Source organism: Flavobacterium granuli, from assembly GCF_900129705.1.
Lineage (GTDB): Bacteria > Bacteroidota > Bacteroidia > Flavobacteriales > Flavobacteriaceae > Flavobacterium > Flavobacterium granuli.
Genome location: NZ_FQWO01000009.1, coordinates 1 through 57671, shown reverse-complemented (window position 1 = coordinate 57671; position 57671 = coordinate 1). Strand labels below are relative to the sequence as shown.

Sequence of the window (57671 nt, the reverse complement as noted above, 5' to 3'; positions counted from 1 at the left end):
CGGCTTCTTCTAAGGTATTCGAAATGGGTTTTTCAATAAAAACGTGTTTCCCTGATTTGATAGCAACTTTGGCACATTTATAATGGGAAAGTGTTGGGGTAACGATATCTATGACATCTACAGCATGGATTAGAGTCGCTATTGTACTAAAATGTTTGTAACCAAATTCTTTAGAAACCTTCTCAGCATTTTCTTGATTAGGGTCGTAAAAACCAACTAATTCATATTTTTCAGATTGTTGTAATAAACGCAAATGTATTTTTCCTAGGTGACCGGCACCTAATACTCCAATTTTTAGCATAATGATGTAATTTCTACAAAAATAACAATAAATACCAAATACCAATTAAAATTAATGACTTTTGAAGTTGAATTTTGCATTTGGAAAATGATGTTTTAACCTCTATTTTTACCAAAATTAAATAAACAAATTTTGAAAGATACAGCCAAACATCAAGGACTTCGGAATCAATTAGTAAACGTTTTACAGCAAAAAGGGATTACCGATATAAATGTTTTGGAAGCGATCAAAAAAATCCCCAGACACCTTTTTTTGAACTCCAGTTTTGAAGATTATGCCTATCAGGACAAGGCATTTCCTATAGGTGCTGGTCAAACTATTTCGCAGCCTTATACCGTTGCTTTTCAATCGCAATTATTGGAAGTAAAGAAAGAACATAAAGTTTTGGAAATAGGAACGGGTTCGGGTTATCAAACTGCAGTTTTGTGCTTGATGGGGGCCAAAGTGTATAGTGTGGAGCGTCAAAATGAGCTTTTTAAACAAACATCTACTTTGTTGCCTAAGTTGGGAATTCGTCCCAAACATCTTTCTTTTGGTGACGGTTATAAAGGATTACCGGGTTATGCGCCTTTTGACAGTATTATTGTAACTGCTGGTGCACCATTTATACCTAAGCCTTTAATGGCACAGTTAAAAATAGGAGGGAGACTTGTAATTCCTCTTGGGGAAGATGTGCAGGAAATGACATTGCTGATTCGTAAGAATGAAACCCAATTTGAAAAACATGAACTCGGGGAATTCCGATTTGTGCCTTTATTAGAGGATAAAAATTAAACAAAACCATTCACGACAGAATGGTTTTTTATTGACTGCTACTTTCAAGACACTTTTCTAGGTTTGCTTTTTCATTTTGGGCAACAAATACTATAAAATTTTCTTTGTTTTCTCTTGTCAAAGAAGCTTTTAAGGTTTGGTAATAAAGCATTCGTTCGTTTTCGTTCGCTTTTATATTGGCTATTTGGTAGCCATGCTGTAAAAGAATCAAATTCATAATTAACCTCGATACTTTTCCATTTCCATTTATAAAAGGATGTATGGTCATGAGTCGTTCTTTTACTGTGGCTGCCAAAATAATCGGATGTATGCTATTCTTATTGGATTCATACCAATTAAAAAGAGCATCTATTTCTTTTGAAATAGTTGGGGGTTCAGCAGGAATAAAGCTATTGTCTTTTATCGAAATGGAAATATTACGATAGTGTCCCGCTTCTTTTGGTACTATTCCTCTTAGGATAATACTGTGAAGAGAGAGGAGTTCTTTTTCACCAAAAGGAGTGTTTTTCTGAATCACACTTTTGATAAAAGCGAGGGCTTCCTGATGATTTATGGCCTCCAAGTGCTCCCGCATGCTTTTGCCTTCAATTGTTTGTCCTTCATTTACTACCAAGTCGGTTTCGGTCAAAGTAAGTGTGTTTCCTTCAATCCAATTGCTGCTATGGGTGAATTCTAACTCAATAATTTGCTGGAGTGTGCTGTTTTCCAATGGTCGAAAAGGATGCAGTTTTGCCTTTAAAAGGTCGATTTCATCCAAAAGTTTTTGAAGTAAAGCAGAAACTTTTTTAACCGAAGATTCTCGGTTCGATTTAATTTCTTCCTTGGCAGCTTTTAGGGCTTGTAAGGCAAATTCCTCATGGCCTATTTCTTGAATGATTTTTTCTTTCAACCAAATAATCATAAGAGGTTCAAGATCAATTTCTAGTAAAGCGGCAAGTTTGATGAGTTGTTCTCTGGTAGGTTTTCTGGTGCCGGTCTCAAATTTACTGATTAAAGCCTGATCGATACTTAAAATTTGAGCAACTTCTCTGGTTTTGAGTCCTTTTTGTTCTCTGGCAGTTTTGAGTAATGTTTTCATTTTTAAGACAGTTTTTTATTAGTCTTGACAAGAAAAGTCATCAACTTAAGCTATAAAAAAGGGTAATGAACTACCCTTTTTATTATTTGTATGCTTTTTTGATTCGGTCTAAATCGCGTTTGGTGTCTTGTTCTTTTAGTGATTCGCGTTTGTCATAAGTTTTTTTACCTCGACAAAGTCCTATTTCTAGCTTAGCCATTCCTTTTTCGTTTGTGAACAGTTTTAAAGGAACTATGGTTAAACCCTTGGATTGTACACTTCGGGCCAAACTTTTCAGTTCGCGTTTATTGAGTAAAAGTTTTCTTTCACTTCGGGCTTTATGGTTGAATTGATTCCCAAAAGCATATTCTTCGATATAGGTATTGATTGCAAAAAGTTCAGTGCCGCTAAACTCGCAGAAACTCTCGGTAATATTAGCTTTTCCTAAACGGATGGATTTTATTTCAGTTCCGGCCAAAACGATTCCTGCGGTGAACTTTTCGATTATTTCGTAATCAAATCGGGCTCTTTTATTAAGTATGTTGACTGTTTTTAGCATAGGTTTACAAATGTAGGAACAAATCAATGAAACGGCAATTTTTTTTATAAAATTGGCATAAATTTGCAATATGGAAAACTTGAAATCAAAAGACCCTCTTCACGGGATTACATTAAAAACCATTTTGGAAAAACTGGTGGAGTACTACGGATTTGACACTTTAGGGGAACTAATTAAAATTAAATGTTTTAATGATAATCCAAGTATTAAATCGAGTCTCACCTTTTTAAGAAAAACAGATTGGGCTAGAAAACAAGTCGAAGAGTTGTATGTTAAAACCGTTAATAAATTAGCTAAATAAAATTAGTTCAATTTATACGAAACCATAACGCCTCCTCGGTAAGGAAACCATTCTCCGCTTTTGTTATAATGTTGAGCTGATTCATAACGTTCTCCTGTACTTATAAGGTAGCCCTTGTAGAAACCTTGATGCCAGCCACCACCTAGAAAGCAATCTAGCATGAACTTCTCATTTAATTTTACTTGATATCCTATTGTGGCCCCCATAAAGTAACCGAATCCTTTTTCATACATGTCCGTATTCAAATAATTCCATTTTTGAAAATTAAATCTACTGGCACCAACATTTGCACCAATATAAAAACCATTGTAATTTTCATTAAAATGATAACGATATTCAGATGTGAAGGTGTAAAACTGACGCGGTTTACCATTAACTGATTTCCAAGGTGAAGCCAAAACATCAAATTGTAAAGTTGAATTTTTCCCTATGCTCGTTTCAAGCCCTAAATTAGGAATAGTCAATAAAGTAGTAAAAGCATTTGCTTTGATGTAGGTTTGACTCTGAGTCTGAATTGAAACTAAAAGGACAATAAATAAAAGTTTTTTCATAATAAAATGGGGCAATATTATAGTTTATTGTCCGTTTTGGGTACAAATATAAGTTCTGACTGTTGTAATTGCAATATATTTATTACAATTAATTGAAGTCGAGGATTATTGTTGTTTGTTTAATTTGGAGTAAATAACACTGTCCCAAAAACGGCCCTCAAAGAATTCATTTTCTTTTAAATGGGCTTCTTTTACGAACTGTAATTTCTCCAAAACTCGAGCTGAACCATCATTTTCAGGATCAATAACAGCTTCAATAGAATGGAGTTGCATTATTTCAAAGCCATATTTGACAGCCTCCTCAACTGCTTCAGTAATAATACCTTTACCGCTGTATTCTGGTAACAACATGTACCCAATTTCTGCGCGATAATGCTCAGGTTTGATTCGATAATGTCCAATTATTCCAATCAATTTAGAATTACCTTTTAATGTAATTGCCCAATTGATTCCTTCGTTACTGTCTATCCTGGCATCAATCGTTGCTATGTGTTCCAATGCTTCTTCAATAGTTGTGAGTAAAGGTCTTGGGATGTATTTCATCGTTTCAGGATTAGATCGCAATTCGAAAATTTCGTTCACATCAGTATTGTCAACACGTCTTAATAATAAACGTTCGGTTTCTAAATTTGGAAAAGGAGTGAAATTGATGCTTAGCATAATCAGATGGTTTTTATAAAATTTCAATACTGAATTTTGGTTGAAAGTTTTCATTGGGGTTCAAAACTTGGATCCCTTCTTTTGCAAAAAGATCACCGCTACTATTTGTTGTGTCCGAGTAGCCACACCAAGGTTCTATGCAAATAAAAGGGGCATTTGCTACAGTCCAGATTCCTAAATTAGGAAAATCTTCGAATCGGACTCTTAGTATTGGATTTTGATTTTCTAAGATAGTTAGTGCTTTAGATTCTGTTTTTTTGAAAACCAAGGCGTCATTTTCAAACAATTGGTACGTCAAAGGAATACTCTTGTTTTGAAGCCTGTGTTTTATTGTTTTATCAGAAATTAATCCGTCTTCCAAAAGATGATATTCTAAAATCTCCTCTTTTTCAAATTCAAGGGAGTAGTCCTCAAAGTTAGCAGTCAAAGCAAAGGCGGGATGCGCTCCAATAGAAAACGGCATCTTGGACTTGCCTCTATTAATGACATTGTATTGTATATCAATGCCATTATCCTGTAGTGAATAAGTGATATGTAGTTCAAAATCAAAAGGATAAGTCTTTAGGGTCTCAGTTGATGATGTAACTGAAAAAGTAGCGCTATTTTCTTTTTGTTCAATTAAATCGAATTGCATTTCTCGAGCAAAACCGTGTCTGGATAGGGAATACGCTGTATTGTTAAATTGATAGCTATTGTTTTTAAGAGTTCCCACAATTGGGAATAAAACAGGGGAGTGCTTACCCCAAAACTCGGGATTACCTTCCCAAATATATTCGGTTGTGTTTTTTTTTAAAGAAATTAATTCGGCCCCTTTGTGGTTTATTGTAGCAGATAAATCGGCTAGTTTAATTGTTGTTTGCACTATAAATATAAGTTTGTGTTTTTTTTTTGGTTTGTAAATATATTTCATTAAATTCACTAAGGCAAATGCTGGTCGTAAACTGTAAAAATAAATAGTTATGATGACAAATTTTCAACTGATAGAAAAAGAGGATGTTCATGTTTTAAAATTTCCTCCAGAAGAGATTCTCGAAGATTCAGATGCTATTATACAAAGGCGTATTGATTTAGAGCGTGCGCAATCTTTAGGAAATTTAGAGCATACAAAAATTAAAATTTTCTTTGAGGATGAACAATCCAAAAAAGTTGTCGAAACTACGGTTTGGGCAGTAACTGATTATAGTGTTGTCCTTAAAAAAGGAGTGGGGATTCCCATAAACAGAATTATTAAAATAATATAGGTTTATTTAAAAATCAACGCTCTAGTTGATTTTTTTTTATCTTAATTTTTTAATAAAAAGTCTCCTTCAATTATGATATTCTTAAAATTTGGCTAAATTCGTTGTTTAAATTTAAAGAAAGATATTTAGATTGGGTACTTACAAGTACAGGTCTAAAATTTTACTTATCAAAAAACACATCTTTATGAAAATCAATTGTTTTAAAAGCCTGTTTCAGTTGGCTTTGTTATTGGCAATTTCTTCCCTATGGGCACAGCAAGCTCCTGCTGTTTCAGGGAATGGCCCAGTGTCAAATTATAATTATCACGACGCCTTTGCTCCGTTTTTTTATTCGAAAAATGGTACAACTACGCGTTCAGCGAGTGGACAGCCGGGTGCTGAATATTGGCAGAATAGAGCTGATTATCAATTGACAGCAAGTTTAAATGAAGAAAAGAACGAAATTAGTGGAAACGCAATAATAAGCTACACTAATAATAGTCCTGATAAAATGTCTTTTTTGTGGATGCATTTGGATCAAAATTTATTCAAAGCCGATTCACGCGGTAATGCTGTTGTGCCTTTGACAGGAAGTCGCAACGGTGCTCAAGGACAAGTATTTGACGGAGGACATAAAATAAAATCGGTAAAAGTTGTCACTACTGTTAAAGGTAAAAGCAGTGAAACAGACGTTAAATATTTAATTACCGATACCAGAATGCAAGTTTTTCTTCCGCAGGAATTGAAAGCCAAAGGAGGAAATGTAAAAATTAAGATTGACTTTTCTTATATTTCACCAGAAGAAGGTTCAGACCGAACAGGTGTTCTTGAAACTAAAAATGGTAAAATTTTCACCATTGCGCAATGGTACCCGCGTATGTGTGTATACGATGACGTAAGAGGTTGGAATACGCATCCGTATTTGGGAGCTTCTGAGTTTTATTTAGAATATGGAGACTTTGATGTGAAAATTACTGCACCTTCAAATCATATTGTGGTTTGTTCCGGAGAATTAGTGAATCCAACATCTGTATATTCTACATTAGAGCAAAACAGATTGGCGCAAGCAAAGAAAAGCGATAAAACAGTTTTTATACGTACTGCCGATGAAGTGGATGCTTTGGTTAAAAAAGATCGAACTACGGCTACAAAAACCTGGCATTATAAAATGAAGAATTCTCGTGACGTTTCTTGGGCTTCTTCTGCAGCATTTATTTTAGATGGTGCCAAAATTAATTTACCAAGTGGCAAAAAATCACTGGCTCTTTCTGTTTATCCTGTAGAAAGTGCAGGCAATGATGCTTGGGGACGTTCTACAGAATATACGAAAGCATCAATTGAAAACTATTCTAAAAGATGGTTGGAATATCCTTATCCGGAGGCTGTAAACGTAGCAGGAAATGAAGGTGGAATGGAATATCCTGGAATTGTTTTTTGCAGTTGGGAATCAAAAGGAGAGGATTTATGGGGAGTAACGGATCATGAATTTGGTCATATTTGGTTTCCTATGATTGTGGGATCGAATGAGCGTTTATTTGGATGGATGGACGAAGGATTCAATACTTTTATCAATTCATTGAGTACAGCTGAATTCAATAACGGGGAGTATAAAGCACCGCCAACTGATTTGCATAAAATGGCAGAAACATTTACGAGCCCTAGTTTAGAAACCATCATGAGTTCTCCTGATAACATGAAGGAAGCAAATATTGGCATGCTGTGTTATTTTAAACCAAGTTCTGGTTTGATTATTTTACGTGAACAAATTTTAGGTGAAGAGCGTTTCGACAAAGCTTTCCGAACGTATATGGATCGTTGGGCTTACAAACATCCTACTCCAGACGATTTTTTCAGAACGATGGAGAATGTAGCTGGGGAAGATTTAAGTTGGTTTTGGAGAGGTTGGTTCCAATACAACTGGCGTTTTGATCAAGGAATTAAGGCGATAAAATATGTAAAAAACGACCCAAAACAGGGAGTTGTGATTACCGTTGAAAATTTCGAAAAAATGCCAATGCCGGTGATTTTGGAATTGAAAACAAAAAGTGGAAAAGTTGAAAGAGTAAAATTGCCGGTTGAAGTTTGGCAAAGAAACAACGTTTGGTCGTTTAAACACAATTCTACCGAGGAAATAGAAAGCATTACTTTAGACCCGGATCACGTTTTTCCAGACAGTAATGAAGGGAATAATATTTGGACAGCTAATAAAGGTGTCCTTGAAAAAGATATAATTTTAGACGGTTATTTAGGAAGTTATTCCAATCCAAAAGCGCCTATGAAAATTGTTTTTACGGAAAAAAACAGCGTGCTTAATGTAGAAATAACCGACTATCCAAAATTTTCTGTTGAGCCAATAGCTAAAGACCTTTTTGAATCTAAAAGAGCGGGGCTTCAATTTCAATTTAATGAAAGCCAAACCGGATTTGACATGATCATTATCGATAATGGTCAAAAAATACCTTTTACAAAAAACAATTAGATCATTTATAGTTTAAACAAAAAACACCAGCAATTGCTGGTGTTTTTTTATACAAGAATATTTCGAATTGTTCTGTTAAGCAGGAATTTGCTGACTTAAGCAATGTAAGGTTCCAAATCCCCATATCAAATCAATGGCACTGATTCCGATAATTTCTCTATCTGGAAAACATTCAGCAAGAATGTTAAGGGCTTTGCGGTCATTTGGATCATTAAACGTAGGAACCAATACGCATTTGTTCAAAATCAAGAAATTGGCATAACTGGCCGGCAATCTCAAATCTTCAAAATCGATTCGCTTTGGCATTGGTAATACTACAATTTTTGGTGATTGGCCGTTTTCTAATTTGGCATTTTGCAAACGCTTTAAATTGTCTTGCAAAGGGGCATAGTTGCTGTCATTTGGATCCGTTTCTACAATGGTGACAATTGTATCTTCATTGACAAAACGACATAAATCGTCTATGTGACCGTGGGTATCATCCCCTTCAACACCGTCGCCTAACCAAATCACATTAGTAATTCCTAGGTATTCCTTGAAAACCGCTTCGTAATCCGCTTTGGTGAAATTTGGGTTTCTTACCTGAATATCGGGATGCATTAAGCATTCTTCCGAAGTCAATAAAGTTCCTTTTCCGTTTGAGTCGATAGCGCCACCTTCAACAATTACGGGTTTTCCTTTATACATGACCTGTGTAAGCGGAATATTTAAAACATCGGCTACTTTTGCAGGGACATGTTTGTCTAACTGGTAATTTTTATATTTGGCCCAGCCGTTAAAGTTGAAGTTCAATGCTTCTCTTTCGGATCCGTTTTCAACAATTATTGGTCCGGAATCACGCATCCAGCTTCTGTTGGTTTTTTGGATGATAAAAGAAATATTTTCAAGATTCACTCTTGCCATTTCCAGCATTTCGTTGACTTTCTCTTTTAATTTTTCATCGGCAACCATCAAAAAAACGGTCTCGTATGTGGCTACTTTTTTTATAAATTCGACAAAAGCCCATTGAATGGCTTCGTATTTTCCGGGCCAGTCTTTTCCGTTATGTGGAAAACAAAGTAAAATGCCTTGTTGATTTTCCCATTCTGCAGGAAATCTTCTGTTATTTTCAGTCATGATTAATTTCGATTATAAAGGACAAAGGTAAACATTAAGGAGCAATTTTTAAATTGTTTTTGAATGCTTCGAACCAAATAAACTGAGTCATTTTAAATTTTTTAAGCAGAGTAGTTTTGTTAATCATTCGATAATATTGTTTTAATCTAGCTTCGATGCGATCTCTTTATTTTTGGAAAAACTAAAAATAGAATTATGAAAAACTATGGATTAGCCTTATTTGTATCAATTTTTTTATTGACAGCTTGTGCAAATGAAAATACTAATGAGAATGAAATACCGGAAGGAACGATAAATGAAAATCCTTCTACTTTTAAAGAAATTGGTTCGATAACTATAGGAGGCGAAGGAGCTGCAGAAATAAGTGCATACGATGAAGTTTCTAAGAAACTTTTTACCGTAAATAATAGCGGTAATAATAAAATTGATGTGATTGATTTGACCGATCCAACCAATCCAAAACCTATTGCAAGCATTGATTTGTCAGTTTATAACGGAGCTTCAAACAGTGTGGCTACATACAATGGCAAGCTTGCTGTAGCTTTAGAATCGACTATTGATAAGCAAGCCAATGGCAAAGTAGTTGTTTTTAATACCACTGATTATAGTTTGATTAAAGAAATTGAGGTAGGCGCTTTGCCGGACATGGTTGTCTTTTCGCCTGACGGGAAATTTATTATGACAGCCAATGAAGGAGAACCGAATGCCGATTATTCGATTGATCCCGATGGTTCTGTTTCTATAATTGATGTTTCTAATAATTATGCGGTGACTACATTGAATTTTGCTGGTTTCGAAAGTCAATTGAGTGCCTTAAAATCAAAAGGATTCAGGTTTTCTAAAACCGCAAAAAGTTTTGCAGCCGATATTGAACCGGAATATATTACTATTTCAGCCGACTCGAAAACGGCTTGGGTTACTTTACAAGAAAATAATGGCGTTGCCAAAGTGGATTTGACAAACAAAAGCATTTCGTCCATTTTTGGCTTGGGGTATAAAGATTTCAATAATGCAGAAAACGGAATTGATATTAGCGATAAAGACGGAGCAGTTGTATTCAAACCTTGGAAAGTAAAAGGGATGTTTATGCCGGATGCGATTGCGAGTTATACTGTAAATGGAACACCTTATTTTATCACCGCCAATGAAGGAGATGCTAGAGAATACGGCAGTTATGCCGATGTAAAAAGATTGGCCAAAATGACTTTTGATGCGACAGTTTTTCCTGATGCAGCCACTTTTAAAGCGGATGCTGTAATGGGGCGTTTGAATTTAATTTCGACAGAAGGTGATACCGATAATGACGGTGATTCAGACGAATTGATAAGTTTTGGGGCCCGTTCATTTACTATTTGGAATGGAAATTCAGGAAGCTTGGTTTTTGACAGTAAGAATGACTTAGACAAGCGTTCGAATGATTTTGGAACTTATGATGACGGTCGAAGTGATGATAAAGGTTCGGAACCAGAATCAGTAGTAGTTGCCAAAATGGGAAATAAAAACATCCTATTTGTAGGATTAGAAAGAACCGATGCGGTTATGATTTATGATATTACAAATCCATCGGCTCCACAATACTTACAAAGTATCAAAACGGGTGATGCCCCAGAGGGATTGCTTTTTATCCCTGCTTCAAAAAGTCCAACGAAAAAAAGTTTGCTTGCAGTAAGCAGCGAAGGGGATGGAACTGTTAAGTTTTTTCAACCAGATTTGAATTAAGGATTCAATTTGTTTTTCTATAAAAAAAAGCTACCAAATTGGTAGCTTTTTTTTAGTATTTATATAAATTGAAATTAGTCGATCGCTCTTTTTGTAATATCACCAAAAGCATCAATTCGTCTGTCTCTAAAGAAAGGCCAGTTTTGACGTACATTTTCCTGTAAGTCTAAGTCTACTTCGGCAATCAGAATTTCTTCCTTGTCGTGTGAGGCTTGTGCCAAAATTTCACCTTGAGGTCCCGCAATAAAAGAAGCTCCCCAGAATTCAATTCCGGCTGTATCCGGCAAGTATTGTTCTAATCCGATTCTATTGGCGGCAGCCACATACACACCATTGGCTACGGCATGTCCTTTCATTACATTCATCCAGGCGCCATATTGGTTTGCACCGTATTCGTCTTTTTCTCCAGGATGCCAACCAATTGCTGTTGGGTAAAATAAAACTTCAGCACCTTGTAGAGCAGTCAATCGAGCTGCTTCAGGATACCATTGGTCCCAACAGATTAAAGTTCCGATTTTTCCTTTTTGAGTAGGAATCGTTTTGAAACCCAAATCTCCCGGCGTAAAATAGAATTTTTCATAGAAATGAGGATCATCCGGAATGTGCATTTTACGGTACAATCCCGCTTCTGATCCGTCTGTATCAATAATATAAGCACTATTGTGGTAAATTCCGGCCATTCTTTTTTCGAAGAAAGGAACAATAATAACCACACCTAATTCTTTTGCCAAAGCGCTAAAAGCAATAAATGAAGTGCTGTAAAGGGGTTCTGCCAAGGCAAAATTGTCTACATCTTCACTTTGACAAAAATAATGACTGCTGTATAATTCCGGTAACGAGATCACTTCGGCACCAAGCTTAGCTGCATCACGAACCCAGCTTAAACATTTTTTCAGATTGTTTTCGGCAACGTCATTTAGGTTCAATTGAATAACTGCTATTTTGTATTTCTTGTTTGGCATGACTAAAATTTTAGATTGCAAAAATAGGTAATTTTATAATGAGTAGAAAATGGGGGCTAGGGAAAAATTTTGTTCTTTTATATTGATGATTTTCGTATGCATCTTTTATTAAATCCATCGATTGGTTTTTAGTAAAAATCTATGTTATGTCCCTAAAAAAAAACACCAGCCTTTCGACTGGTGTTTTCTATCTAATGCTACTATTTATTTTGTTATTTCCGTCTGGTTTCTAAAGACCAATTCTCCATCAAAAGCATCTAACAGAATAATGCTATCTGTGGCGATATTACCTGCTAGAATTTCTTTAGACAATTTATTTAACACGTCTCTTTGTATCACTCTTTTTACTGGTCTGGCTCCAAATTGAGGATCAAATCCTTTTTCGGATAAGTATGCAATGGCTTCTGGAGTAGCATCCATGGTTATACCTTGCAAAGCCAACATTTTAGTGACGCTTTTCAATTGCAGACTCACAATTTTAGTAATATTTTCACTGCTTAAAGGTGTGAACATTACGATTTCATCGATACGATTGATGAATTCAGGACGCACCGTTTGTTTCAATAAGCTTAGGACTTCAACTTTCGCTGCTTCTGTAGCTGCTTCCATGCTTCCTTTTAGGTTCTCGAATTTATCCTGAATAATCTGGCTTCCCATATTAGAAGTCATGATGATAATCGTGTTTTTAAAGTCAGCCAAACGCCCTTTGTTATCGGTCAAACGTCCTTCATCCAAGACCTGTAAAAGGATATTAAAGGTGTCCGGATGCGCTTTTTCAATCTCATCCAATAAGATTACAGAATAGGGTTTTCTTCGAACGGCTTCGGTCAATTGCCCACCTTCATCATAACCTACATATCCCGGAGGTGCACCAACCAATCGGCTCACGCTGTGGCGTTCCTGATATTCACTCATATCGATACGGGTCATGGCATTTTCATCGTCAAATAAATATTCGGCGAGTGCTTTGGCCAATTCGGTTTTTCCTACTCCTGTTGTTCCAAGGAATAGAAAAGTTCCCACCGGTTTTTTCATATCCTGTAATCCCGCTCGGCTTCTGCGAACGGCATCACTTACCGCCTCGATGGCTTCTTCCTGACCTACAACACGGCGGTGCAGCTCTTCTTCCAGATGCAAGAGTTTTTCGCGTTCTCCCTGTAGCATTTTCATTACCGGTATTCCGGTCCATTTGGCTACCACTTCGGCAATGTCTTCGCGGGTTACTTCTTCTTTTATCAGAGAGGTTCCGGATTGGTTTTCCTGTAATTGCTTTGTTAAAGTATCCAAACGTTCTTGGGCTTCTTTGATTTTTCCGTAACGGATTTCGGCTACTTTTCCATAGTCTCCGTCACGCTCGGCGCGTTCTGCCTCGTATTTGAAATCCTCTATTTCCGTTTTTACCGCTTGAATATTATCGACTACGTCTTTCTCGGACTTCCATTTGGCGAATATTTTGTTTCGGTCTTCTTTCAGATTGGCCAAATCCATTCCCAAAATTTTTAGCTTACTTTCGTCTTTTTCTCTTTTGATGGCTTCGATTTCAATTTCCAGTTGCATCACTTTTCGATCCAAAACATCCAATTCTTCGGGTTTTGAATTGATTTCCATACGAATTTTAGAAGCGGCCTCATCCATTAAATCAATCGCTTTATCCGGTAAAAAACGGTTGCTTATATAGCGTTGGGAAAGTTCTACCGCAGCAATAATAGCTTCATCTTTTATTTGTACTTTATGGTGTGTTTCGTATTTTTCCTTAATACCACGCAGGATCGAAATGGCACTTTCAGTATCGGGTTCTTCGATCATTATTTTTTGGAAACGGCGTTCAAGTGCCTTGTCTTTTTCGAAATATTTTTGGTATTCGTCCAAGGTGGTTGCACCAATGGCTCTCAACTCTCCACGAGCCAGGGCCGGTTTCAAGATATTTGCCGCATCCATAGCGCCTTCGCCACCTCCAGCACCCACAAGGGTGTGAATTTCGTCAATAAACAGTACAATATCACCTTCGGCAGCAGTAACTTCTTTGACTACGGCTTTTAGTCTTTCCTCAAATTCCCCTTTGTATTTGGCACCAGCAATTAATGCGCCCATGTCTAGAGAGAAAACAATTTTATTTTTTAAGTTTTCAGGGACGTCTCCGTCTACGATTCGATGCGCCAAGCCTTCCGCAATGGCGGTTTTACCCACTCCGGGTTCTCCCACGAGCATCGGGTTGTTTTTTGTTCTTCGGGTCAGGATTTGTAACACCCTTCTAATTTCCTCATCACGGCCAATTACGGGATCGAGTTTTCCTGATTTGGCTAATTCATTGAGGTTTTTGGCATATTTGTTTAGTGAATTATAAGTTTCTTCTGCAGAGGCAGAGGTAACTCTTTCTCCTTTTCGCAATTCTTCAATAGCGGCTTTCAGGCCTTTTGATGTAACTCCTTGGTCTTTTAATATTTGGGCTACTTTACTTTTCGAATCAAAAATAGCCAATATTAAATGTTCGATAGAAACATACTCATCATTCATTTTTTTGGCAATAATTTCAGCCTCATTCAAAGCCGAATTTGCCGATCTTGACAACATAATTTCGCCTCCGGAAACTTTAGGAAAGCTTTGAATAGTGCTATCTAAAATCTGAAGGAATAAAGGCACATTTACGTTGAGTTTTTTCAAAATAAAAGGCGCTACATTTTCATCGACTTCAAATATCGATTTGAAAACGTGTTCATTCTCTATTTGCTGTTGTCCTAGACTTTGAGCCAGTTGTTGGGATGCCTGGATTGCCTCTTGTGACTTAATGGTAAATTTATTTATATTCATGATTTTATATTGTTTGTGTTATTTAGCTAACTTTGCGAATCAATATTCAATATATATTCCATATCAAAATTACGGACAAAATGTCTTCTTTTATATGATTTTTATCATTAAATCAAGACAAAATGACTTAAATCAAGACAATTATGAGTTTTTTTAAAAATATTTTCAGCGGATCAGAAAACCAAAATGAGGCTACATCAAATATCAATTGGAATAATCTGACTGATTTGGGACAGCTAAACGAAATTATAACTTTATCAAATGAGAAACCAGTTGCTATTTTCAAACACAGTACTCGTTGCAGCGTGAGTAGAATGGCTTTGAGACAATTTGAAAATGAGTTTGATTTATCAGATAAAGTTACTGCTTATTTTTTAGATTTAATAGCGTATCGAGATGTTTCTAATGAAATTGCTCATCGTTTTGGAGTGCAGCATCAATCGCCTCAATTGATTTTAATTAAGAACGGAATAGCAGTTTATAATGCTTCTCATAGCGATATTGATGCTGAGGAATTGAGAACAAGAATCTAGATGTAACAAAAAAATATATTGGTCAATCCTGATAGTATCTAGGATTTTTTAGGAAAGAATTATTGATAAAAAATGACAAAAGCTGAAATTGACAACTATTCTTCTATTTTGTTGCTCATCAGTACGGAACGATGTTCCGTTTGCGTAGCATTAGACCAGCGTCTGAAACCTTGGATTCAGGAAAAGTTTCCCAATTTGGAGTATCGAAAAATAAAATTAGAAGATTTTCCAATTCTTAGAGGAGATCTGATGGTTTTTTCTGCTCCCGTAATTTTACTTTTTCAAAACGGAAGAGAGGTTTTCAGGAAAGCAGGTGTTTTTTCGCTAGAACAAACTTTTGAAGAAATAAATCGTTCAATGATGGGCTGAAATGGTTTCCATGAAGTATAATGAAAAAGTCATAAAACTAAAACAAATCGTAGAAAATGGGGTGTTTGAGACCGAAAAGAGCGCTATGAACCGAATAAAAGCAGAAAAAGCCACTAATTTATGAATTAGCGGCTTTTTTATTTGAAGAGAATTCGCTTAAAAAGCTTGATTCATCTTTTCTTTAATTTCAGCTAAACAAAGGTTGTTAATACTTCCTTCATGGGTGTGTTTGGTCTCTTTTGGAGATTTATAAGTACCGTTTTCTAATTGTTCGGCTACCGCTTTATATGCATCTCTAAAAGGCATTCCTGCCGCCACCATTTCATTCAGGGTATCTACCGTAAACAGATAGTTGTATTTTTTATCTGCCAGAATGTTATCCTTTACGTTGATGTCTTTGATCGAAAAAATAGCGATATCCAGACAGGCTTTTAAGTTTTGAATCGCTGGAAATAATCCTTCTTTCAATAATTGTAAATCTCTGTGGTAGCCACTTGGAAGATTGTTGGTAATTAAGGTGATTTCGTAAGGTAAGGCTTGAATCTTATTGCATTTTCCACGAATTAACTCAAAAACATCTGGGTTTTTCTTGTGTGGCATGATACTCGAGCCGGTCGTAAGATGTGCAGGTAAACTGATGAAGTCAAAATTTTGACTCATGTACAAACACACATCCATAGAAAACTTAGCCAAGGTAGCTGCCACGCTACTCATCGCAAAAGCAACTGTTTTTTCTGATTTTCCACGGCTCATTTGCGCTGCCACAGCATTGTATTTTAAGGTTTCGAAGCCCAACTCTTTTGTGGTGAAAGTCCTATTGATAGGGAACGAACTTCCGTAACCCGCAGCAGAACCTAAAGGGTTTTGGTCTACAATTTTCAAAGCGGCATTCAGCATCGTGATATCGTCAATTAAGGTTTCAGCATAAGCAGAGAACCACATGCCGAAAGAAGATGGCATCGCAATTTGTAAATGCGTATAGCCCGGTAATAGTACGTTTTGGTGTTTCTCTGCCGATTCCATCATTAGGTCGAAAAGGATTTTGACCTGTGCTTTAAAGTCTTTTACAACGTCTTTGAGGTATAAATTGACATCGACTAATACTTGGTCATTGCGAGAACGTGCAGTATGGATTTTTTTGCCGGCATCACCTAGTTTTGCCGTCAGTAAATATTCAATTTTAGAATGAACGTCTTCAAAGCTGTCTTCAATCTCAAATTTACCTTTCTCGATATCAGAAATAATGTCTTCCAAGGCCAAAACCAATGAAATGGTTTCCGAATCGGTTAGAAGGCCGATTTGTCCCAGCATTTTGGCGTGAGCAATGGAACCCAGTGCATCGTATTTTGCCAATACCAAATCTAATTCTCTGTCATTTCCTACGGTGAATTGCTCAATTTGCTTATCGGTAGGTATTCCTTTTTCCCAAAGTTTCATATCTTGATGTTTTGTGAAATGTTTCCATTTCTATTTTTAGCCCCGATAGCAGCGGCATCCTCTTGTGGCGGAGTTCGCCACAAGAGATATAGCGGATAGCGGGATTAGCTCCTAATTATTTTATTGTTTGAAAAAATCAGTCAGTATTTTGATATACAATTGGATTCCTTCTTCGATTTCATTTAAAAATATAAATTCGTCAGCCGAGTGCGACCGCAGGGTTTCACCAGGTCCTAATTTTAAGGATTGACAGCTCAAAACCGATTGGTCTGAAAGGGTAGGTGAGCCATAGGTTGTTCTTCCCAAGGCAATTCCGGCTTGAACCAAACCATGTGTTGCAGGAATGGAAGAGGCGTTTAAGTGCATGGAACGTGGTGTTATCTCGGCTGCTACATGTTTTTTGACTATGGCTAAAATTTCCGGATTTGAATAACAATCATTCACTCGAATGTCAATTACCAAATCACATTCTGATGGAACTACATTGTGTTGTTTTCCGGCATTGATCTGGGTTACAGTCATTTTTACGGGACCTAATTGCTCTGATATTTTATCAAATTCAAAGGTTTTGAACCATTGTATCACCGGGATGGTATTGTATATTGAGTTGTCATCGTTTTGATGTGCGGCGTGACTGGCGGTTCCTTTTACTTTTACGTCCAATACCAACAGCCCTTTTTCGGCTATGGCCAATTGCATCAAAGTGGGTTCGCCCACGATAGCACAATCTAAAACCGGTAAGTGTTTCAACACGCTGTTTAGCCCGTTTTTTCCACTGCTTTCTTCTTCGGCTGAAGCTACAATTACAATATTGTAAGGCAGGTTTTCATGAGCATAGAAATGAACAAAAGTAGCCAATAAGGAAACCAGACAACCTCCGGCATCATTGCTTCCGAGTCCGAATAATTTGCCGTCTCTTACAATCGCCTTAAAAGGATCATTGGTGTACGCTTGATTGGGTTTAACGGTATCGTGGTGAGAATTGAGTAAAAGTGTAGGTTTAGCCTTGTCGAAATGTTTATTGAAAGCCCAAACATTATTGTTTTCTCTGTGGAATGGAATTTCGTTTTGATGGAACCAATTTTCGATCAAAAGAGCCGTCTGGTCTTCTTCGCTTGAAAAGGAAGGGGTTTCAATCAGCGCTTTTAATAGCGAAATGGCTTCTTGGGTAAGGATTTCTATGTTTTTCATTTGCTCTACCATGAAGGTATAATTATTTGTCAGTGTCTTTATGAATAGTAAATGGTATCAAAATCAAAAATACTATTTTCTTTTTGAACCATTAAGAAATGAGGCTGAATCAACGTAATTTCTCAGAGCTCAAAATAAAGGAATAAATTCTAAACAGTTTCAATTTTTACAATTGAATTGTAGTACAAACAGAATTTGGGTTTTCTAACATCCGATGATGGCCTATTCGTATTTTTTGAACTCCTTGGGAAAGGCTGTTAAAACAGTTGTCCAGTTTTGGAATCATTCCGGAGTGAATGGCTTTCTCGGCTTTCAATTTTGAATACAAGACAGTGTCAATTGTTGCAATTACTGAAGAATCATCTTCTGAATCGAATAAAACTCCGGGTTTTTCGAAACAGTAGTTCAAAGTCACTTCAAAAACGGTCGATAGCGCTATTGCTAATTCACTGGCAATGGTGTCTGCATTGGTGTTTAATAACTGCCCTTGTTTGTCGTGCGTAATGGCGCAAAATACAGGGACAATTCCATTTGAGACTAATGTTTTCAGAAGGCTGGTATTTATTTTCTTTACATCGCCTACAAAGCCATAATCAATGCTGGGATGGTTTCTTTTGACTGATTGGATTAAATTCCCGTCTGCACCTGAAAATCCCATCGCATTCGTATCCTGAGCCTGTAATTGAGCAACAATATTTTTGTTGATTTGACCGGCATAAATCATCACCGCTACATCCAGCATGGCGGCATCGGTAATGCGGCGTCCATCAATCATTTGCGGAGTCAATCCAATACTTTGGGCCATTTTGGTCGCTGACTTTCCTCCGCCGTGAACCAATATTTTATGCCCTTCAATTTGTGAAAAATCACTTAAAAATTGTTTCAATTCGGCAGGATTGTCAATGATGTTTCCGCCAATTTTTATGATAGAGATGGCTTGTAGCTTTTGGCTTTTGGCTTCTGAATTCATTTATTTGTCTTTTTTAGCTTTCGACTTGCTCTTTTCTTTTGAGGCTGAACCGTTTTTTAATATTTTTTGCAATACCAATTGAGCGGCATAGGTTCTGTTGTTCGCTTGTTGAATGACGATCGAGTTTTCGCTGTCAATAACTTCGTCGGTAACAATTACATTACGTCTTACGGGCAAACAATGCATGAACTTGGCGTTATTGGTCAGCTTCATTTTATCGGCTGTGACCGTCCAATTGGAATCGGAATTAGTGACTTGGCCGTAATCAGTGTAGTTGCTCCAATTTTTGACATAAATAAAATCGGCATTTTCAAAGGCTTTGTCTTGGTCGTATTCTATTTTGGAATCTTTTGTAATTTCAGGATTGAGTTCGTAGCCTTTTGGATGCGTGATCACAAAGTCAGCATCTTGTAACTGCATCATTTCCACAAAGGAATTAGCCACTGCCTGCGGTAAAGCTTTAGGGTGTGGTGCCCAGGAAAGGACTACTTTTGGCTTGTGTTCTGTTTTGAATTCTTCCATGGTTATGGCGTCGGCAAGGGATTGTAACGGATGACCGGTAGCGCCTTCCATATTAACGATAGGCACGGTAGCGTGTTTTAGAAAACCAGCCAATACCGTTTCGGCATTGTCTTTTTCTTTGTCCACTAATCCGGCAAAAGCCCTGATAGCGATAATATCGCAGTATTGCGAAACGACTTCGGCAGCTTCTTTGATGTGCTCAGAAGCGCCTTGATTCATAATGGCTCCGTCTGCAAACTCAAGAGTCCATCCTTCGCTGGTAAAGTTCATTACCATAACGTTCATCCCTAAATTCAAAGCGGCCTTTTGCGTACTTAAACGGGTTCTTAAACTGGGGTTGAAAAACAACATTCCCAGCGTTTTGTTTTTTCCCAGTTTATGGTTTTTAAGCGGTTTGTTTTTGATTTTTAGCGCTTGTTTCACCCATTTCTGGAGTGAATCGATGTCTTTTATTGATGTGTAGTTCATTGTTTTGTTGTTTAATCGGTTATTTACTCCGTCAGTTAGCTTTGCTTGCGCATTGAATCGATTAACCGGATTAACGATTAACCGCATCAACATTTATACAATCTTTGTAAACGGAATTTCGTTTTTTAATGCTTTCAAAATAAACTTATCTTCTAATCCGTTGATAATCCAGGTTTCTATATTGGCTTCTTTCGCTATAGCCGAAGCTTCTATCTTAGATTGCATGCCGCCGGTTCCATGCGACGACTTAGAATCACTAATTTCTTTTTGTAAAGAGCTTAAATCATTTACCAGAGTGATTGTTTCAGGTGTTTTGTCGTTAATGGTCGATTTGGTGTAAATTCCATTGGTATTAGTCGCAATAATCAATAGGTCTACATTCAATAAAACAGCTGTTAAAGCGGCCAATTTGTCGTTGTCACCAAACTGGATTTCGTCCGTTGCCACCGTATCATTTTCATTAATAATTGGGATATAATTATTTTTGACCAATACATTAATCGTATTTACAATGTTGATTTTGGATTGTTCTTTTTCAAAATCAGAATAGGACAATAGGCATTGCGAAGTGAGTAAGCCCAAATCACTGAAATTCTCTTGATAAATCCGCATCAATTGGGGTTGGCCAATAGATGCCAGCGCTTGTTTAACAAAAACTTCCTTGTCCTGACTTTCCAGTTTTACAAATTGTTTTGCCGCTGCAATAGCGCCGGAGCTTACAATTATGAACTCATAGTCGTCTTTGAGCGCTGCTATTTGGATACCGATATCTTCGATTTTTCCTCTCGAAATAAAATTAGTTTCCTTGGTCAGCGTATTGCTTCCCAGCTTTAATAATATTCTTTTTTTACTCATTTTATGCTTTCTTTTTAACCGCAAAGGGCGCAAAGTTTTTTATAATAGAAACGTTTAAAAACGTAAATTTCGTAGAGCTTTGTCTTAATATTTAAATCTTTACTATTTATTTTCTTTAAATATGAAATCAAAAATCATTAATTTGTTCTCGACTGCAATCGAACTGACAACTGACAACTGAACACTGCCAATTGCTATCTAACCTGTCCATTTCCGTAAATATACCACTTATTTGTAACTAAATGTTGGAGTCCTATAGGTCCTCTTTGATGTAATTTGTCTGTGCTTATCGCTAATTCGCCGCCTAAACCAAATTGTCCGCCATCTGTAAAGCGGGTAGAGGCATTTTGATAAACGGCTGCCGTATCCACATTCTCCATGAATTCTTGTGCCACAGCATTGTTTTTTGTGATGATGGAAGCCGAATGTCCGCCACAATATTTATTTATTTTGTCAATGGCTTCTTGGTTAGAATTGACTGTTCCAATGACAATTTTATAATCTAAAAATTCTTCGTACCAAATTAAGTCCGACTCAATCTGCGGGACACTAGTTGCTTTTGAAATGCTTTCATCGCCTAAAACAGTGACCTTTTTTTGTTGTAATTCGCTCACAATTTTGCTGGCAAAAGCTTCCCAGTTAGGTAAATTAACATCAATTAAAACTTTATCCAAAGCATTGCAAACTGATATGTTTGAGGTTTTTCCGTTGATAATAACAGCAAGGGCTTGGTCTAAATCGGCTTCCGGATGTACGTACACAAAGTTGTTTCCTCGTCCGCTTACAATTACAGGACAGCTGGCGTGTTTTTTTACAAAAGCAATTAGATTTTCACCGCCACGAGGAACGATTAAATCTACTTTTTGTGTTGGTTTTTCCAAAAAAGCCTGCGTTTCAGCTCTGTCATAATTCAAGTATTCTACCCAGGAACTTGAAATTCCATTATCAGTCAAGGCTTGATGCCACAAACTCACAATTTTTAGATTCGAAAGCAATGATTCTTTACCGCCTTTCAAAAGGATCTTATTTCCTGATTTGAATGCAATTCCGCCTGCTTCTACAGTGACATCGGGTCTGGATTCATAAATGATCAAAACAGTGCCAAAAGCCGCCGTTTTATTGTGGATTTTCATTCCGTTTTCATGTGTAAAATCAAAACGCAGTTTCCCCACAGGATCTTCCTGACTGCTTAATTGCTGTAAGGAGAGTATCATCGCGTCAATCTTGGCGTCATCAACTAACAATCGTTTTTCCATAGCCAGATCATCACCTGAATAGTTGGAAAGGTCTTGCTGGTTGATAGCTTGAATGCTTTTTCTTTCTTGTTCCAAAAGAAAAGCCATTCGGTTCAGGACAGCGTTTCGTTTTTCTATTGGTAATAAGTGGTTCATTGCTTTTGTTTTACTATTATTAGAAAATAAATCTAAATATATAAGTCATGTAAGTTTTTGTTTAGGGTTGATTTTTAGCTATTAAAAATCAGCTTTGAAAAGGATATATAAGTTTTTAACTCATTTCTTCTTAAACTTAAATGACTTATATTTTTGAAAAAAATCATTTCAATTCCACTAAGCTTTCTTTTAAAGCAATGATAAAAGTATCAATACCTTCTTTATTGATAGTCAGTGGTGGAAGTATTCTTAATAGATTTTTGTTATTGGCACTTCCGGTAAAAATATGCTTCTCGATAATCATCTTTTTTCTAAGCGCGGCAACATCAAAATCAAATTCAACTCCCAGCATCAGCCCTTTTCCTTTTACCTTTCTGATTTCCGGAATTTGTTTGATGGCTTCAAAAAAGTAGGCCGAAACCGTATTTACATTGTCGATTAATTTTTGATTTTCGATCACATCCAAAACAGCAATTCCTGCTGCACAAGCTAAGTGGCTTCCGCCAAAAGTAGTTCCTAATAAGCCGTAGCTGGCTACAAATTTTGGAGAAATCAAAACCCCACCAATCGGGAAACCATTCCCCATACCTTTGGCAGTGGTAATGATATCAGGATTGATTCCATGATGTTGAAAAGCAAAGAATTTTCCGCTTCTACCGTATCCGGATTGAACTTCGTCCAAGATTAAAACAGCTTCATAAGTTTTACAAACTTTTTCTAAAGCCTGAAAGAATGCTGTTGTTCCTTCATCAAGTCCGCCAACACCTTGAATTCCTTCGATGATAACACAGCAAACATCTCCTTTTTCTAACTCGGCTTCTACCAATTCAATTTGGTTTAACGGCAAAAAAGTGACCGCTTGTTGGGCATTTAGTGGCGCAACGATTTTTTTATTATCTGTTGCTGCAACTGCTGCTGATGTTCTTCCGTGGAAAGAATTGTCAAAAGCAATAATTCTGGATTTATTGGTATGAAAAGATGCCAGTTTTAATGCATTTTCATTGGCTTCAGCTCCAGAACTGCATAGGAATAGGCTGTAATCTTCCAGACCGGAAAGTTTGCCTAGTTTTTGAGCTAATTCTACTTGTAGTGGATTCTGGATCGCATTCGAATAGAAACTCAATTGGTCTAATTGATTTTTAATTTTTGCCACATAATCCGGCTGTGTGTGTCCTATAGAAATTACCCCGTGTCCGGAATATAAGTCTAAATAGTCAATTCCTTTATCGTCTGTAATGGTGCAATCTACTGCTTTTACAGGCGTGATATTGTATAATGGGTAAACGTCAAATAAGTTCATTTTTCTTTATTATTTAAAGATTTAATAATTTAATAATTGAAAGATTTGCTTGTATTACGGAATTATTTTTAAACTTAAAGGATTTCATAATCTTTAAATTCTTCAATCTTTCAATCTTTCAATTTTTTTCTAAAATCCGCTTGGTTTTAAATGCAATCCTGTGGTTTCTTCGAGTCCAAACATCAAATTCATGTTTTGAACGGCTTGGCCCGAAGCACCTTTTACCAGATTGTCAATGATTGAAGTAATCAAAATCCGATTTCCTTTTTTCATTAAACTGATGATGCATTTATTAGTTTGTACTACCTGCTTCATATTGATATTGGTAGTGGTAACGGTTACAAATGGTTGATCTTTATAATAAGTCTCATATTTTGCAACAATATCTTCCAGACTTTCATCGCTGCTCGTGTATAAGGTAGCAAAAATTCCTCTGGCAAAATCGCCTCTATTGGGTACAAAAATCAATTCGTCTGTATAATTCGCCTGCAATTGATTGATGCTTTGATTGATTTCGCCCAAATGTTGGTGATCGAAAGCTTTGTAATGCGACATATTGTTAGATCTCCAACTGAAATGGGTCGTTTCTGAAGGAGAAACTCCGGCGCCGGTACTTCCTGTGGTCGCATTGATATGGACATCAGTATTCAAATTTCCATTTGCGGCAAGCGGTAACAAGGCCAATTGAATAGCTGTTGCAAAACAACCGGGATTGGCAATGTATTGGGCTTTTTTTATGCTGGATTTATTCAGTTCAGGCAAACCGTAAACAAATGATTTTCCGTTGAATTCTTTGTCTTTGATCAAACGGAAATCATTTCCTAAATCGATGATTTTTGTAGTGTCAGAAAAAGAATTGATTTCTAAAAACGAAATTGATTTTCCGTGTCCTAAACACAAGAAGACCACATCTACGTTAGGATTCACTGTATCGGTAAAATTCATCTCGATATCACCCATTAAATCATGGTGCGCTATTGAGAGTGGCTTTCCTGCGTTAGTTGTGCTGTACACAAAGTCTAATTTTGCATTAGGATGAAACATTAGAATCCTAATTAATTCTCCCGCAGTATATCCTGAACCTCCAATTATTCCTACTTTAATCATAGTTTTTTATTTTTAAGATTCTGTAAAAAATCTTCGTTTTTTATAAATCCGCAAGAACGAATTCAGCGGAAACAAATTTTATTGACTTTATAGTTCCTAATGTTGGATTAAGTGCTGATTCAACATCATAACTAGCGGTATAGTAGGAGTTTGCTCCAATTTTTTCATAAGGATCGTCGTTGGGTACTTTTCTGATAGGAGTTAAAATAAGTCCATCAGCGTCATATGTTATCTTATAATTTCCTTTTACGGCAACATTATTAGGATTAGTAAACTTTATCTCATAGCGTAACCTAGATGTGTTATTACCAGTATCAGGTGTATATTCAAATAGTAAGACTTCATAAGTAATACTTTTTAATGTTTCTTTTTCGGGTGTTATTCCATCGTTATCGTTAGAACATCCAAAAAGGAGTAGAAACAAGGGCAGTAATAGAGCAAATTTAACTTTCATAATAGCTATTAAAATTTCGGTTTCTTAATCAATAAAAGCTCAATTGTTTTAAATCTTGGCCTTCTATTACAAGTATTTATATTTTTATAAAAAATAAAGTTTATAATGCCAAGTATTTTCGACTTTCGACTTTTGACTGTTACTGTTTTACTCGTAAGTCTCCTTGTTTACAGATGAAAATATGTTTTGGGCATTACCCAGAATTTTGATAAATCCTTTGGCATCGTCAGATGTCCAAGCATTGTTCATCTCTCCATATTGACCAAAACCAGTATTCATTAAATCATTTTCAGATGTTATTCCGTCCAATGAAAAATGGTATGGTTTTAACGATACTGTTACGGTTCCGTTTACTGTTTTTTGAGTGTCTTCCAGGAAAGTCTCGATATTTCTCATCACCGGATCCAAGAACTGTCCTTCGTGGAATAACATTCCATACCAGTTTCCTAGTTGTTCCTTCCAGTATTGTTGCCATTTTCCAAGAGTGTGTTTCTCTAGTAAATGGTGCGCTTTGATGATGATAATGGGTGCTGCAGCTTCAAAACCAACTCTTCCTTTAATCCCGATAATCGTGTCACCCACGTGAATGTCTCTGCCAATAGCATAAGCACTGGCTAATTTTTCTAAAGCAACAATATTATTGGATGGTTTGTCCGTAACACCGTTTACGGCTACTAATTCTCCTTTTTTGAATTCCAAAGTCACTTTTTCTTCGCCTTCCTTTGTTAATTGTGAAGGGTAGGCCTCGCTTGGTAATGGCTGGCTGGAAGTTAAAGTTTCTTTACCACCAACACTGGTCCCCCAAAGTCCTTTGTTAATCGAATATTGTGCTTTTTCCCAAGAATAGTGTACGCCGTTTTTAGACAAATAATCTACTTCTTCCTGTCTGGATAATTTCAAGTCACGGATGGGAGTGATGATTTCAATTTCGGGAGCAATGGTTTGAAAAATCAAATCAAAACGAATTTGATCGTTTCCGGCACCGGTACTTCCGTGAGCAATAGCGCTGGCACCAACAGATTTGGCATATTTTATAGCTTCAATAGCCTGAAAAACACGTTCGGCACTTACAGATAATGGGTAAGTGTTGTTTTTTAATACATTGCCATAAATCAAATATTTGATGGCTTTGTCGTAATATTTGTCAACAATAGTCAGATTGGCATGTTGAGCACTTCCTAATTCATAAGCTCTGTCTTCTATTGCTTTTAATTCTTCATCATCAAATCCTCCAGTATTGATTAATACAGTATGAACTTCATACCCTTTTTCATTTTTCAAATATTTAAGGCAATAGGAGGTGTCTAAACCTCCACTATATGCTAATACTACTTTTTTCATTTTGAGATTTTTTATGGCTAATTACTATTCGACTTCTGCTGATTAGTTTTTAGCGAATTGTGTTATTTGTTATTTTGTTGGCTTTATTATTTTTCTAAGAAAAGAGCCTGTTTGATCTTTTTTAATCGGTTCCATATCCGGACATTAAAAGGATGCTTCGGAGGTGTTTTTGGTTTTTCTTTAGGATCATAAAGCATCCCGGTACACAAACACATCTTATTGTCTTTGCTTTTCAGAATTTCATAATTGGTACAGGTTTGACATCCTTTCCAAAAACTCGGGTCGCTGGTAAGTTCAGAAAACGGAACAGGCTTGTATCCCAGTTCCGAATTTATTTTCATCACTGCCAGACCGGTCGTGATCCCGAATACTTTGGCATTTGGATACTTTTTCAAAGAGTAATCAAATACTTTAGATTTAATTTGCTTAGCCAGGCCTAAATTTCTGTAATCAGGATGTACTATTAGTCCTGAATGGGCTACATAATTACTGTCTTGCCAACTTTCGATATAACAAAAACCGGCAAATTTTCCGTTATCCAATGCTATAATGGCATCCTGATTTTCCATCTTTTTCTGGATGTATTCAGGAGTTCTTTTAGCAATTCCGGTTCCTCTCAATAGGGCAGATGTTTCTATAGTGTCACAAATAATTTGTGCATACTTAAAATGTTCTTCCTGAGCTATAATAATAGAGATATTCATTTCAAGAACTGAATTTTGAGTTAAAAAGTAAGTGATATAATAAGATGCTTGAAAAGCTAAAGTTACTCCAATTAAATGAAAAAAACATCTTGTAAGTTGTTGTAAAACAGCTCAATGTGTTTGATTTTAAATAATACTGAATACTGCTTTTAGGATAAGTTAATCCAAAGGATAACAATTGAAATTTCAAAATAAGAAAAATGAAAAATGAATAAAATAGAACAAATCACAATTTGGGTACTATACAAATAGTATCCGTACCTCGGGTGAGGTACATACTGTGTTTTTCCGTGAGATAGAAGTTATATGTAAACTTGTATTATTCATTGGTGCAAAAGTACACATATTTTTGAAACCCAATACAGTTTTTTTGGTTTGTAACAAAAAATTAATGTTTTGTTGCAATTTTATTGTTGTAACAATTGAATTCTCTTAGAGATTTGCCTCTCTTTATTTACTCTACTAACTGCAATCAGAATAGTCTGGCTTATGTTTTCTAATGCCTTAAACAACACACTTCCCGTGTTTTGGATAGAGGTTTTTGATATTGCTTTTCTCGATAATCTTTGAATTCAAAGAGATGAGAAGGCTAGAGAGGTGTATGATAGGTAGTTGTTTTATTGGTGGAAAAACTAAATATTTATGATTAGTAGCATACAAAATTTTAGAACAAAACAAATATTATTATCTTTAAAACAGGGCTCTTTCACATGTTTAAAAAACATATTTGAAATATTTTCTATTATAAGAAACTTATTCAATAATAACGTTTTGCATTTTGAGGACTACCAAAAAAAGCGCGAATTATCTAAAAGCACACCAATACTTAATCTTCCTTCATCTCAATAAAAATTGATTTATGTGCTTACAGTTTGTACTTTTGCTCTTATGAATGATAACTTTATAAATGAATATTTTGGGATAGGGATACAAAATGGTAAAACGCCTGAAAATTTAGGTGTTTTATGGCGAACGGCTCAAAACTTAGGGGCTACTTTTATATTTACCATAGGCAATCGATATGCCAAACAAGCCTGCGATACGCATAATGCAGTAAAAGCCATTCCATATTTTCACTATGAAACTTTTGAAGCTTTTTTTGAAAACTTACCCAAAGGAGCGCGATTGGTTGGTGTTGAATTAAATGAAAAAGCATCAGATTTAGAGAGCTTTGAACATCCAAGACGCTGTGTTTATTTATTGGGAGCAGAAGATCATGGCCTGTCCATAAAAGCAATGGATAAATGCCACCATTTAGTAAAATTTAAATCAGAAAAAAGCTTAAACGTGGCTGTGGCAGGCAGTATTATTATGTATGACAGGAACTTGCCTAAACCACGTTCTTAAAATATAATGGTGTATTGAAGTTGCCTATAAAATATTCTCCGCAAAAAATGCGGTGATTAAGTAGATTATTCACCGCATTTTTTATTCTAAAATAGATTTTTTGAAAAAAAGGGGGCAGTCAGCACTGCCTGTGATGTTTACTTATTAGTTATTTAGAGTTTATTCTCCATTGTCCTTTTCGTAGCATTGATTTTATTTATAAATTTCCCTAGTTCTTCAATTATTGCTTCAAACGAAATTGCCATTCATCATTCAATTTCACATAGTTTCCTTATTGCTTCTCTGGTTTGTTTTGTTATTTCAGTTCTACGTTCTATTTCCAAATCTTTTTTAAATTTTTCACAACAGCTTTTTATACTTATTGATTCGTTGTTTATTACTCTTATTATAGCCTGTTGGCCGTGGATTTTACATTTTTTGGATTCCAGAAGGTCAACAATTCTTTTTACAACTTTCATTTTCGGGCTTTGATTCTTTGTGTACTAATTTAAATAGCCTGAAAAGTAAAGATATGATTTTGGATAGCAGTCAGACGGAACCAAACTTTAAGAAAATAGGTAGTTTTACAGCAAAAAATGTTAATTTTTTGTACCCTGATTGCTTAGAATATGATCTCTATGGTTGTGCCCTTTTCTGAATTGGAACTAATTTTAAGTTCTCCATTTAATGCCTCAGTTCTGCTTTTAATATTCTTAAGTCCAATTCCCTGTTTCACTTTTTCGGGATTAAATCCAATTCCATTATCCCAAATGCGAATGCTTATTTTATCGGCAGTTTTTAATAGCATTATATAACATCTTTCGGCTTTTGAATATTTGTTGACATTCTGCAAGGCCTCTTGAATAATGCGATAGATATGTATTTTGTTGGCACTTGCAATCTTCGACCAATCAATATATTTATCTATTGATACATCAAAGCGTGTATTGCATTGGTTTTGTTGGGATTCAACTAATGTTGTTATAATCTCGGGCAAACTTTTATCTTCAAAAAGTAGGTTTTCAGTCAAATCATGAGAAACGCGTCTTATTTCATTTTCCGCTTTTTCCAGTTCTTTTACCAATTGCTCTTTTTTATCTGCTGCATTTGGATCTAATTGAATTAAGTTAAAACGAGTCGTGAAAATACTGTTTACTATGCCATCGTGTAATTCCATAGCTATACGATTCCTTTCCTCTTTGCGGGCTTGTTCGGTTTCCGATTGCTGCTTTAGCATCAATTGATAGATCTTTTCATTAGTTTCTTGCTGCTCCTGAATAAAAAGAAGTTCTTTATTTCTTGATTTTAGACGGTATATGATAAAAAAGCCTGTTAAAAAAAGAATAACAATTCCGGATCCAATAATGATAGTGCTATTCCTTTTAGATAAAAGGTCATTTTTCTCTTCTATCTGTTCGGTTTCATAGGCTATTCTTGCAAATTTATTGCGGGTTGCCCGTTCCGCATTTTGAAAACTGTCAGTAACCTTAATGTATAGCTTTGTGTAATGCGTCTTGTTTTTAATATCATTTTCAGTCAATAATTTCAATGATTGAATAACATCATAACTGCTGTTTATTTTTTTAGATAGCACGAATCCTTCTTTGAAGTAAGTCAATGCTTTAGTAGTATCTTTTTGATGAATAAAGTACTCTCCGATTGCTATTTTGCTCGTGACAATACCTGGTTTAATATCAAGACTATCACGAATTCTTAACGATTCAAAAAATTTCTCCCTAATCCCATTACTATTACCGGATTTCATTTGAGCATAAGCCAAATTATTCAATAACATGGCATATAATTTAGGATGATCTTGTTTTAGTCTATTGGTCTGCAAACCCTTTTTATATAATCGAATTGCTTCTTTTTGATTTTCCATTTTGTCATAAACCCTACCCATATTATTATTAATAGAGGCTCTGGATTTAATGATCCTTTCTTTAATATAACCTTCACTTTCTAGTTTATCCAGCTGTTTTAGGGCTAACTCAAAATATTCCAAAGATTTTTTATGATTGTTTATTTCCTTTAATGAAAGCGCCATTAAATTGTAACTCTCATAAATTAATCTTGTATTATTAGTTTTGTTCAATAGTCTCAAAGCAGCAACCAGTTCGATTTCACTTTCGGTAAAGTTTCCGGCATCATATAAAATCCCAGCTTTATATAGGGCTGTTTTGCCCGTATTTGAGGTGTCTTTAATACTCTTATACAACTTTTCGGATTTTGCATAATAATAGAACGCACTATCCAATACCGTTTTTTCTTCAAAATAATCCCCTAAATAATAAAGAGACTTTGCAATATGAACTGTATCTTTTTTCTTGATTGCCAATTCCAGAACTTTTTTTGTTACAAAAAGATAATTGTCGTATTGATTTAAATCATAATACTTATTGGCTACTTTAAAGAATAAGTTTCTGTTTATGGAATCATTTTCATGCCTCTGTAGATATAGAAAGAGGGTATCTAGTGTTTTTATCTTACTAGTATCTTGCAGTACTGAAGAGTTAAGATTATTTAAAAGATGCGTTACTCCATTTTTATATTCAATATCATCCTTTTTTTTCTGGCATGCAGTAATCAACAAAAAGAGATTAACTAGCAATACTATGCTATATTTTGTTTTCAATTATTTGATAAAATGTTTAAGTTTTTACCAAAAATAAAAATTAAAAACCAGACAATGGGTCTTTAGACAGATTGTATGCTTTAATATTTTGACTATTATGTTTCGGTTTTTTGCTTATCGCTTCGGCATTACTTGCCAAGGTTAATTTTATAAAAGGAAGTATCTCTTTAATGTCGGCTGAAAGGGCTTTATTTTTATAATTTGATTTATTGCAGTTTGTTTATCTTTGACAAAGCCGGTACAAAAATGAAGTAGCGCGCAAGCTAGAGAAAAATACATTTTTTTTATGCAGAAAAACGGCCTATTTTGTTAAAGTTATATATCTAAATTAATGAATGTATTTTTGGTAGATGATCATCCATTGACTGTAGAAGGCTATAATAGCGCTCTACTAGGAGAGCCTTTTGGTAGGCATCACCCCATTTTCACTAAAGCGTATAATTGTGAAGAGGCTTATTTTGAGCTTGAGCGAGCTATTTCAAAAAAGGGAAGCTTTGACATTGCCATCATTGACAAAGGTCTACCTGCTTATAAGGAAAAATCTATTTTGTCAGGAAGCGACCTTACTGTTCTGATAAGGCAAAAAATGTCGGACTGTAAAATTATAATGATTACTGCCCATACTGAAGTTATCGTTGTTTATGATATAGCCAAGAAGATACGCCCGGAAGGACTTATCATAAAAAATGACATTAGCCCTGAGAAATTGCAGTTAGCCGTAATGCAGGTATTGCAAGGCAACCAATACCAGAGTCCTATGGTAAAGAATTGTATCAATGAAATATGGAAGAAAGAACTAATGATTGAAGATTACAATCGTCAAATTCTATTATATTTATCCAAAGGATTCAAAATAAAAGAGTTGGAAGGAATCATCTGCCTCACAACCAGTGCCATCCAAAAGCGAGTTGGCCGTATGAAAAAAGCCTTTGATGCCACTGACGATACGGGTCTGGTAAAAGAAGCCATTAAGCAGGGCTTTATCTAATATTACTCTCAAAATTTTAACATTCTTTACTTAAAAACGGCCTTCTTTGTTAAAATTTGTTGTAGTTATATAAACAATCTATTTTTTTCTTTATAGTTTAGGAGCTCAATTTTCGTATATTATCTTTTTAATAATACTATGTGATCAAAAAAAGACAGTTAAATTGTTTAGTTAAAATGAGAAAATATCAGTTATTAATTTTAGTTATTTTAATCGGATTAAAATCCAACAGCCAGAATAGTATACCAGATATTTCCGCAAGAGTAGATACCTCAAAAGTTGTCATTAAAGAGATATATCATTTATATAAAAATTATCTTAATTCAAAACCTGACAGTATTTATCAAAATCCAAATTGGAATGATACGGAAGCTAAATATTATCTTAAAAGCAAGATGGTAAGAGTTGACAGAGCTGCCAATTTGATGTTTGTTTATTCCAATTCAAAAAATTATTTTACTTACTATGTCTCTAAAGTATTACAAATAGATAGTGTTTCCATAAATAGATACCAAATCAAAACTATTTTTGCAGCTAAATGTTCGGAGAAAGAATATGAAAAATTTACTCCTGATTATATAACGAAGTTATATGCTGTAAGGGATATCCAGTAATGATAGGAAATGCATTAGTAACCTACAATTTAAGCTCAATTATTACTTCAAGATATCAAAGTAAAAAAAAATCTATAGGCCCGGCTATCAGAAGAAGATCGAAAACCTGAGATAGAGTAGATATAATTATTATCTTTTTTATCATGAAATCTAATTTTTTTCGCATCCTACTTGGTAGTAGTTGCATTTGCCATTTTTGGAGCAGCAAGTACTGACCCCATAGCTAAGGAAGCTAGCCTTGTACCAGATGAATAGGAATGGTATCATTTGTACCCTACAGATCCTTGTATCGCTTCTACTATATGTAATGCACTAGGTACAGAAGTGTGTACAGTTAACGATGAACCAGGACAACTATTGTTTCGTAAAACCGCAAATAAGTCTTGTGAAATTACGTTGTATAGCCCCATTGATTAGTTGTTTTTAACTTTCAAAAATAATGCAGTTCTCTTACGAGAACTGCATTATCATTTTCATTTTTCACCTTTTTTACTGCTCAGCCATAAAGTTAAGAGCCATCCACGGTTTGTATTCACCGTCTTTTAGATGGTAATCAAACCATTGACTTATTCTGGTGCTTAGGTCGACTTGGTTTTTGGGATTTTGTATTACATGTCTTTCGTTCGGATAAACGAGCATTACATTGTCTTTCTGCAATCGGCGGAGGGCCATGTGGAATTTGTAACTGTGGTCAACATCCACATGACGATCTTCTGCACCTGTCCATAAAAGTAACGGTATAGATACGCCTTGTGCCAATAGGATGGGGGAATTACGGTGGTAACGCGCTGGATCTTCAAAGAGTGTTTTCCCCATACGCATTTGCCCGTATTCATACCTTCTGTAATCGGCAGTTTTAAAATCCCATGCGACATGTAGAAAATCGGCAGCCAAGTCGCTATAGGACGCTCCGGAAACCGCTGTTTTAAAAGGGTTTTTCTGAGTAACGATAAAATTGGTTTCATAACCTCCGTACGAATGTCCAATCAATCCAATCCGGTCTTTATCGATGATCCCCTTTTCTACAATACTTTGTACAGCGGCATTAATGCACTTGGTTGCCACTTCACCTGTATTGCCTATTTCGTAAAGCATATTGGGTAAACATACAAAATAACCTTGTGTTGTAAAATTAGCTACGCTAAACCCTTGTGAATCAAATAATGTTGGATTTTGATACTGGTGTAAATCCATAGTTTGTTTTTGATATACGTGTACAATCATTGGGTATTTTTCTGTAGGATTGTAATTAGCCGGATAAAGCAAAACACCATCTACGACCTTACCTAAAACATCAAAGGAGAATAATTCGGATTTTCCATAGTAGTATTCGTTGTGTTGCGGATTGCTTTGATGTACTACATTTTCCATTTTAGCCATGGGATCGAATAGCACAACTTGAGGGGGTTCGTCAAAATCTTGTTCCTTGTACATTATTTTTTTTCGGTCTTTTGTCAGCGAAATATCGTTGATCAATTTATCTTTAATGACCAATGGTTTTGTAGCCTGATTTTTATGGTAAATGAAAATTCCATTTTTCTGAGTTGGTTCCTCTATTGTTTTAAAATATAAAGGTTGCTTGAGATCCACCTGTGCGGCTTGCAATCCATCATAAACATAGGTGCGGTCTCTGAATTGTGATTGAGCTACTAGACTAAATCGGGTTTGTGTTTCACGACCTTTAGTGATTCTTTCGGTCGAAGTCCCATCCGTTCGTACCTTCCAAATGTCATAGCTATCGTAAATGAGAACCTCTTTATCATCCATTGTAAAGGCTGCTATTCTTGAGTTGAGTGCATTAATAGCGTTAGTATCATTTATTTCGGTTTCCACAAAGTTGATTCCTTTAGTCAGTAAGCTATGCTTCTCTGATGCAAAATCATACGACCACCAAGCATCATTTTTATAGTACAATAGATATTTACCATCCGGAGAGGATACGAGGTCGGAAGGCTCGCCCGAAGCTGCTTCAAGTAGTACCTTTTTTTCTGCTGTTTCCAAATTTGTAATGTAATAATCACGATCTCCATGGTATTTGAATTGGGGTTCATACTCTAGTGGGTCGCTGGTGATGGCGTATTTCATTTTTGCATCCAATTGAATAAAAGGGAGATTTTGGTCTGTAATTGGGATTGTTTTTCCATGTGCAGGCCACCAAACTGAAATAATGGGTCGTTTCCTCCAGTCGTTCATGTCAATTTTTCCCGGATAAATGCTCTTGTCAGACGTATTCCAGACTTGAACCGATGCTGGCTCTGGCATCGCTCGCTCCGTTTTTTCTTCCATTCCAAAAAATACCCGTTCACCGTCTTCTGAAATTATTAATTCTGTAGGGTAGGATGCCCCTATAGCATGCATAGGAACGAGCGTTGGATGTTCAGAAAGATAAAGTGTAGCCAACTTTTGCGTTTGTGTATCGTAGGCATATACCGCTCCTCTAGCATTCTTTTCTATCGTTTCAGTACTCGGACTCAAGAAGGCCAAGGTGGTTCCCGTGGCATTCCATTCTAATTGTCCCAGTGTAGTTGCATTCTTAAAAAGGATGGTCCTTTTTAATTTTTTATCCAGGGCAATGAGAATCACTGTAAAATGGTCTGCTTCTTGCGTGACACAGGCGACTTTGCTTTGTGTCGGATCCATTTTCCAAGCCAAGAGGTTAGTTATTTCCTGCTCTGGCTTCCCGTTAGTATCGGTAATCAAAAGGGCAGCCGTTTCATTTAGCAGCCGTTTGAGTACGAGATGCTGATTGTTTCTTGCTATCGCATATTCAGATACCTGTTCTAATAAGACACTATTTTCTTTTGTCAAATCGAAAATACTAAGGGTATTACCGGGCTGTTGGTAAATTAATTTGGACTCTAACACAAAGTTTGGTTTGAATCCTTTTGCAAAAGCATGAGCTTTCAAGGACGCGGTGTTTTTTACAAAAAGCGTATCAGCTTTGGAATTATAATGATGGGTATAAGTTATCCAATTTCCCTGCTGCGAAATGCCCTTTGTAAAGAGTTGGTGCCAACGACCATAATCGTTGGGCGATAACTCTCTTTTTTGCTTCATTTGAGCATAGAGGGAGTGGAGGCAGGATAGGATTACTATTGAGTACAGTAGGTAGTATTGATATCTTTTCATTTTAATAGCCATTGTTTTGTGGTTTTAAATTGGGATTGAGCAGCAGTTCTGTTTCGGGTAGTGGCAGGAGTTGGTCATTTGTATCCCATCCTGGTTTTGTAGGGGCTAGTATTTCATCGAGCAGCATATTTCTTTTCAAATCAAAAAAACGATGCCCTTCTGTAAATAGTTCGCTTTTTCGTTCTTTTACAATGGCGCTGATAATTTGTTCCTTAGTTGAAGCTGATGTGTTTGATAGCCCCGCTTTATTTCGTATTTTGTTGAGGTCTTCTTGCGCAGCGATCAGTTCTCCCTGTTGGGCTCTTGCTTCAGCCCGAATCAAGTACAATTCTGCAGTTCGAAACACAATAGAATACTCTACCGAGCCCTGCGAATTGTTGTAGGCTTTGTATTTATAGGCATGGTACCATACGTCTGTTCCATTCGTCACTTCCTTTATCCAGTGTGTTTTTCTGAGGTCTCCTGCTTCAAAAGAATTTACGAAGTCCACACTTAAGGCTGAAACTGGTGGTGGTCCTTGTAAAAACACATGGGTTTCAGCTTCTAAGGTATTACGTCCATCCGTGTCAGGCAATAATTGCCAAATGTTACCCAAGTTGCCTTTCAGGAAAACGGTTTCTAGGTTGCCATCATCTACATACAGCAGGCTATTGTTAAGCACTGCTGAAGCACTATTAGCCGCTTCGCCCCACCTACCACTGTACAAATACAGTCTTGCCAATAGTGCTTGCACCGTGGCTTTATTGGGACGTATGCGTTCCGAACTAATGTATTCTACATCCAATAATGCTTCGGATTCCAGTAAATCCACTTCTACATTCTCATACACCTTTGTAGTTCCCATTTTACCAATTTTGGTGTTAGCTATATAATCGGTGGTTTTTACATAGGGTATGGCACCATAGAGGTTGGTCAAATGAAAATGCAATAGGGCTCGGATGAAAAGTCCTTCACCTCTAAGCCGCTCCTTTTGAAATGCTGTGAGGGATTTGGAGTTTTCAACACCTTCCAATAGGGCATTGGTAGTATACAGTTGCTGATAAGTCGTGTTCCACCAGTTTTTAACATCCATATTAGTAGGCAACACAATATTATTGTAAAAGGATGCATCTGTTTGACCTCCTGCACCATAAAAAGTCAGTTCATCGGTGTATTCGCCTAATTTTGACTGCATGCCGTTTGGATTTCCGGTCAGCAAGCCGTTATCTCTTATTTGTGCATATATTGCACCTAAGGCAGCCGTGGCTGTGCTGTTGTTTTCAAAAACCAGTGGAGACGAAAGTTGGGTAGATGGAACAGCGACTTGTACGAAATCATCACAGGAAAGCATTAATAGCGGAATGCAAATAGAAAAGAACCGGATAGCAGTTGTCACAAAGTAGTGAGACTTGCTTTTTTGGATAATATTTTTCATGATCAATAGTATTAGAAATTAAATTGTATCGCTGTCGTTATAATTTTTAAAGGAGGTAGTGAATTGGTAATTAAAAATTCAGGATCAGCTCCTTTATAGTGGGTAAAGGTCAATAGGTTCTGTCCTTCCACGACTATTTTACATCCTGCTCCTTTGAGCCATTCCTTTGGTAAACTGTAGCTTAAGGCTATATTTTTTAAACGAATAAAGGAAGCGTCAGTAATGACACCATCACTACTGTAGTAATTTATTTGTGCTTCTACAGCGTCTTCATCCATGCCGGTTGTAAAACGTTGGTAGGTAGCGATGTCTCCCGGTTTTTGCCAGTGGTCTGAAAGTGCTGCGGCTTGGTTGCCCAGCATTCCGGGAAAGCCAGCTGCTGCCGTGTTTAGATTTTGTTGCTTCACAAATTGAAACAAGAAATCCAACTGCCAATTTTTATACTTTATCTGATTCTGCAAGCCTCCATAAAATTTAGGATTAAGGTCTACTATCGTTGTTTGGTCAGCCTCAGCCGTAATTTTTCCGTCGCCGTTCACATCCTTATATTGATACAAACCCGTTTGAGGGTTAACTCCTTCCAAATGAAACATTTTCTGGATGTTAAGTGGCGATCCAATAACAAATTGATTGCGATAAGTGGAGCCTTCTAAATCCGGGAAGGATACTAATTCATTCCGAAGCACGCTAATATTAAAGTTCGTACTCCACGTAAAATTTTTGGTCTCTAGGTTTAGGGTTCGTAGCGTGGTTTCTATACCAGTATTCTGTACGGTCGCATCCAAGTTGGCTTGTATGGAAGTAAAACCTGTAGTGGAGGGTAAAGGGATGCCTACCAATTGATTCGAAGATCGGTTTCGGAAAGCAGCTAGTGTCAAAAATATTCGATCCTTTAGTACGCCCGTTTCCAGTGCGACTTCTAATTTGCGGTTGGTTTCCCAAGCAAAATTGGGATTGAACAATCGGGTAGGTAATAAGCCAATCACCCCTTGGTAATTGCCACCCGTAGCGCTATAGGTGTCTAAGAACTGGTAATTACCAATTTGGTCACTCCCCGTAATACCATAACTGGCTCTTAGTTTTCCAAAGCTCAATACGCTATTCTTGAAGAAATTTTCTTCGCTAAAGAGCCATGCCGCGCCAACGGCTCCAAAAGCAGCAAACTGTTTTCCTGGACCAAACCGACTGGAACCATCACGTCTGCCGGTCAAATTGAGGATGTATTTCTTGTTCCAATTCAAGTTGACACGACCAAAGAAGGCTTGGTATTTGTAAACGGAGTTATCATCAATGTCTACCGTTACATCCGAGGCTGCTGCAAGGTTGTTGATGAGACTGTTACTGGTAAAACCACTCGCGCGTTGCACCAGTTGACGAGCTGTTTGTTGCTGAAACGTACTTCCCAGTACTACATCGAGTGCAAGATCTTCGTTTAGATTTTGTTTATAATGGAGTTGAGGTTCGATAATCCAAGATTGACGTGTCGTATTACCAATAGAAATTAAGGAATATTCAGGGCCTATTTCCCAAGCAGGGTTGTAAATGGTGGAGGGTTGCGAACTGCTTTCTTGGTGTTTTAAATCAGTGAAGCCAAAGTTAGATTTGATTTCCAAACTTGGCAGTAATTGGTAGGAAAGACCTAGGTTGGCCACTAAATCATAGGTCTTAGCCAGGAACTTTCCTTGTAAATTGCGTAATGGGTTATTGAATGTGCCATTTTCCCAATTGAGCTTGCCTTCTTCATCATACAATGCTGGTGCATTGGGAGCCAGTGTTCGTGATTCTCCAGTATAATTCTTTGCTGGTTGGTCGTTATCTTGAAGCGTATATCCGGCAGCAAAGTTGGTTTTGAAACGTTTGTCCTGTGAAGTATGGTTCAGGTTGGCTCTAATGTTTCCTTTTTGATAGTTGAAATCACCGGGAAATACGGTGGTTTCTTTACCGTAATTGCCACTGATCAGAAACTGTGTTAAGCCAGAACCTCCTGAAATAGCTGTTTGCACATTGGTTATTTGTGCTGTTCCCCCGGTCAATTTCTTTTGCCAGTCGGTATATCGATTGGGATCCCAAGTACCGTTCACATCATAGGCATTGGCAGGATAATTTGTAACTCCATCGTTAGCGAAAGCCTCTTTGCGCATTTCAAGATATTGTTCGGTCTTCATCAAGTCGGCAAATCGGGTCACTTGAGCCGTTCCGCGTTGTAAGTTGGCAGAGAAAGTTGTTTTGCCTGCTTTTCCCTTTTTGGTAGTCAGTAGCACCACGCCATTCGCACCCCTTGAGCCGTATATGGCGGTAGCATCGGCATCCTTTAGAATTTCAATGCTCTCAATGTCGCCGGGATTGAAATTATTCAGCGGACTTGTGGGTAATGGCATAACGGTCGCGGTATAACCTACGCCAATAGGATCAGAGGCATAGGGCACCCCATCAATAATGTAGAGCGGTTCATTTCCGTCGGTTCTCAAGCTGTTTTGGCCCCGTATTTTAATGTCGAAACCACTTCCTGCAATACCAGAACTTTGGGTAATATTCACCCCCGCCATCCTGCCCTGCATAGTAGCCAGCACATTGGTTACAGGTTGGGTCTCGATGTCTTTGGCCGTTATGCGGGCAATACTTCCAGTACGTTCCTTTTCTTTGACGGAATAATAACCGGCATTGATGCGGACTTCCTGTAAGGAGGTGATGTCTTCCTGTAGCTGGATGTGGATGTTTTTGCGGTAGTTTATAGGGATTATAGCTGTTTTGTAACCGATATAGCTCACGACTAAGGTGTCATTGGCTTTGGCTAGGAGGCTGTATTTGCCATCAAAGTCGGATAGGACGGCATAATTGACACGGTTTTTTATGGCGATGGTGACGCCCGGCAAGGATGCTCTGCCATCGGTTATGGTACCGCTTATTTGGTTTTGCTGTCGTTCAGACAGCTGTGGCCTCAGCTTTTTGTTAGCTAAGGCTGGGGTGCTGCTTAGGATAATCCCGATAAGGATTAGGTAGCATAAAGCGGAAGCCCTTTTGTAAAATGAAGAATTTTTCATAATATTGGTTTAGTTTAATGAAACGTTAGTTTTGTTTGCGATGGTCCTCTTCAGTTGTCCAGACGGTTAGAGGGCTTTTTTTTATAAGTCTTAAAGTCTTAAAGTCATCAAGTCAAATGTCTTAAAGTCTTGAGGTAAGGTTTTTTATTCTGTCATAGGCGATTTTTGTTAGTGGTTAGGAATTAAACATTAATTTATTTTTATCTATAAGCAGTTGGATTTTAATTGGTATTCTGTTCTTTTTTGCATCGCCCAAAAAAGAACCAAAAAACGCTAGCCTGACTATTTTTATCCTGAAAATCTTCGGATGTATTTCCCTATCGCGACCCCAGCCGCTCGTGCTACGCACTCGACTCGGGGGTCACTCCCTTCGGCCAAGGCTTAAATCCATTCTTCGATTTTCTGGGATAAAAATAGAAGGGCGGTTTTTACGAGAGCGTATTTTGATGAAACTTTGGTTCTACATTCTTAATTCTCATTAGATATCAAATTATTATCGTTTCCGAGATTCAATTGTCCTTAGCTTCCGCAGTCGAGTGTCAAATGTTTGAAGAATACGTAAAAAGAAAAGCTGTTTGAGCGAAGCGAGTTCTTTTCTTTTAGACCCGAGCCGCAGGCGACCAGAGCGAAGCTAATTCGAAAACTAATTTGACCGATGAGGGAGCGCAGACTTGAAATCGAAGATTCATGAATACCAAAAAACAATAACAAAGCATGAATATTTTTTTGTTTCCGTCACCCTGAGCGAAGTCGAAGGGTTGATCAAGCAAAAAAGAAAATTAGTGACCATAAATCCATAGGCATATCAATGTTATAAATGCTAGTATTAATAAGGCTTGTATTTGTCTGTAATATTTCATGTTATTTAGTAGGTTATTAGTTATCGGTTAGGAGTTATGGGTTATGGGTTGTGGGTTGTGGGTTGTCAGTCCAGATAGTTATCACGATGGTTTATGGTTGTTCGTCCATCGTATTTCGTCCATCGTCTATCTTACTTCTATACTCTATATTCTCACATCTCATCGTCATCCTGAGCTGAGCTGAGCCAGTCCTGAGCTTTTGTCGAAGGATCGAAGGATCGAATAACACAACGCACGACTCACATCTCACATCTCACAACTCACATCTCACGACTCACATCTCACTATAAAAAAACATCCTGCACCATTAATAAATTCAAATTAAATTAATGAGATCTTTTGCTCAAAGGACCGTGCGGTGCAGGAGTGTCATTGCTTTTACTTAGTTTATTTCATCATAGGCGGTTTTTTTGTTATGGGTTATCAGTTATTTGTTATGGGTTGATCTCCGTCACTTCGAGTGATTTTATAAAATAGTGATAGCCTTTTTATAAAATTGTATCGAGAAGTTGGCATAGGGATTCCTGACCGGTTAAGAAAAGTGCATTTTCCTGACTGGGATTTTGTGGTTTAGTGATATAAACCACGGTTAACGCAAGGCGTTGGTTTTTTAGGGGGGCTTTGTTATTTTATTCATGGGCTTTTATAGTTAATGGTTAATAGCGAGTAGTTCATTGTTTAAAGTTGGCATAGGTATTGCAGACCAGTTTAGAAAAGGTGGTTTTTTAGACTGGTAATGAGTGGCTTAGTAATAATAACCACGGTTAACGCAAGGCGTTGGCTGTTTTAGGTGTGTAATTGCATTTTGGTCATAGATTTGAAATTAAAAGGAGGACAGCCAATGACTGTCAGGTATTTTTCGACGAAGCGACCTCGTCAAGTCATAGCAATATTAAAATCAAAACTTTGCGAGACTATGAATATTATGAAGTGGTGCTAAGAATTTAAGCGGAGTATTGAGCCAATAGTATAAAATAAATGGCATGGAACTCATCTTACTGCCTTAGAGGTACTGGTATACCCGGGAACAATAAGTGAGCCCACGCCATGGGACGTGAGCATCGTACTTATCATTTCGTTCCTTTTAAAATTACCAGTTTTCTAAGACGAAATTCAAAGCGAATGCTTCAATGCTTTTATATGAAGAATCGCAAATATAATTTATTATAAGCAAATATAGTCAAATATTTCGAATATCGGATTTGAATCCGAATTATTTTACCCTTTATGGATTTAATTTGTTAATATGAAGAGTACAAATCGTATTATTGTTGACTTTATCAAGAATGAATGGGTTAGCAAAGCTAAATCTCAAAGTACTTTTGCTGTTGAACACAACCTTGATGAAAAAACGGTTAGAAGTATCAAAAATGATCCAAATTATAATATGAGTTTCGAAACCATAAAAAAAATATGCGAGGCAAGAAATTTGAAACTTTCAGAGTTTTTTAAGTTAATGGATTTGTAAAAATATAAAAGATGCTTAGGCATCTTTTTTTATGGCCTATAATGAGGAATTACTGGTAGTAAGGCTATTGAAATATAAACTCATGTATTACGAAAGGTCTGTAGTGAATAAAAAGCCCATTTGATGATTTGTAAGAATAATTTAATACATTTGAAAGAATAACAAAACGCAACCAAATAGCGTGAATACTCCCTTTTCTGGGTGGCTATGCGCTACTTTGTAGCGCATATATACAAGTTATAGGGCATTTTAAACCGACACACAGACAATGAGCTTGAAAGGACAAACAGTTAGAATAATAGTAAGTGAACCTTGGGATTGGGAAGAAAATCTTTTCGGGACTATTTTATCTGACCGTGGCGGAGACAAGTTGTTGGTTAAATTAACTAAGCCGATAAAAGGCAACAAAATGACAAGCGACTTAATGGAACTTAAACCAAGATATGAAAAGGAAACATTTAAACCCCTTGGACAATATTATTCTGTGACTGTTGGTGGTGCCTTAGTTAAAGAAGAAAATGATGAATTTGACTATATAATTATTGGCAGTGTGACACTTGATTAAAATGACAATATTTGAACTACATACAAAATTGAAGAACGATGGAATTAATGATGACCATTATAATCTTCACGGACTTTATGGTTCAACGGACGACAATGAAAAACTAGCACTGACAATAAAGAAAGGGAAGTTTACCATCGAATATTAAACTTATTTCAAAGAACGTGGAGAAAAGCATTCAATACGAACTTTCCATTCTGAAGATGAAGCCTGTGAATACATCTACAAAAAGCTGATTGACGAACAAACTTATATTTGAATTCAAAAAATTGAAGGACTTTCCGGAATGACTGTGAATGAAAGACTTTATGTAAGTGGCTTAATAGACGAATTTGACAAAGTGAAAACAACTGACAAAAGAAGAGCAAAAGAAATATTAAGATGGTTAAGAGTGGACGAACCTTTAATTGAAATGATTGTAAAATGACCACCGAAGAAAGAAAAACGCCCTATAACAGCAACTACCCCCGCTACCGCACGAAATGAAATTCAGCGAAGCTAATCCTTTCGTGCGGTTCGTGATTAAAGTGCAAAATTTGGTAAAAACTAAAAACTAATAGAGTAGAAATTATAAATTTCACAATCCACCACGCTGCTGCACGAAATAAAACCCCTGCTAGCGCGAGCATCTTGCTCGTGCCGATAAACAAAATTAATTAAGATAAGTAATCCCGATTATACAGCATTACATTCCATAACTGCCAATGAAAAAGGTACTAATCTCCCCCGATGGCTCGGAAATCTAGGTCAGCTAGCCGATAGCGCTGATTTTTAACCTGATAGCGCAGAATTGCATTCCGTGACTATGAATAAAGTACGGTTAAATATTTTAGAGAACAAAATAGAAAAATATATTGTAAAAAAGAAAGGACTGAAAAGACCTTTTTAAGATTATAATGTCAAAAGGAATTCAGAGAATTTGATATTATTGGAGTTACAAATCACTTCCGTTTCTTTTTCTAATAGGTCTGGTGTAATGAAATCAAAATCCTCTTTGTAGTTTTGAACACTCAAATCAAACAAATCGTATTGTAATGTACCTTGAATTGGTTCTTCAAAAACTATTTTAATTTTTGTTACTTCAGTATTGGCCTTTTGGGCAAAGACATTCAAGGCTTCTTTTATAATTTTTGTTTCATACAAATGATGCACCACCGTTTGCTCTCCTAAACTAAAATCAACGATTTGAATGGTATTAATAGCTCCATTCTTAGTAATCAGGGGTATGTGCGTTTCTTTTAGGATGCCATTGAAAGTTAAAGGGTCAAAAGTGAATTTTAAATCAGCTTTTTCCTCAAGACCTACTTTTTCAAAAGCAGGTTTTATTTTTTTAGCAAAAGTTACAACTTCTTTTTTAGTTTCAAGGACTACAACTTCACCTACAAAATTGTAATAATACTGCATGAATTTTTCGCCAGTAAAATCAAAAGGTAAAGAAGCAGGTTCCGAAAAATGCAAAATGCCATTATTGTATTTATTCAAATAAGAAATATAATCTTTAGAGAAAATCGATTTTTCAAATACTAATTCCTGTTGGTCTTTGATCAACACTTTATTAGTCTCAGTCACTTTTTGCTTGATTTGCTGCAAAGCATTTTTAGCCATGCTCCCAATCCCAATTTTGGTAGGAGCCAATTTATCCAGTAATCCCAATTTGCTTTTAGAATAATCAAAATAAATCTCATTTCCAGTAATAGCCAATACGCCCATAACCACTTTTTCCGAAGAAATAGGGTTGGTTTGAATGCTGACAATGCTAAAAAATGTTTTCATTTTAAAAAATGGATTTACTGTTCAATATAACCAATCTTACTTTTTCAATTCGTTCTTCACAGAGCAAATATTCTCGTATTCGGTCCGCTAAATTAGGCGTTAATTTCCATATATCAGTTAATTGAAAAATAACAGTATCAATAAGCTCGTTATGCGAAATTTTCAACAAAGGTATGAAATTATCAACAATTTCAATTAATTCTTCTTCATCCATAAAGCGGATAAAACTCTTGTAAAAATCCGATTGATGGAATTTACCCTGATTTTCGAAGGGCATTTTTGAATTAAAAAGGCCTATTTGTTGGGCTCCACCAAAAACAAACGCATGATCAAATGCCACTATTTTACGTTTATTACCAAAGTGAACAGCCAAAAGATTGTAATTAAATCCGGGGTTGATAAATCGTCCTCTATCCACATTATTAATCCATAAATCAAAAAGGGCAATTTTGATAACATCTGCTGGATTTAAAATTCGATTATAATCTCGTTTGCTTCTACAGCTTTCAAATTCGTTAATTTCTTCTGAAGGATCGATCCCTTTAGAGCCAAAGCAAATATGGTTTACACGAAGTCGTCTGTTTTTTATGATTTTACTTTTATCCAAAGTCCCCTCGGAAACTTGAACTAAAGCAATATCCGGAGTAGGGATGTTTAAAACTTTCAATAAATAATGGGAAACTATTTCGTAAGCAAGACAGTTAATTTCATTTGGATCAAAATCGACTAAATATTTGCAGTAATATAGATGGCCATCGTTGCATATAAACTTCAAAGGTGCATGACCGCTTGTTTTAGTCTCTTCTAATAAAAGTTCTGTTTTAACCTTAGGGATGTCAACCATGTTAGCTAGTATAAATATGTAGTAAATATAGTAGTATTTATTTGAAACAATCTATTCTGCTAGCATTTACTAAAATCCTACTTTGTTAATATATAGGATGATACGGAATTACTGGGCGGGCAAGGGGCTAACTTGTCACTCCGACTCCACGAAGTGTTCGTCTCTACGCTAGGCAAATGTTTCATGCATATTCTTTAAAATACCCTTAAAAACCGTAAGAATAATGAAATTCTCCTGACTGTTTGCGTGAATGTTTTTAAAACTCAATGAAGGTATTGCGTCTTCTAAACTTGAAAAGCGCATGTGTTGTCGGGAAATTCCGGTGATGTGTTGTCTTCTTAAAAATAAGAATAATCTTCTTTTTATACAAGTATTTTATTATATTTGGTCGTAGTACAACGGAGGTTTTTTCACAGACTGACGTTAGCAGATATACATAGAAAAATCTACATAAATATGACCGAATTACAAATAAAGTTACATGACTTGCTTTCGAATTTAGAAGCTGCAATCTTATCAGGAAAATATCGCGCTGCCATAAGTGTAGGTTCTTTTTATATAAAATCAAATGTGGTGGGATTAGCGGTTTCGATGGGATGGTTATTAATTAAAGGACAACTCGAAGAGTAACAGTTATGATAAATAAATTATTCTATATTATTTATAACTCCTATTATAAAAATGGGGAGTATAAAGACGACACCCCATCGTTAACGGTTGGTGGGATTTTTTTAATTTGTTTTTTTTGTAGCGGATTATCGATTTTAAACATAATTGGTTGGGTGGATCCGTTGTATTATCATATGAAACTTAGTAAAACAACTGTGTTTTTGGAAATAATTTTATATGGAAGCATCGTTTATTTTCTTTTCTATCATAACAAAAGATATCAAAGGATATATGAAAAGTATAAAGAAGATGCTTTTCTAAACAGTCAATTAGCTAAATTTATTGGTTTTTTCATTGTTATTTTAATTATAATTTCTCCTTTCATGTTGGCATTAGTACATGATAGAATTTTTCTTGGCCATTGGATGAGAATTTCATGAAATCAAATGCGGTAGGAATAGCGGTTTCGGGGGGATGGTTACTAATTAAAGGAGAACTTGAAAAGAAGCAGTCATGATAAATAAATTATTCTATATTATTTATAACGCCTATTATAAACATGGGGAGTATAAAAATGATATCCCTTCCCTAACAGTTGGAGGTATTTTTTTGGGTTGCTTTTTTGGAATTGGATTGTCAATTTCAACCATAATAGATTTGATGGATCCGTTATATGATCCACTAAATAAACCATTATCTAAATCTAGTATATTAAGTCCGATTTTGGCAGTTATTTTTTATGGTATCATTGTTTATTTTGTTTTCTATTATAACAAAAGATACCAAAAAATATACAAAACTTATAAAGAAGATGTGTTTTTAAATAGTCAATTTGCGAAATATATTGGTTTTACTACTGTTATTACTATTATAGCATCGCCACTTATTATCTCATTGCTATATAATAAAATTTGTCGAGGGTATTGGGTTTGATTTGATTTTTTATTTGCACAATTGGAAACGCGATAGATGGAAACTAATTTTAGATTTTATTTCGATTACATCTATTTTAGGATAACTCAAGCGTATTTTAAATGGGATGGAAGAACAGGGGCTACAGCAATAGTTGCTATAACTATGATTCAAACACTAATTTTGTCTGATGTTTCACTTTTTATTTTAAGATTATTCTATAGTCGTAATGAAACAAAAAATTTTACATTTATACAATGGGTAGTATTAATAATATCTTTCGTTCTTTTGATATACAATTATCAAAAATATAACGGAAAATACAATAAGTTGCGTTTTTATTGGAAAGATGAAACTAGACGAGTAAGGATAGGTAAAGGTTTTTTGGTAATTGTTTCTCTCATACTGCTATGGATACCATTGATATTAATGGGAACATTAATGTGAAACCAAATCTCTAAGACTAGTCCAAGCAGAAATATTTCAACAACTATTGCATTTCATCTATCGTCATTTTGCAACAAACAATTAACAACCCAAATCTTAAAAATTTATGATAAACAAAACAAAATTAGCATTCGACTTGCTGGAGCAGGAAATGGAAGTGATCTGCAAAGAGGAACAGCTTCGATTCGTCGGGGGAAGTGGCGGGTACACTTGGCAACAATTTGTTGATGCTGTAAATAGTGGAAACCTAAGTAGTATACCAGCCGGTTCATACATTATGAGTAGTAGTGGTGATTCATTTTCATTTTTTGGAGAGGGATTAAATGAAGTGATAGTATTAGATAAGACTCCGGCTTATTCGTCTAGTGGTTATTCTTCCTGGAGTTGGACAAACTCTACTACCGGTGGATCAGGATCTTTTTTCTTAGACAGTATTGGGTATTCAGATTTTTATAATGGTGGTAGTGCTGGGGGTGGTGATCCAACCCCAGAATGGGGAATAAGTGATTTTTTTGGTCACTACAATAATGGAAATGGAGAACCTGTAAGCCTATTTGACATGGGACTAAGGGACGATGTGATTTCTAGTGATATTTATCTTCAAATGATGACAAATGTAAATAATCAAATTGAAAATTTTGTTCATAATCAAGTAGCCCAAGGCAGCAATTATCCTGGTACATTTCAATTTAGTTGGGATTTTAACAATTCTTATGATTTCACATTGGAAGCAGGTTTATTTGCGGTAGGATCAGCTACAATCGCAGGGCAGTTTTCTGGGACATTTACAATTGATAATGAAGGTAAGATAAATGTTAATGGGTATCTTGATTTAAATTTCCATGATCGTTTTGAAGATCCGTGGGATTTGTTGAATGCGACTAATGGCTCTTGGGATCCTACAGGAACCCCATATGACATTAACGATAATTGGCAACAAGAAATATTAATGCAAAACATAGTGCCATAAACATAAATCAAAACAACAAATAGCTAACAAGAAAGAAAAAAGAAAATGAACGAAATATCCATGCCTCAATATTTACTACTACCAGCATTAATTTGTGTTTTAAGTTTGATAGTTATAATTTACAAAAAGAAAAAAATTATTGCTAAAAGTAATATGAATTTATTTATCGCCATTTTAGCTTTTTTATCACTTTACTTATGTATTGTTGGGAATTCATTGTTTTATAATATTTATTACCAATGGAATTTAAATAAGTATGATTTGAATAAGGACGGAATGTTTGTAGGAAATGAAATAAATGAAAATCAAAAAATAGCATTGCAGAAATTAGCAAGTGATACTGGAAGGAATTTTTCATTTATTATAGGTTTAATCTTTTCATTTATAATTTCATTTTTTTTATACATAATGTTGTCAATAAGAACTAAATTAGAAAAACGATTTGGTAAAACATAAATTTAAAAATACAATTTCATAAAATTTGTTAATTATGGGAGAGACTTATTTATTATATGTAAATGGAACACCGTTAATGTGGGATTTTTAAATTCTACGCTAAATATTTCCTTGTCTAATTTATTATATTTTAAATATTAAATATTAATTATGTCTATAATCAAATCGCCCAGATATGTATTGTTATTTTTTGGATTATTCTTCAGTGTGTTGTCGGTTATTTATGATGCTTCAGGAGCGGATGATTTGCTAGCTGAACAAATAGTTATTTTAGTTAACAAATATTATTAATGAGAATGTATTGTATTTTTGACCATATTTATGTTGCAAGTTTTATTGTTCAGCAAAGGATTTATGGACGGTTTGCTCGTGAAATTTGGGGATCAAGAGTATTACGCGTTACATTGGCCATATTGACTATTTTTATGATGGAACTGTTTAATCGTTACATTAACAACCTTTTCATAGTAGTTATATGTCCTATTTTAATTTGCTTTGGTCCTCTAGTCCATTATTATATAAAAAATAGGAATAAAGACCTTGATATAATGCTCGGTAATTTTAAAAAATTACCTGACATTCTTCAGTCATTTTTTGTTGGATATGTATTGTTATTGTTTTTTGTTTTACCATTTTTTATAATTTTATTAATCATATTGAACATTGGAGGATATTTATAAACCGTAGTCTAGCTCCTGATGTATTTACAGATTCTTAAGCAAAATAAATTGCAAAAAGATATATAGTATTTTTTATAATTATTTTGGTTATAATTTTGTACGCGTATTAAAATTTGTCGTAATTATAGGGTTTGATTTTAGGTGCTATTGAATAATTATATTAGGCTAGTCTATTGGAAATTGTTAGACGTGTTAATCCTAATTATATGGATTTTAAGTCATTTGAAATTCCAAAAGATAGTTTAAAATAATCTCCGATTGCATATATAAAAATTCCTTTCGATCCAATAAGGGATAGTGAAGTTTTGTAAGCCTTGCCTGCCAACAAGAGCAGGTGTCCCGATTGAAAAGTATTAAAAATTGATTAATTGAGATTTAAGTTTTGTGGGGATTTTGAGTTTGACTGTGTAATATAAAAAAAATAAATTTACGAAAAACAAAATTAGCATTCGACCTGCTGGAGCAGGAAATGGAAGTGATCTGTAAAGAGGAACAGCTTCGATTCGTCGGGGGAAGTGGCGGGTACACTTGGCAACAATTTGTTGATGCTGTAAATAGTGGAAACTTAAGTAGTATACCAGCCGGCTCATACATTATGAGTAGTAGTGGTGATTCATTTTCATTTTTTGGAGAGGGATTAAATGAAGTGATAGTGTTAGATAAGACTCCGGCTTATTCATCTAGTGGTTATTCTTCTTGGAGTTGGACAAACACTACTACGGGTGGATCAGGATCTTTTTTCTTAGACAGTATTGGGTATTCAGATTTTTATAATGGTGGAAGTGGTTCAACTAGCAACGGTGGGGATAGTCCTGTTGATTCATTCGTAAACAGCATGCTTTCTTTAGTAGATAGTAGTGATGACAATCCTTATCGTAATTGGACTTTAGAAACTGTTGCTAATGTTTTTCATGGCATGGGCGATTCTGTAAATGATTTTGGTATAGTTCTAAATGCTACGGGAATTGGAGCTGAAGTCGGAGTACCATTGATGACTTTTGGAGGAACTATATCGCTTATTGGTACAGGAATAGATTTCTTTATTGACTTAAGAGATAATACTATACAGAGTTTTGATTATGCGGCATGGGCAATTACTGTAGGACTTGAAGCTAACTCTATAGTGTTTGGAAAATTTACAACAACTACTGGAGAAAAAATTATTTTTGAGTTAAGTCAAAACGGGATAGAATACATAAAGGAGTAAAAAACTAACTATGGATAGAAATATGGGATGGATTATATTTTTTGTTATTGTATTAATAATCTTAATTTATGCTTTATACTTATCTTTAAGAAAAAAGCTGTTTTTGAGAGACTATTTGAATCAAGATGCGTATAGCAAAGCAAGTACTATTAAGTATTATTTTATTTTAACAGGTTTAATCTTCGCTTTAATTTGTTTGATTTATACAAAATTAATGGATTTTTTTAACCAATGATGAGTTGACAAGGTTAAATAAGTCTATACAGGAAATAATATATAAAATTCAGGTTTAATACCCATTATGTATTCAATATAGTCCAATAATCCCCCGCTACCGCACGAAATGAAATTCAGCGAAGCTAATCCTTTCGTGTGGTTCGTGATTAAAGTGCAAAATTTGTGTAAAAACTAAAAACTAATAATTATGAGTAGAAATTATAAATTTCATAATCCAGAGGGATTGTATTTTATAAGCTTTGCAGTGGTAGCTTGGTTGGATGTATTTACGAGGAATGAATATAAAGATTTGTTTTTAGAGAGTTTAATTTTTTGTCAAAAAAGCAAAGGTTTAGAAATTCATGCTTGGTGTATTATGAGTAATCACGTACATCTGGTTTTTAGGAGTATAAATGATCAAAAACCGGAATTATTGATTGGTGATTTAAAAAGGTTTACTAGTCAATCAATTGTAAAAAGCATTCAAGAAAATCCAAGAGACCCGAGCCTGAAAGGCGAACTGGCGAAGCAAAGTAGAAAAGAGTTCTTGTTGGATTTTTTTAAAAAAGAAGCAGAAAAGAGTTCCAATGTAAAGCATCATCAGTTTTGGAGACACGATAACAAATCAATTGAGCTATGGAGTAATAAGGTTATTCAACAAAAGATAGATTATGTACATAATAATCCTGTGGAAGAAGGTTTAGTTTATAAAGCAGAAGATTATGTATATAGTAGTGCCATAGATTATTCGGGGCAAAAAGGATTAATTGACGATGTAGTAGTTTTTAGAATGTATGATGTTTGACGATAATGAACCACACGAAAGGATTCGTGCGGTAGCGGCGGGGAAATAATTGGGAAATAGCAACTTATGGATTTGTAGTTAATATGGGTAATGTTGCTCTTGTAAAATTGTAGAGAAGATTATGAAAAAAAGAATAATTGTAATAATAGCATTAGTATGTTTAGGTTTGATTTCATATCCAACAGCTTTAAATTTAAACTTTAATACAGTTGATGATATAGAAGTTTTGCTGTCTAAATCATTATCTTCTAAAAAGATGAGTCTGTTTTCATTGAATCTTCATAGAAATGTTTTTAATGAAATAAATGGGAAAACGGTTAATTACGATTTATTGGGGGTTAATTTCTTATCCGCAAATGAATTGTTAAAGACTGAAAATAATAGATTTCATGCAGTTAGAATTAAATTGAATGATAATAGAGCCGTCGTAACTATAATTTATTTTAAAGCAGGAATACAATATCTTTTTGAATATAAAAAAGAAAACAATATATGGAAAGAAGTAAAAAGTGAATGGGGTAGAGTGAAAATAGAACCTTCTAAACCGTATTATATTTATTGGGAAATAGTTCGACGTGTTAATCCTAATTATATGGATTTTAAGTCATTTGGAATTCCAAAAGATAGTTTGAAATAATCCCCCGCTACCGCACGAAATGAAATTCAGCGAAGCTAATCCTTTCGTGTGGTTCGTGATTAAAGTGCAAAATTTGTGTAAAAACTAAAAACTAATAATTATGAGTAGAAATTATAAATTTCACAATCCAGAGGGCTTGTATTTTATAAGCTTTGCAGTGGTAGCTTGGTTGAAAGATTTGGATTTGAAGTAAAGAATAATATTTCTAAATATATAAAAAAGGTTAACCTTTCAAATAATGAAATTAATGAAATTTCTTTTTTTTTGTATAAAACAGAAATTAAAGAAATTTTTCTTTCATATAATAAGTTAGAAAATATTACTTTTTTTATGCCTGGTAGGAAGCTTAATTATTTAGATGTGTCAGATAATCCAAAATTAAGTAATATATCAACTATTGATGTTGTGATAATTGATACAATTAAAAGTGATAAAAAAACGATTCCAATTAAATTTATTAATCCACCAGTTATTAGAGCGATACCTGATAAAGTTAACTAAATAAATTTTAACAATGTACCATCAGGTTCGTATCTAAATCAAGATGACTCTACAACTATTTATGGAGGAAGTAAATATTATTTTTTAAAATTCTTATTACTAATTTAAAGTTGCAATAATGAAATTTAACTTGAATACGCAAAAAGAAAGAAAATGGAAACTGTTGTTTGTTTTTATTTTCTTTATTGTTTTTAATATGCACTCGCAAAGCTATTTGGATGAATATGATCAATTATTTGTCAAAGAAGCTAAAATAATTAATTATCATCGACCAGATAATTATTTCTATGTTAGAGCTGTTTCTTCTTATTTTGAAATATATCCAAACAATCGGCAGAGTCAAAGTAATATTTCTATGATAAATAAAGACAATCAGATTATGTTTAGTGTAGCTGTTATTCATTATCCTGAAGGTAAAACTAGGGCACAAAAATATTTAATTGCTACTAGAGATTTGAATCGTCGTTCGAAAGAAGCTATAGCTGCAGAAATGGATAATCGTTTCTCAAATAAAAATTTACTAAGTGTGTCTCTCATAAAAAAAATGAATGCAAATAGAGGATATGTTTATAATTTAAAAGTTAGAAAAAACTTATATCTAGGAATTTATCCAAGATGTAAAAAATTAATAGTTTATAAAGATAATGTTGGTAGAGTTGAAATACTGTTTTTTTACAAATATGGTCAAGAGGATATAGTAAAAAAAGAAATAGAAAAAACATGGGGGATGTTGAAATTTAAGTAATAACAATAGTTTAATAGTTTTTCAGCTCTGTTATCTAGTTATAAGAACAACTTTACGATTAATACTTACACATAAATCTATGAAAAAAGCATTGCTACGGATTCTTTTGATAATCTTTTTGGTTATTGGAACAACATATAGTCAGACATCTGATTTGGAGTCTTTATCTTCAAATACAACCGATTCAAAAGTAGATTTTTTTAAGAATCAGAAAGATTTAGTTTGTTGGATAGGAGAATTATCAAATGGGTTGTACTCGCAAAACCGCCGAAGAAGTATTTTCAATTTGCCTATTATGTCATACAACGATGATTCTGTTGGTCAATGCAGGATTGTTTGTTATCCTAAGAATAGAAAACAATGGGAATTGATCATTAAATCAAGTAAAGATACGTTTAAAACAGTAAGGCAGATTTCATTGGATTTAGCAGAGCAAAAGAAGTATGACATCTATGGTTTTTTTGTGTCAAAAAACGATTTAATGCATGTGGAGGATTATAATAGCCAAAATACTAAAGCACCAAAATTGCCTTGTTTTTTTACGGTTTATAAAAAAGTGAATGCTAAATGGGTATTCTTGAAAAAAGTAAAAATCGATAGTGATAGCGAAGTGTCTGGTTTGTGGTACAACACTGTTGTTAATGGTGCAAAATAGTTGTTCTATGGATTTTTACGTGGTCCTGTCTCATTATTATCGGTTTGTTACCAGAACGAAAATTAAACTAAATCAACCATGAAAAAGAAACTGGTATTTGTAGGCAATACCCCCCCCGCTACCGCACGAAATGAAATTCAGCGAAGCTAATCCTTTCGTGTGGTTCGTGATTAAAGTGCAAAATTTGTGTAAAAACTAAAAACTAATAATTATGAGTAGAAATTATAAATTTCACAATCCACCACGCTGCTGCACGAAATAAAATTCTACCCTATCAATCCCAGGCTGGCAACCATCTTACCTATACCCTCAAACAACATCAATCAAGAAAAGTAATATTGTGCTAAAGAAGAAGATTACAAAGCAGTTTTTGTTTGCAAGCCGCTTGTCGTCTCTTCTTTTCGGAGTTGTGCCATAAAATAGGAGGCAGGCATTTCAGTTCTGGCACGAAAAGCGTGGGCAAAACGCTGGATAGAGCTAAAGCCTATTTCTTCGGCCAACGCTTTCTGATTATACTGTCGTAACTGCTTATTTTCCTCGAGAGCCTGAATCAGATAATCTATTTTCAGCTCATTGACATAAGTCACAAATTTTTTATGACGGTAATGGTACACAATCAAAGAGAGGTATTTCGTATTAGAGTTAAAACTGGCAGCCAGTTTCACCAGACTAATGTCCTGGTCCAGGAATTTCTTGTCCTTTTCCCATTTTTCGAGTTGTTTGATTAGTTCAGCTGCTACTGTGGGATTAATGTCGGCAATACCACTATGTGGTATTTTAGTGGTTTCTTTTTTAGCTTCACCGTTTTTATCCATAAGAGCTTCGAATTTCTTTTTATACATACTTTTGTTTTTAAAATCCCGGTAGCCCAAGAAAAGCAGAATCATGAATAATAGGGTTACAATAGCAATAAAGATGATATCATTGTATTTTCCTTTATCGATTAAGTGTTCTAATTTTTGTTTTTCAATGATGTGGGTTTTATTATCATACTCCTTGTTTACTTTAGAGACGAGATAGAGATTGGTTTCATGCAGTAAACGATCTGCTTTGAAGAGCTGATCTATATAATACAAATGTAGCTTGGCATTGTCTTTTGCTTTATAATAATGAATCAATAGTTGATAGCTTTCTAATAAGTCCCTTCTAGTAAATTGCCTGCTGTTAAGAATCTGATCCACCTTAGTAAAATAAGGGATGGCCGTTTCATGCTTTTTAAGAGCCCAATAACTTTTGCCAATGTAAAAGTTCCCTACTGCCTCATTGGCAAAATCGTCGTTATTTTCTAAGACAGCGACTGTATTTTTCAGATAATCAATCGACTGCTGGTAATTTTTTAGGAAATACTGATTGACTCCTTCCGAATGTTTAAAATAGCTAGTCATTTCGGGAACGGCTCGCTTTTCGCTTTCTCTGATTCCTTCGGCATTGGTTTGGGAGCACAGCCCGTAATTACCCACCTTATTATAGGAAAGTCCCAATGAATGCAAGGAATTAAGGTAGGCTCCGTCATGCTTCTTTTTATAATAACTGACGCATTCTCGCAACAAAGAAATAGCTTCTTCGTAAAACCCCGAATAGCTTTTTAGCAGTGCCATGTTGTATTTTACTTTATAGATGAGGTAGTAATCGTTTGTTCTGGCGATGTACTCGTTCGCAATAAGATAGTCGTCTAATGCCTCTTTATATTTTTTCTGGGCATAAAAAACGATTCCTTTAGTCAGGAAAGCAGCCCCTATAGCGGCATCGTCACTTGTCTTCTTTGCTGCATAAACCATACTGTCGGCATAGACTAAACGCAGGGCTGGGGGAGACTGGTGCAATAGGCTTTGGTAGCCATTTTGAAGTTCCCGCCAGTTACGTTCCCGTTTTGCTTTTTTGACATAACTAAACAAGTATAAGGCAGCTCTGGCACTGTCATTTCTAAACTGATAAATCCGGTCTTCCAAATAACGAAAATCTTTGTGCTGGATCGAATCCGGAATTTGGAACGAGGTGTTTTGCGACTGTAGCCAGAAGGGTACCAGTAGCACTAATCTAAAAAGCTGTTTCATAGGCGCATCAATTAAATTCGGGGATTGTTATTTGTCTGGAAACAATCCTGTTATTGCAAGAGCTACGTACTGAATACTTTCAGCTAAACCAACTTCAAAAATAAGCTAATCTATTGATAAATAACAATTTATTAACAGGAAAGCTACTGCGGATTTCGTGAAAATCCATAGTTGAAATCCTGAAAACCCACTATAATACTGTTGCAAAAGGATTTTAGAGTACATAGATTTACTCCCATTTCAAAAGCAAAAACAGTTGGTATCCTGCGATACTAAAACTTCAGGAAACCATTTTAATTTTTATGAAAAACAACACACCTAAGCAAAAAACGACCCGAGTCCCGATGGTAATCGGGGAGAAGAGCCAAGCAAGCAGATATGACCGATAAAAAACATAAAATAGAGACAGATGAAATCGCCATTAACAACAAGTTTGCGTAAGCAATTGAATAATCATCGAACACCGATGAAAATAAAATATTGTGAGATAAACACCAATAAATAAAAAGGCGACCCGAGCTTGCAAACTGGCGAAGCATACCATATATGACCGCCAACAAATAAATTTTACATATATGAAAATAGAACAAAAGAGAGTGTGTATCTACCCTAAAGACGTTCAGAGAGTGACAGGTAAAAGCTATCGTTATGCACGATTACTTCTGATTGAGATAAAAAAACAGCTGAATAAAGAAGAACATCAATTCATAAGTATTGAAGAATTTTGCTCATACACGGGTTTAAAATTAGAACAAGTACAGCCCCTGATTGTTGGCTAATTGATTTCATCCATTTTCATATTGTTTATGTAACACCTCCCTTATGTAATCTCACACCTGACAACTCATCCCGATAACTCCTATGTTTGCGTTGCAAAAATAATTTGATCTCGAAGATGTATATTTGGATGTAATAAAGTGAAAAGAATGAGAGCATACCGATGGCTAAATAACTCCGGAAGTATATTGACC

53 protein-coding genes (1 of these 53 running past the window's edge) are annotated in these 57671 nt (G+C 35.4%); 25 read left to right on the top strand and 28 right to left on the bottom strand.

The annotated features are described in order from the left end of the window. Positions 1 to 301, bottom strand: partial view of a Gfo/Idh/MocA family protein gene (locus tag BUB25_RS11980; RefSeq protein WP_072944649.1) — the 5' portion only. It extends 665 nt beyond the left edge of the window; the window shows 301 of its 966 coding nt (coding positions 1-301); its start codon is at positions 299 to 301; the stop codon falls past the left edge of the window. Positions 302 to 433: 132 nt separating this feature from the next. Between BUB25_RS11980 and BUB25_RS11975 the strand changes: the two genes are divergently transcribed. Continuing rightward, entirely contained in the window at positions 434 to 1075 is a 642-nt protein-coding gene (locus tag BUB25_RS11975; RefSeq protein WP_072944647.1) for a protein-L-isoaspartate(D-aspartate) O-methyltransferase, read from the top strand. A gap of 28 nt (positions 1076 to 1103) precedes the next feature. Here the strand turns inward: BUB25_RS11975 and BUB25_RS11970 are convergent, their stop codons facing one another. Beyond that, positions 1104 to 2153 (bottom strand): Fic family protein, encoded by a 1050-nt coding sequence (locus BUB25_RS11970; protein ID WP_072944645.1) that lies wholly within the window; start codon positions 2151 to 2153, stop codon positions 1104 to 1106. An 82-nt stretch (positions 2154 to 2235) separates the two neighbouring features. Beyond that, positions 2236 to 2691 (bottom strand): SsrA-binding protein SmpB, encoded by a 456-nt coding sequence (smpB, locus tag BUB25_RS11965; protein WP_072944830.1) that lies wholly within the window; start codon positions 2689 to 2691, stop codon positions 2236 to 2238. A 70-nt stretch (positions 2692 to 2761) separates the two neighbouring features. Between smpB and BUB25_RS11960 the strand changes: the two genes are divergently transcribed. Continuing rightward, complete coding sequence (locus BUB25_RS11960; protein WP_072944642.1) at positions 2762 to 2992, top strand: VF530 family protein; 231 nt, start codon at positions 2762 to 2764, stop codon at positions 2990 to 2992. Between the two features lie 2 nt (positions 2993 to 2994). Here the strand turns inward: BUB25_RS11960 and BUB25_RS11955 are convergent, their stop codons facing one another. The 3 genes from BUB25_RS11955 to BUB25_RS11945 form a co-directional block, all read right to left on the bottom strand. Further along, a complete protein-coding gene (locus tag BUB25_RS11955) occupies positions 2995 to 3543 on the bottom strand; it encodes a DUF3575 domain-containing protein (protein ID WP_072944640.1) in 549 nt (182 codons plus the stop codon). Positions 3544 to 3648: 105 nt separating this feature from the next. Continuing rightward, entirely contained in the window at positions 3649 to 4203 is a 555-nt protein-coding gene (locus BUB25_RS11950) for a GNAT family N-acetyltransferase (protein WP_072944828.1), read from the bottom strand. 13 nt (positions 4204 to 4216) lie between these two features. Beyond that, positions 4217 to 5065: an aldose 1-epimerase family protein gene (locus BUB25_RS11945; protein ID WP_072944826.1), complete on the bottom strand. Its 849-nt coding sequence runs from the start codon at positions 5063 to 5065 to the stop codon at positions 4217 to 4219. A gap of 97 nt (positions 5066 to 5162) precedes the next feature. Between BUB25_RS11945 and BUB25_RS11940 the strand changes: the two genes are divergently transcribed. After that, positions 5163 to 5444, top strand: a complete 282-nt coding sequence (locus BUB25_RS11940; RefSeq protein ID WP_072944638.1) for a hypothetical protein — start codon at positions 5163 to 5165, stop codon at positions 5442 to 5444. Positions 5445 to 5628: 184 nt separating this feature from the next. Beyond that, positions 5629 to 7902 carry a M1 family metallopeptidase gene (locus tag BUB25_RS11935; protein WP_072944636.1) on the top strand — a complete coding sequence of 758 codons (2274 nt, stop codon included), beginning with the start codon at positions 5629 to 5631 and terminating at the stop codon, positions 7900 to 7902. Positions 7903 to 7977: 75 nt separating this feature from the next. Here BUB25_RS11935 and BUB25_RS11930 read toward each other — a convergent pair whose 3' ends face one another. Next, the gene (locus tag BUB25_RS11930) at positions 7978 to 9018 is read right to left on the bottom strand and encodes an agmatine deiminase family protein (protein ID WP_072944634.1); all 1041 of its coding nucleotides are present in this window, start codon (positions 9016 to 9018) and stop codon (positions 7978 to 7980) included. Positions 9019 to 9213: 195 nt separating this feature from the next. Here BUB25_RS11930 and BUB25_RS11925 point away from each other — a divergent pair, with 195 nt between their 5' ends. Further along, positions 9214 to 10737, top strand: a complete 1524-nt coding sequence (locus BUB25_RS11925) for a choice-of-anchor I family protein (protein WP_072944632.1) — start codon at positions 9214 to 9216, stop codon at positions 10735 to 10737. 74 nt (positions 10738 to 10811) lie between these two features. Here the strand turns inward: BUB25_RS11925 and BUB25_RS11920 are convergent, their stop codons facing one another. Next, positions 10812 to 11699, bottom strand: a complete 888-nt coding sequence (locus BUB25_RS11920) for a carbon-nitrogen hydrolase (protein WP_072944630.1) — start codon at positions 11697 to 11699, stop codon at positions 10812 to 10814. Positions 11700 to 11903: 204 nt separating this feature from the next. Further along, positions 11904 to 14507, bottom strand: coding sequence for an ATP-dependent chaperone ClpB (gene clpB / locus BUB25_RS11915; protein WP_072944628.1), 2604 nt, complete (start codon positions 14505 to 14507; stop codon positions 11904 to 11906). A 143-nt stretch (positions 14508 to 14650) separates the two neighbouring features. Between clpB and ytxJ the strand changes: the two genes are divergently transcribed. Both ytxJ and BUB25_RS11900 read left to right on the top strand, forming a co-directional pair. Further along, a complete protein-coding gene (gene ytxJ / locus BUB25_RS11905) occupies positions 14651 to 15040 on the top strand; it encodes a bacillithiol system redox-active protein YtxJ (RefSeq protein ID WP_072944623.1) in 390 nt (129 codons plus the stop codon). A 72-nt stretch (positions 15041 to 15112) separates the two neighbouring features. Then, a complete protein-coding gene (locus BUB25_RS11900; RefSeq protein WP_072944621.1) occupies positions 15113 to 15409 on the top strand; it encodes a thioredoxin family protein in 297 nt (98 codons plus the stop codon). Between the two features lie 156 nt (positions 15410 to 15565). Here the strand turns inward: BUB25_RS11900 and argH are convergent, their stop codons facing one another. From argH to BUB25_RS11845, 11 genes are all read right to left on the bottom strand, one after another. Then, positions 15566 to 16846 (bottom strand): argininosuccinate lyase, encoded by a 1281-nt coding sequence (argH, locus tag BUB25_RS11895; RefSeq protein WP_072944619.1) that lies wholly within the window; start codon positions 16844 to 16846, stop codon positions 15566 to 15568. Positions 16847 to 16966: 120 nt separating this feature from the next. Further along, positions 16967 to 18037, bottom strand: a complete 1071-nt coding sequence (locus tag BUB25_RS11890) for a M20 family metallo-hydrolase (protein ID WP_072944823.1) — start codon at positions 18035 to 18037, stop codon at positions 16967 to 16969. Positions 18038 to 18203: 166 nt separating this feature from the next. Next, positions 18204 to 19007, bottom strand: a complete 804-nt coding sequence (argB, locus tag BUB25_RS11885; RefSeq protein WP_072944617.1) for an acetylglutamate kinase — start codon at positions 19005 to 19007, stop codon at positions 18204 to 18206. Further along, positions 19008 to 19997 (bottom strand): N-acetylornithine carbamoyltransferase, encoded by a 990-nt coding sequence (locus BUB25_RS11880; RefSeq protein WP_072944821.1) that lies wholly within the window; start codon positions 19995 to 19997, stop codon positions 19008 to 19010. It abuts the gene before it with no gap. A gap of 93 nt (positions 19998 to 20090) precedes the next feature. Beyond that, positions 20091 to 20852, bottom strand: a complete 762-nt coding sequence (proB, locus tag BUB25_RS11875; protein WP_072944615.1) for a glutamate 5-kinase — start codon at positions 20850 to 20852, stop codon at positions 20091 to 20093. A gap of 194 nt (positions 20853 to 21046) precedes the next feature. Continuing rightward, positions 21047 to 22243: a glutamate-5-semialdehyde dehydrogenase gene (locus tag BUB25_RS11870; RefSeq protein ID WP_072944613.1), complete on the bottom strand. Its 1197-nt coding sequence runs from the start codon at positions 22241 to 22243 to the stop codon at positions 21047 to 21049. Positions 22244 to 22406: 163 nt separating this feature from the next. Beyond that, positions 22407 to 23543: an aspartate aminotransferase family protein gene (locus BUB25_RS11865; protein ID WP_072944611.1), complete on the bottom strand. Its 1137-nt coding sequence runs from the start codon at positions 23541 to 23543 to the stop codon at positions 22407 to 22409. 129 nt (positions 23544 to 23672) lie between these two features. Further along, the gene (gene argC, locus BUB25_RS11860; RefSeq protein WP_072944609.1) at positions 23673 to 24650 is read right to left on the bottom strand and encodes an N-acetyl-gamma-glutamyl-phosphate reductase; all 978 of its coding nucleotides are present in this window, start codon (positions 24648 to 24650) and stop codon (positions 23673 to 23675) included. A 40-nt stretch (positions 24651 to 24690) separates the two neighbouring features. Further along, a complete protein-coding gene (locus BUB25_RS11855; RefSeq protein ID WP_072944607.1) occupies positions 24691 to 25104 on the bottom strand; it encodes a hypothetical protein in 414 nt (137 codons plus the stop codon). A 147-nt stretch (positions 25105 to 25251) separates the two neighbouring features. Beyond that, positions 25252 to 26445 (bottom strand): argininosuccinate synthase, encoded by a 1194-nt coding sequence (locus BUB25_RS11850; protein WP_072944605.1) that lies wholly within the window; start codon positions 26443 to 26445, stop codon positions 25252 to 25254. An 86-nt stretch (positions 26446 to 26531) separates the two neighbouring features. Beyond that, positions 26532 to 27149 (bottom strand): GNAT family N-acetyltransferase, encoded by a 618-nt coding sequence (locus BUB25_RS11845; protein WP_072944603.1) that lies wholly within the window; start codon positions 27147 to 27149, stop codon positions 26532 to 26534. Between the two features lie 888 nt (positions 27150 to 28037). Here BUB25_RS11845 and BUB25_RS11840 point away from each other — a divergent pair. Next, the gene (locus BUB25_RS11840; RefSeq protein WP_072944601.1) at positions 28038 to 28496 is read left to right on the top strand and encodes an RNA methyltransferase; all 459 of its coding nucleotides are present in this window, start codon (positions 28038 to 28040) and stop codon (positions 28494 to 28496) included. A 248-nt stretch (positions 28497 to 28744) separates the two neighbouring features. On the opposite strand, the gene BUB25_RS11835 is transcribed toward BUB25_RS11840, so the two are convergent. Both BUB25_RS11835 and BUB25_RS11830 read right to left on the bottom strand, forming a co-directional pair. Continuing rightward, complete coding sequence (locus tag BUB25_RS11835) at positions 28745 to 28954, bottom strand: hypothetical protein (protein ID WP_072944599.1); 210 nt, start codon at positions 28952 to 28954, stop codon at positions 28745 to 28747. Between the two features lie 143 nt (positions 28955 to 29097). Next, positions 29098 to 31110, bottom strand: coding sequence for a tetratricopeptide repeat-containing sensor histidine kinase (locus tag BUB25_RS11830; RefSeq protein ID WP_072944596.1), 2013 nt, complete (start codon positions 31108 to 31110; stop codon positions 29098 to 29100). A 331-nt stretch (positions 31111 to 31441) separates the two neighbouring features. Here BUB25_RS11830 and BUB25_RS11825 point away from each other — a divergent pair, with 331 nt between their 5' ends. Then, positions 31442 to 32098 carry a response regulator gene (locus BUB25_RS11825; protein WP_072944594.1) on the top strand — a complete coding sequence of 219 codons (657 nt, stop codon included), beginning with the start codon at positions 31442 to 31444 and terminating at the stop codon, positions 32096 to 32098. Between the two features lie 176 nt (positions 32099 to 32274). Then, a complete protein-coding gene (locus BUB25_RS11820) occupies positions 32275 to 32712 on the top strand; it encodes a hypothetical protein (RefSeq protein WP_139256909.1) in 438 nt (145 codons plus the stop codon). 489 nt (positions 32713 to 33201) lie between these two features. On the opposite strand, the gene BUB25_RS11815 is transcribed toward BUB25_RS11820, so the two are convergent. The 3 genes from BUB25_RS11815 to BUB25_RS11805 are packed head-to-tail and all read right to left on the bottom strand — an operon-like array spanning position 33202 to position 40296. Then, positions 33202 to 35853, bottom strand: a complete 2652-nt coding sequence (locus BUB25_RS11815; protein ID WP_084089572.1) for an alpha/beta hydrolase family protein — start codon at positions 35851 to 35853, stop codon at positions 33202 to 33204. Next, positions 35843 to 37255, bottom strand: a complete 1413-nt coding sequence (locus BUB25_RS11810) for a RagB/SusD family nutrient uptake outer membrane protein (RefSeq protein ID WP_072944587.1) — start codon at positions 37253 to 37255, stop codon at positions 35843 to 35845. Before BUB25_RS11810 ends, BUB25_RS11815 begins: the two co-directional genes overlap by 11 nt. An 11-nt stretch (positions 37256 to 37266) precedes the next feature. Beyond that, the gene (locus BUB25_RS11805; RefSeq protein WP_072944584.1) at positions 37267 to 40296 is read right to left on the bottom strand and encodes a SusC/RagA family TonB-linked outer membrane protein; all 3030 of its coding nucleotides are present in this window, start codon (positions 40294 to 40296) and stop codon (positions 37267 to 37269) included. A gap of 2106 nt (positions 40297 to 42402) precedes the next feature. Between BUB25_RS11805 and BUB25_RS11800 the strand changes: the two genes are divergently transcribed. The 4 genes from BUB25_RS11800 to BUB25_RS16645 all read left to right on the top strand — a co-directional run bounded on the left by BUB25_RS11800 (position 42403) and on the right by BUB25_RS16645 (position 43616). Next, the gene (locus BUB25_RS11800; RefSeq protein WP_072944582.1) at positions 42403 to 42624 is read left to right on the top strand and encodes a helix-turn-helix domain-containing protein; all 222 of its coding nucleotides are present in this window, start codon (positions 42403 to 42405) and stop codon (positions 42622 to 42624) included. Between the two features lie 268 nt (positions 42625 to 42892). Next, positions 42893 to 43189 (top strand): hypothetical protein, encoded by a 297-nt coding sequence (locus BUB25_RS11795; protein ID WP_072944580.1) that lies wholly within the window; start codon positions 42893 to 42895, stop codon positions 43187 to 43189. Position 43190: 1 nt separating this feature from the next. Then, the gene (locus BUB25_RS16700) at positions 43191 to 43337 is read left to right on the top strand and encodes a hypothetical protein (protein ID WP_211297022.1); all 147 of its coding nucleotides are present in this window, start codon (positions 43191 to 43193) and stop codon (positions 43335 to 43337) included. A 138-nt stretch (positions 43338 to 43475) separates the two neighbouring features. After that, positions 43476 to 43616, top strand: coding sequence for a hypothetical protein (locus BUB25_RS16645; protein ID WP_170066905.1), 141 nt, complete (start codon positions 43476 to 43478; stop codon positions 43614 to 43616). A gap of 464 nt (positions 43617 to 44080) precedes the next feature. Here the strand turns inward: BUB25_RS16645 and BUB25_RS11785 are convergent, their stop codons facing one another. Continuing rightward, a complete protein-coding gene (locus tag BUB25_RS11785; RefSeq protein WP_072944578.1) occupies positions 44081 to 44962 on the bottom strand; it encodes a hypothetical protein in 882 nt (293 codons plus the stop codon). 1 nt (position 44963) lies between these two features. Further along, positions 44964 to 45806: a HipA family kinase gene (locus BUB25_RS11780; RefSeq protein WP_072944576.1), complete on the bottom strand. Its 843-nt coding sequence runs from the start codon at positions 45804 to 45806 to the stop codon at positions 44964 to 44966. 456 nt (positions 45807 to 46262) lie between these two features. Between BUB25_RS11780 and BUB25_RS16640 the strand changes: the two genes are divergently transcribed. From BUB25_RS16640 to BUB25_RS11715, 10 genes are all read left to right on the top strand, one after another. After that, on the top strand, positions 46263 to 46436 hold the full coding sequence (locus tag BUB25_RS16640; RefSeq protein WP_170066904.1) for a hypothetical protein: 174 nt from the start codon (positions 46263 to 46265) through the stop codon (positions 46434 to 46436). Between the two features lie 492 nt (positions 46437 to 46928). After that, complete coding sequence (locus BUB25_RS11770) at positions 46929 to 47348, top strand: hypothetical protein (protein ID WP_072944571.1); 420 nt, start codon at positions 46929 to 46931, stop codon at positions 47346 to 47348. A gap of 532 nt (positions 47349 to 47880) precedes the next feature. Beyond that, complete coding sequence (locus BUB25_RS11760; protein WP_072944567.1) at positions 47881 to 48744, top strand: hypothetical protein; 864 nt, start codon at positions 47881 to 47883, stop codon at positions 48742 to 48744. 45 nt (positions 48745 to 48789) lie between these two features. After that, positions 48790 to 49200, top strand: coding sequence for a hypothetical protein (locus tag BUB25_RS11755; protein ID WP_072944566.1), 411 nt, complete (start codon positions 48790 to 48792; stop codon positions 49198 to 49200). Between the two features lie 1149 nt (positions 49201 to 50349). Continuing rightward, positions 50350 to 51087 (top strand): hypothetical protein, encoded by a 738-nt coding sequence (locus tag BUB25_RS11745; RefSeq protein WP_072944562.1) that lies wholly within the window; start codon positions 50350 to 50352, stop codon positions 51085 to 51087. A gap of 424 nt (positions 51088 to 51511) precedes the next feature. After that, positions 51512 to 52108, top strand: coding sequence for a transposase (locus BUB25_RS11735; protein ID WP_072944557.1), 597 nt, complete (start codon positions 51512 to 51514; stop codon positions 52106 to 52108). Positions 52109 to 52229: 121 nt separating this feature from the next. Continuing rightward, positions 52230 to 52745 carry a hypothetical protein gene (locus tag BUB25_RS11730; RefSeq protein WP_072944555.1) on the top strand — a complete coding sequence of 172 codons (516 nt, stop codon included), beginning with the start codon at positions 52230 to 52232 and terminating at the stop codon, positions 52743 to 52745. A 165-nt stretch (positions 52746 to 52910) separates the two neighbouring features. After that, the gene (locus BUB25_RS11725) at positions 52911 to 53246 is read left to right on the top strand and encodes a hypothetical protein (RefSeq protein WP_072944552.1); all 336 of its coding nucleotides are present in this window, start codon (positions 52911 to 52913) and stop codon (positions 53244 to 53246) included. A 118-nt stretch (positions 53247 to 53364) separates the two neighbouring features. Continuing rightward, positions 53365 to 53991 carry a hypothetical protein gene (locus BUB25_RS11720; RefSeq protein WP_072944550.1) on the top strand — a complete coding sequence of 209 codons (627 nt, stop codon included), beginning with the start codon at positions 53365 to 53367 and terminating at the stop codon, positions 53989 to 53991. A gap of 79 nt (positions 53992 to 54070) precedes the next feature. Further along, positions 54071 to 54646 (top strand): hypothetical protein, encoded by a 576-nt coding sequence (locus BUB25_RS11715; protein WP_072944548.1) that lies wholly within the window; start codon positions 54071 to 54073, stop codon positions 54644 to 54646. 356 nt (positions 54647 to 55002) lie between these two features. On the opposite strand, the gene BUB25_RS11710 is transcribed toward BUB25_RS11715, so the two are convergent. Then, entirely contained in the window at positions 55003 to 56700 is a 1698-nt protein-coding gene (locus tag BUB25_RS11710) for a helix-turn-helix domain-containing protein (protein WP_072944546.1), read from the bottom strand. A 575-nt stretch (positions 56701 to 57275) separates the two neighbouring features. Between BUB25_RS11710 and BUB25_RS11705 the strand changes: the two genes are divergently transcribed. Beyond that, positions 57276 to 57479 (top strand): hypothetical protein, encoded by a 204-nt coding sequence (locus tag BUB25_RS11705; RefSeq protein WP_072944544.1) that lies wholly within the window; start codon positions 57276 to 57278, stop codon positions 57477 to 57479. The last annotated feature ends 192 nt before the right edge of the window (positions 57480 to 57671 follow it).

Excerpts from the sequence above, each read along its gene's own strand:
- BUB25_RS11865 (WP_072944611.1), bottom strand. The coding sequence starts at position 23,543 with ATGAACTTATTTGACGTTTACCCATTATACAATATCACGCCTGTAAAA.
- BUB25_RS11970 (WP_072944645.1), bottom strand. The coding sequence starts at position 2,153 with ATGAAAACATTACTCAAAACTGCCAGAGAACAAAAAGGACTCAAAACC.
- BUB25_RS11900 (WP_072944621.1), top strand. The coding sequence starts at position 15,113 with ATGACAAAAGCTGAAATTGACAACTATTCTTCTATTTTGTTGCTCATC.
- BUB25_RS11760 (WP_072944567.1), top strand. The coding sequence starts at position 47,881 with ATGATAAACAAAACAAAATTAGCATTCGACTTGCTGGAGCAGGAAATG.
- BUB25_RS11795 (WP_072944580.1), top strand. The coding sequence starts at position 42,893 with ATGAGCTTGAAAGGACAAACAGTTAGAATAATAGTAAGTGAACCTTGG.
- BUB25_RS11780 (WP_072944576.1), bottom strand. The coding sequence starts at position 45,806 with ATGGTTGACATCCCTAAGGTTAAAACAGAACTTTTATTAGAAGAGACT.
- BUB25_RS16640 (WP_170066904.1), top strand. The coding sequence starts at position 46,263 with ATGACCGAATTACAAATAAAGTTACATGACTTGCTTTCGAATTTAGAA.
- BUB25_RS11710 (WP_072944546.1), bottom strand. The coding sequence starts at position 56,700 with ATGAAACAGCTTTTTAGATTAGTGCTACTGGTACCCTTCTGGCTACAG.
- BUB25_RS11785 (WP_072944578.1), bottom strand. The coding sequence starts at position 44,962 with ATGAAAACATTTTTTAGCATTGTCAGCATTCAAACCAACCCTATTTCT.
- proB (WP_072944615.1), bottom strand. The coding sequence starts at position 20,852 with ATGAGTAAAAAAAGAATATTATTAAAGCTGGGAAGCAATACGCTGACC.
- BUB25_RS11925 (WP_072944632.1), top strand. The coding sequence starts at position 9,214 with ATGAAAAACTATGGATTAGCCTTATTTGTATCAATTTTTTTATTGACA.
- BUB25_RS11720 (WP_072944550.1), top strand. The coding sequence starts at position 53,365 with ATGAAATTTAACTTGAATACGCAAAAAGAAAGAAAATGGAAACTGTTG.
- BUB25_RS11800 (WP_072944582.1), top strand. The coding sequence starts at position 42,403 with ATGAAGAGTACAAATCGTATTATTGTTGACTTTATCAAGAATGAATGG.
- BUB25_RS11845 (WP_072944603.1), bottom strand. The coding sequence starts at position 27,149 with ATGAATATCTCTATTATTATAGCTCAGGAAGAACATTTTAAGTATGCA.
- BUB25_RS11935 (WP_072944636.1), top strand. The coding sequence starts at position 5,629 with ATGAAAATCAATTGTTTTAAAAGCCTGTTTCAGTTGGCTTTGTTATTG.
- argH (WP_072944619.1), bottom strand. The coding sequence starts at position 16,846 with ATGAAACTTTGGGAAAAAGGAATACCTACCGATAAGCAAATTGAGCAA.
- argC (WP_072944609.1), bottom strand. The coding sequence starts at position 24,650 with ATGATTAAAGTAGGAATAATTGGAGGTTCAGGATATACTGCGGGAGAA.
- BUB25_RS11880 (WP_072944821.1), bottom strand. The coding sequence starts at position 19,997 with ATGAACTACACATCAATAAAAGACATCGATTCACTCCAGAAATGGGTG.
- BUB25_RS11950 (WP_072944828.1), bottom strand. The coding sequence starts at position 4,203 with ATGCTAAGCATCAATTTCACTCCTTTTCCAAATTTAGAAACCGAACGT.
- BUB25_RS11890 (WP_072944823.1), bottom strand. The coding sequence starts at position 18,037 with ATGAAAAACATAGAAATCCTTACCCAAGAAGCCATTTCGCTATTAAAA.
- BUB25_RS11960 (WP_072944642.1), top strand. The coding sequence starts at position 2,762 with ATGGAAAACTTGAAATCAAAAGACCCTCTTCACGGGATTACATTAAAA.
- BUB25_RS11955 (WP_072944640.1), bottom strand. The coding sequence starts at position 3,543 with ATGAAAAAACTTTTATTTATTGTCCTTTTAGTTTCAATTCAGACTCAG.
- argB (WP_072944617.1), bottom strand. The coding sequence starts at position 19,007 with ATGAATTCAGAAGCCAAAAGCCAAAAGCTACAAGCCATCTCTATCATA.
- BUB25_RS11825 (WP_072944594.1), top strand. The coding sequence starts at position 31,442 with ATGAATGTATTTTTGGTAGATGATCATCCATTGACTGTAGAAGGCTAT.
- BUB25_RS16700 (WP_211297022.1), top strand. The coding sequence starts at position 43,191 with ATGACAATATTTGAACTACATACAAAATTGAAGAACGATGGAATTAAT.
- BUB25_RS11940 (WP_072944638.1), top strand. The coding sequence starts at position 5,163 with ATGATGACAAATTTTCAACTGATAGAAAAAGAGGATGTTCATGTTTTA.
- BUB25_RS16645 (WP_170066905.1), top strand. The coding sequence starts at position 43,476 with ATGACTGTGAATGAAAGACTTTATGTAAGTGGCTTAATAGACGAATTT.
- ytxJ (WP_072944623.1), top strand. The coding sequence starts at position 14,651 with ATGAGTTTTTTTAAAAATATTTTCAGCGGATCAGAAAACCAAAATGAG.
- BUB25_RS11920 (WP_072944630.1), bottom strand. The coding sequence starts at position 11,699 with ATGCCAAACAAGAAATACAAAATAGCAGTTATTCAATTGAACCTAAAT.
- BUB25_RS11805 (WP_072944584.1), bottom strand. The coding sequence starts at position 40,296 with ATGAAAAATTCTTCATTTTACAAAAGGGCTTCCGCTTTATGCTACCTA.
- smpB (WP_072944830.1), bottom strand. The coding sequence starts at position 2,691 with ATGCTAAAAACAGTCAACATACTTAATAAAAGAGCCCGATTTGATTAC.
- BUB25_RS11755 (WP_072944566.1), top strand. The coding sequence starts at position 48,790 with ATGAACGAAATATCCATGCCTCAATATTTACTACTACCAGCATTAATT.
- BUB25_RS11730 (WP_072944555.1), top strand. The coding sequence starts at position 52,230 with ATGAAAAAAAGAATAATTGTAATAATAGCATTAGTATGTTTAGGTTTG.
- BUB25_RS11855 (WP_072944607.1), bottom strand. The coding sequence starts at position 25,104 with ATGAAAGTTAAATTTGCTCTATTACTGCCCTTGTTTCTACTCCTTTTT.
- BUB25_RS11820 (WP_139256909.1), top strand. The coding sequence starts at position 32,275 with ATGAGAAAATATCAGTTATTAATTTTAGTTATTTTAATCGGATTAAAA.
- BUB25_RS11735 (WP_072944557.1), top strand. The coding sequence starts at position 51,512 with ATGAGTAGAAATTATAAATTTCATAATCCAGAGGGATTGTATTTTATA.
- BUB25_RS11705 (WP_072944544.1), top strand. The coding sequence starts at position 57,276 with ATGAAAATAGAACAAAAGAGAGTGTGTATCTACCCTAAAGACGTTCAG.
- BUB25_RS11835 (WP_072944599.1), bottom strand. The coding sequence starts at position 28,954 with ATGAAAGTTGTAAAAAGAATTGTTGACCTTCTGGAATCCAAAAAATGT.
- BUB25_RS11810 (WP_072944587.1), bottom strand. The coding sequence starts at position 37,255 with ATGAAAAATATTATCCAAAAAAGCAAGTCTCACTACTTTGTGACAACT.
- BUB25_RS11840 (WP_072944601.1), top strand. The coding sequence starts at position 28,038 with ATGAATGATAACTTTATAAATGAATATTTTGGGATAGGGATACAAAAT.
- BUB25_RS11815 (WP_084089572.1), bottom strand. The coding sequence starts at position 35,853 with ATGGCTATTAAAATGAAAAGATATCAATACTACCTACTGTACTCAATA.
- BUB25_RS11930 (WP_072944634.1), bottom strand. The coding sequence starts at position 9,018 with ATGACTGAAAATAACAGAAGATTTCCTGCAGAATGGGAAAATCAACAA.
- BUB25_RS11715 (WP_072944548.1), top strand. The coding sequence starts at position 54,071 with ATGAAAAAAGCATTGCTACGGATTCTTTTGATAATCTTTTTGGTTATT.
- BUB25_RS11745 (WP_072944562.1), top strand. The coding sequence starts at position 50,350 with ATGGAAGTGATCTGTAAAGAGGAACAGCTTCGATTCGTCGGGGGAAGT.
- clpB (WP_072944628.1), bottom strand. The coding sequence starts at position 14,507 with ATGAATATAAATAAATTTACCATTAAGTCACAAGAGGCAATCCAGGCA.
- BUB25_RS11770 (WP_072944571.1), top strand. The coding sequence starts at position 46,929 with ATGATAAATAAATTATTCTATATTATTTATAACGCCTATTATAAACAT.
- BUB25_RS11850 (WP_072944605.1), bottom strand. The coding sequence starts at position 26,445 with ATGAAAAAAGTAGTATTAGCATATAGTGGAGGTTTAGACACCTCCTAT.
- BUB25_RS11870 (WP_072944613.1), bottom strand. The coding sequence starts at position 22,243 with ATGAACCACTTATTACCAATAGAAAAACGAAACGCTGTCCTGAACCGA.